Below are 56,696 nucleotides of genomic sequence, written 5' to 3' on the forward strand. Positions count from 1 at the left end.
AGGTACTCGTCGGCGAAGTACGAGGTGGTGCCCTGGACGTAGAAGGTGCTCGACTCCTCGGAGATGCCGTGCATCAACGGGGCCGAGAGCGGTGAGCCGGCCGGGGCCTCGAGCGGCGTCAGGTCGATCTCGAGGGAGTCGCCGTCGCCGTCGCCGTCGTGGGACAGCCCCGTGATGGTCGCGGTCTGCCCGGCCAGCGACCCGTCGAGCAGGAACGAGAACCGGCCGTGCTGCCCGCGGAGGCGGGTCTCGCTGTGGTCGCCGACGTCGATGCGGGCCTGGCCGGCCCCGTGGATGATCGTTCGGACGGTCAGGCGGCCGTCGGGGCCCTCGGTCACCGACGACAGGAGGGGGGTCGAGGGGCGACCCGGCGTCTCGGACCCGGGGTCGGGCATGGTGTCGGCGACGGAGAACGCCGTCCCGGCGGTCTGCTTCGGTGCCGCGGCCCAGACGGGCGTCTCGGTCACGACGGTGTCGTAGCTGCCGGCCGGCAGCGTCGGCGACGTGCAGCTCCAGTCGCCCAGCGACGTGACGCGGGTCTCGCAGAGCGTGGAGGAGGCGCGGTTCGTCTTCTCGTCGCGTGTCACGACGATCTGCGAGTTCGGGATGCCGGTTCCGGCGAAGGTCGCTTCGGGGGTCGCCAGCACGTCGCCCGCGGTGGGCGACCCGACGTCGAGCGGGTGGACGTCCGAGGCGGTGTTGCGTTCGGTCGGGACGAGCGCGACCTGGGCCGTCCCGCTGGCGTGGCCCTGGTAGTAGGCCGTCACGTCGATGACCTCGCCGGCGCGCGAGGCGGGCACGGTGAGCGAGAACGACCCGTTCTCGGACGGGAAGTCCCACGACATGCCCGACCGGTTGGCCCACACCTCGGTCTTCGAGAAGAGATCGGGGTGGTGCGCCACCGTGCCCTCGATCACGAGGTGGTCGTCGTCGTACTGGCTGACCCCGTGGATGACGGGCGTGCCGGGCGCCTCGTCCTCGCCCTCGGCGTACTGGGTCTCGAGGACGAAGTCGACCTCGACCCGACCCTGCGGGGTGTACGAGATCAGCGTGGCCTTCTTGCCCCGGTCGGCGACGTCGACGAGCGTGGCGAAGCGGTCGTTCCAGACGGCGGCGCCGTGGCTGCCTCCGCCCTCGATCTCGATGCCCACGAGCCGGGCGCCCGGAGCCATGCCCGCGACCGACAGCTTGTCGCCGTCGCTCGGTTCGACGAACGCGATGCGGGGTGCGGTCGGGGTCGTGGTGGACGCCGCGGGTGAGGCCTCGGCCGAGGCCCCGTCGGGGGTGGTGGTGGCGGCGGGGGCCGCGAGGGCCGCCGTGGGGGAGAGGGTGCCCACGGCGAGGGCCGCGAGGCCGACGGCGGCGAGGCCTGATCTGATCGTGCTCATGTCTTCTTCCGGATGGGGGAAAGGGAAGACCGATCGGGACGGCCGGGAGATACTTTACATTCCACGACCGGGTCAGGCGACTCCGAGCACGGCTCAGTCGATCGAGCGCTGCACCGCCTTCACCGGCAGCATCAACACCAGCCCGGCGAGCAGGACGAGCGCGATCCCGACGATCCCGAAGCGAGTGTCGCCCGTCGCGCTCACGAACAGGGTGAACAGCCCGGGGGCGAGGAAGCTCACGGCTCGCCCGGTCGTCGCGTAGAGCCCGAAGATCTCGCCCTCGCGGCCGGGCGGCGTCACCCGGGCGAGGAACGACCGGCTCGCCGACTGGATCGGACCGACGAAGAGGGCCAGGGCGAGGCCGAACACCCAGAAGAGGTTCGTCGCGGTCCCGATCGCGAGCACCGCGAAGGCGGCGATCACGAGCCCCACCAACGACGCGACGATGATCGCCTTGGCCCCGAGACGGTCGTCGAGCCAACCCCCGACGAACGTGCCGATGCCCGCGACGAGGTTCGCCCCGACGGCGAAGTAGATCACCATGCTCGGCGAGAAGCCGAAGACCTGGGCGGCGATGATCGCGCCGAAGGTGAAGACGGCCGCGAGGCCGTCACGGAAGACGGCGCTGGCCAGCAGGAACAGCAGCACCTGGCGGTTGGTGCGCCAGAGCTTGGCGATCGTCGACCCCAGGAGGCGGTACGAGCGCCACAAGCCCACCCGGGCCCGTGCGGCGGTGGCGGGCAGCTCGGGCACCGACAGCAGGACCGGCACCGCGAAGACCGCGAACCACGCCGCGGCGACGACGATCGACAGGCGGACGTCCCACGCGCCTCCTTCCGTTCCCGTGGCGACGCCGAACAGGCCGCCGCGTCCCTCGACGCCGAAGCTCTGCAAGAAGGCGACGAGCAGCAACAGCAGCAGGACGATGCCGCCGACGTATCCGAGACCCCAGCCGAACCCCGACACCTTGCCGATCGTCCCCGGTGTCGAGACCTGCACGAGCATGGCGTTGTAGTTGACGCTCGCGAACTCGAAGAAGAGGTTGCCGACGGCGAGCAGGGCCGCGCCGAAGACGAGGTACCCGGGCGCCGGGGCGACCAGCACCATCGCGGCCATGGCCAGCACCACGAGACCGGTGTTGATGGCCAGCCAGAGCTTGCGGCGCCCGGAGCCGTCGCTGCGCTGGCCGAGCACCGGCGCGAGCAGCGCGATCAGCACCCCCGCGATCGTCAGGGCGGTCGAGATGACCGTCGCGTTCTCGGCCTTGGCCAGCACCAGGGCCGGGTTGCGCGCGTCGTCGCCGGCCGCCGCCACGATCGCCGGATCGACGAAGGCGCCGGACGCCAGGTAGGTGCTGAAGACGAACGAGGTGACCACGGCGTTGAAGGCGGCGGAGCCCCAGTCCCAGAGGGCCCACGAGAGCACACGGCGGCGGGGGATCGGGTCGGCGTCGGCGAGCGTCTGCGCTGCGGTCATGGGGGTCAACCTAGTGGGCGTCCGTGGCCGAGGGGGGTCGCGCCTCCTCGTCCGGCGTGGGCGCGGCGACCCTCTCACGAGAGTTGAGTCTTTCTGGCTCAACTTTCAGGTTCGCAGCTTGACGTCGGCCGCAGCGTGAGTAAAGTTGAGCCAGGCCGACTCAAGGCCGGCCCCCAAGGCTTTCGTCACACCGCACCACGAAGGAGAAAAGCACATGGCACGTGCAGTAGGAATCGACCTCGGTACCACCAACTCGGTCGTCAGCGTCCTCGAGGGTGGCGAGCCCACCGTCATCGCGAACGCCGAGGGTCTGCGCACGACCCCCTCGGTCGTCGCCTTCACGAAGGACGGCGAGGTGCTGGTCGGCGAGACCGCGAAGCGCCAGGCCGTCACCAACGTCGACCGCACCATCGCGTCGGTCAAGCGTCACGTCGGCACCGACTGGAAGGTCGAGATCGACGACAAGAAGTACACCCCGCAAGAGATCAGCGCTCGCATCCTCGGCAAGCTGAAGCGCGACGCCGAGCAGTACCTGGGCGAAGAGGTGACCGACGCGGTCGTCACCGTCCCGGCGTACTTCAACGACTCCGAGCGCCAGGCCACGAAAGAGGCCGGCGAGATCGCGGGCCTGAACGTCCTGCGCATCATCAACGAGCCGACCGCGGCCGCCCTCGCCTACGGCCTCGACAAGGGCAAGGAAGACGAGCTCATCCTGGTCTTCGACCTCGGTGGCGGAACGTTCGACGTCTCGCTGCTCGAAGTGGGCAAGGACGAAGACTTCTCGACCATCCAGGTGCGCAGCACCTCGGGTGACAACCGCCTCGGTGGCGACGACTGGGACAACCGCATCGTCGAGCACCTCATCAAGAAGTTCAAGGACGCCCACGGCGTCGACCTCTCGACCGACAAGATCGCCAAGCAGCGCCTCAAAGAGGCCGCCGAGCAGGCCAAGAAAGAGCTGTCGTCGAGCACCTCGACCAGCATCCAGCTGCCGTACCTCACGCTGACGGCCGACGGCCCGCTCAACCTCGACGAGACGATCTCGCGCTCGCAGTTCGAGCAGTGGACGAGCGACCTGCTCGACCGCACCAAGAAGCCGTTCAACGACGTCATCAAAGAGGCGGGCGTGAAGGTGGGCGACATCGCCCACGTCGTGCTCGTCGGTGGCTCGACCCGCATGCCCGCGGTCACCGAGGTCGTCAAGCAGCTCACCGGTGGTCAGGAGCCCAACAAGGGCGTCAACCCCGACGAGGTCGTGGCCGTCGGTGCCGCCCTCCAGGCCGGCGTGCTGAAGGGTGAGCGCAAGGACGTCCTGCTCATCGACGTCACCCCGCTCAGCCTCGGCATCGAGACCAAGGGTGGCGCGATGACGAAGCTCATCGAGCGCAACACCGCCATCCCGACCAAGCGTAGCGAGACCTTCACGACGGCCGACGACAACCAGCCGTCCGTCGCGATCCAGGTGTTCCAGGGCGAGCGCGAGTTCACGCGTGACAACAAGAACCTCGGCACCTTCGAGCTGACCGGCATCGCGCCGGCCCCCCGTGGCGTGCCGCAGATCGAGGTCACGTTCGACATCGACGCCAACGGCATCGTGCACGTGTCCGCGAAGGACAAGGGCACCGGCAAGGAGCAGTCGATGGTCATCTCGGGCGGCTCGTCGCTGTCGAAGGACGACATCGAGCGCATGGTGCGCGAGGCCGAGGAGAACGCCGCCGAAGACAAGGCGCGTCGCGAGGCCAACGAGACCCGCAACTCGGCCGAGCAGCTCGTCTACTCGATCGAGAAGCTGATCAAGGAGAACGACGAGAAGCTGCCCGCGGACGTCAAGTCCGAGGTCCAGGCCGACGTCGACTCGCTCAAGTCCGCCCTCGCCGGCGACGACGAGTCCGCGATCAAGCCCGCCTTCGACAAGCTCAACGAGAGCCAGCAGAAGCTCGGCCAGGCGATCTACTCGCAGAGCCAGGCCGACCAGGCCGGTGCGGCCGGTGCGGCCGGTGCCGAGGGTGCTCCCGCCGACGGCCAGGCCCAGGGCGACGACGAGGACATCGTCGACGCCGAGGTCGTGGACGACGACGACAACGACAAGAAGTAGAGGCGGTCGGCATGACTGACGACAACAAGACGCCCGACGACGAGCCGCGTCCCGCGACCCCGTCCGAAGACGGCGGCACGGCCGACGTGGTCGAGCCCGACGAGCTCGTCGACGCCGAGGCTCCCGACGTCGAGACCCCGGCCGACGCCGAGGCCCCGGCCGGGGCCAAGGCCGCCGCCGAGTCGATGGCCGAGGCGCCCGAGGGCACCGAGACGCTGAGCGCCGACGACGAGGCCATCCTCGACGCGGCCAGTGCCGACCTGGTGGCCGACATGCGACAGGACATGCTGCGGGCCCAGGCCGAGCTGGTGAACTTCCGGAGGCGCGTCGAGCGTGACCGCGAGGCCAACCGCGAGGCCGTGGTGGCCGAGGTCGTCCGTTCGCTGCTGCCGGCGCTCGACGACCTGGCCCGTGCCGAACAGCACGGCGACCTGGCCGAGGGCCCGATGACCGTCATCGCGCAGAAGATCCGCGGGGGGCTCGACAAGTTCGGCCTGGCGCAGATCGGCGCGAAGGGTGACGTCTTCGATCCCAGCAAGCACGACGCCCTCGTCCAGCTGCCGAGTGCCGACGTCACGGTCAACACCGTGGCCGACGTGATCGAGCCGGGCTACACGATCGGCGACCGGGTCATCCGGGCCGCCAAGGTCGCGGTGCACACCCCCCAGTAGCACCCCGGTGACGGGCGGCCCCCGGGCTGCCCGTCACCACCCCCCTGCGACGCGAGTCGCGATCGGCGGTGGGCTCCTCGACGAGGTGCCCACCGCCTCCCCCGTTCTCTTCCGGTCGCTGCCAGGCAGCGACCTCCAGTCAAGGAAGGAGGTGCCGCATGGCGAGTCAGGACTGGTTCGACAAGGACTTCTACGCCGTCCTCGGTGTCTCCAAAGACGTCACGCCCGCCGAGCTCAAGAAGGTCTACCGCAAGCTCGCGCGCAAGTACCACCCCGACTCCAACCCCGGCGACGCGGCCAGCGAGGCGAAGTTCAAAGAGATCAGCGAGGCCCACTCGGTGCTCTCCGATCCCGAGCAGCGTCGCGAGTACGACCAGGTGCGCGCCATGGGCGGCGGTGCCCGCTTCGCGGCCGGCAGCGGCGGCCCCGGAGGCGCGGGCGGCGGCTTCGAGGACGTCTTCGGCGGCATGTTCAACCAGGGCGGACAGCGCACGCAGTTCCGCCAGGGCGGCGGTGGCGGCGGCTTCGACGACATCTTCGGCGGCATGTTCGGCGGTGGTGGCTTCGGCCAGACCAGCGGCGGCTACCGCGGCTTCGGCGGCCCGCAGAAGGGCCGCGACATGACGGCCACGACGACCCTCGACTTCCAGACCGCCATCGTCGGCGAGACCATCACGCTGCAGGCCTCGAACGGCAAGCCGATGAAGGTCCGCATCCCGGCCGGCGTGCACGACGGCCAGAAGATCAAGCTGCGCGGTCGCGGCGAGCAGAGCCCCGACGGCGGCGAGGCCGGCGACATGGTGTTGACCGTCGCCGTCCGCAAGCACCCCGTCTTCGAGCTCGACGGCAAGAACCTGCGCCTCGACGTGCCGGTCACCTTCGCCGAGGCGACGCTCGGTGCCACCATCGAGGTGCCCACCCTGGGCGGCGACCCCGTGCGCCTGCGCGTCGCGCCGGGCACGCCCTCGGGTCGCGTCCTGCGCGTCAAGGGTCGCGGCGTGCACGCCAAGGACGGCGTCGGCGACCTGCTCGCCACCGTCCAGGTCGCGGTGCCGGCACACCTCAACGACAAGGCGCGCGAGGCCGTCGAGGCCCTGGCCGCCGCGCTGCCGGCCGAGAACCCGCGCGACGACCTGATCGCCCGCGCCCGGGCCTGACGAGACCGACCCGACCCGCGCCTCCTCGGCAGCAGGCCACGAGCGACGAGACAGGAGACGAGATGGACCGACCGGACCCCACCCAGTGGCCGATGGACGAGCACTCGCCCCTCTTCGCGATCGCGACCGCCGCCGAGCTCTCGGGCCTGCACGCGCAGACCCTGCGGCAGTACGACCGGCTCGGCCTGGTCGTCCCGCAGCGCACCGCGGGCAAGTCGAGGCGCTACTCGATGCGGGACGTCGTCCAATTGCGCGAGATCGCCCGACTCGGGGGCGAGGGCATCTCGCTCGAGGGCATCAAGCGCATCCTCGAGCTCGAGAACCAGGTGACGGCGCTCCAATCGCGCGTCCGCGAACTCGAGCGGGCCCTGGCCGACGAGATGGTCAACCGGCCCGGGGCCCGTGTCTTCGCCGCGGGTGAGAGCGGGGTCGTGCCGCTGCGGCACGGCACCCGCCCGTCGCGGCAGACCTCGGTGGTCGTGTGGCGGCCGCTGCGCTGACGCGCGGCCCCGAGAGGTCGCGACCTTCAGTGCGCACCGGGAGGTGGGCGGCAGGTCGTGACAGGTCGGCCGCGCGGACTAGCGTTGGCGGGTGATCGACTTCGAGCAGCTGCGCCGGTGGCCCGACATCGAGGCCCCCGAACTCGTCGCGCACGACGCCACTGACCGGCTGCTGCTCGACACCGCCGACGAGGCGCTCACCGCCCACCCCGAGGCCGTGACCGTCATCGGCGACCGCTACGGCGCGCTGACCCTCGGGGTCGCGGCCCTGTCGCCCGGCACCCCCGTCCGCGTGCACCAGGACGCCCTCTCGGGCGAACGCGCGCTCGACGCCAACGCCGGCCGCCTCGGCGTCACCGCGACGTGGACGCACCACGGTCTCGACGAGGCCCTCCTCGAGGGCGCGCGGACGGTGCTGGTGCAGCTGCCCCGAGGGCTCGACGCGCTCGACGAGATCGCGGGGTCGATCGCCCGGTACGCCCACCCCGACGTCCGCGTCCTCGCCGGGGGACGCGTCAAGCACATGACCCTCGCGATGAACGACGTCCTGGCGCGCCACTTCGGCGAGGTGACCGCCGGCCTGTCACGCCAGAAGTCCCGGGTGCTGACCGCGACGACCCCGACCCCAGGAGGCGCGCTCGGCTGGCCGCGCACCTCGCGTCACGGCGACGTGGTCGTCGTCGCCCACGGTGCGGCGTTCGCGGGCACCTCGATCGACGTCGGCACCCGATCGCTGCTCGCCGTCCTCGACCGCGCGGCTCCCGAGACCCGGGACGTCGTCGACCTGGGATGCGGCACCGGAGTGCTCGCCGCCTCCTTCGCCCTCGCGCGACCGGACGCCCGGGTGGTCGCCACCGACCAGTCGTGGGCGGCGGTCGAATCGGCGCGGGCCACCATGACGGCGACCGGCGTGGCCGATCGGGTCGTCGTGTCGCGCGACGACGCCGGGTCGTCGTTGCCCGAGGCCTCCGCCGACGTCGTGCTGCTGAACCCGCCGTTCCACGTCGGGGCGACGGTGCACACGGCGATCGCCCACAAGCTGTTCGAGGCGGCCGCCCGTCTGCTCCGCCCGGGCGGTGAGCTCTGGTGCGTGTGGAACTCGCCCCTCGGCCACCGGCCGGTGCTCGAACGCGTCGTGGGACCGACCACCCAGGTCGCCCGCGACCGGCGCTTCACGGTGACGCGGTCGGTCCGCCGGGGCTGACCCCGGGCGGGACCCGGGTCGGGTCCCGTCAGCGGGCCTCGGCCTCGACCTCGTCGTCGACATCGACGTCGACCTCGTCGAGGCGCAGCGACGCGTCGATGTAGGCGAGCAGGGCGTGCGCGTAGGCGTCCTCGGCGACGGAGGCGCGGTGCCGGAGGTCCGTGTCGCCCCTCGTCGGGCGCGTGGTCACCTCGTAGACGAACCCGCCGCCGTCTCGGTCGCCGCTGATGTCGGGGTCGCCGCCTGGGTTCGTGGTGCTGTCGCTGCCGGGGCGGGAGCCGGTGTCGACCTGTCGCGCCAGCCCGCGGAACACGGGGCCGAGGAGCTCGCGCAGCTGGTCCTCGCGGGGCAGCCACAGGCTGTCGTCGGCGGCGACCGAGTCCAGGGCCCACTCGGTGGTGCCGTTGAAGCCGAGCTCCGTGCCCGTGGGGTACTCGTGGACCTCGATGGTCATGTCGCTGAGCGTGAAGACGTCGCCGTCGAAACCCGGGGTCTCGATGACGAAGCGGTCTCCGGCGCGGGGCCGCCAGCGCAGTCCGGCGTCGCGCAGGCGGCGGGCGAGGGCGTGGTCGAGCATCGGCCCATGATGCACCGTCGAAGTGGGAGGGAGCGCCGGGGTGCCGACCCGCAGAGATTCGCGCCCGATCGCTCGGGCTCGGGCTCGGGCTCGGGCTCGGGGTCGACTCGGACTCGGGCTCGGATGCGCGCGCGGGGGAGGGGTGGTCCGGACCGCCGCGTCAGCGAGTGGTGACGACGTTGCCCGTGCCGTCGGTGTTGAGCAGGGGCTGGAGGTCGTCGTCGAGCCGGATGGTGTTGTCGTCGCCCATCGCATCGACCTGGTCGACGCGGGGCACGTCGACGGTGTTGCGGTCGCCCATGACGACCACGACCCGGGTCGGACCGAGGGTCAGCTCGGCGTCGCTGCCGTTGACGATGACGGTGTCGCAGCCGTCGGGCAGGCTCTTGGTGCGGGGTTCGCCGTCGCCGAACTGCATCCAGGCGAAGCCGTCGACGCAGGTGTCGTCGGCGGGCTCGGTCGCCGTCGAGTCGCTGCCCGCGATGGAGGGGCCGCCCGCTGGCGGTGCGGTGGTGGTGGACGTCATGGTCGGGGAGGGGCCCGGGTCGCTCGTCGAGGAGGCGCTCGTGCAGCCGGCGAGGCCCGCGCCGAGGGCGACAGCTGTCACGAGGCTGATCAGGGTCGAGGTCGTCGTCATGGGGTGCTCCGGGGCGGGGAAGGAGGGTGGGTGGTGCGGTTCGGGGGCGTCAGAGGACGAAAGGGCGGGTCCAGCCAGAGACTGGACCCGCCTCCCGGTCACTCCGCGGCGGGTTCGGCCGCAGCGGTGACGGAGTTGGCCTGGCCCAGGTCGTCGATGGCCGGGGCCTCGCCGGCGTGGTGGACCGTGTTGCGGTCACCGGCGAGCTGCACGGTGCCGACGTCATGCACCGAGACGGTCACGTCGGAGCCTTCGACGACGAGCGTGCCGACCTCGTCGAGCACGACGGTCCCGGTCGAGCCGACGATCGAGACGAGGTCGCAGCTGCTCGTGTCGAGTGACGGTGCGTCGTCGTCGGTGGCCCCGAGGTCGACCAGCATGAAGCCGTCGTCGCAGCTGCCGACAGGGGCGGCGTCCAAGGAGGCGGTGCTGCTGACGGTCGGGCTCGGTGTCGCGTCGGTCTCGGCGGAAGAGCACGCTGCGAGCGAGAGGATCATCGTGGTCGCGACCAGGGCGGCGGAGGCCGGCCCGCGCCGGCGGAGGACGCCGACCATCAGCGGGCGGTGACGGTGTTGTCGGTGGTGCCGTTCTCGTTGACGGTCGGAGCGGCCCCGGTGTGGCTGACGGCGTTGCCGTCGCCGGCGAAGTCGACCGTACCCACGGCACCGGCCGTGACGGTGACGCCCTGGCCCTCGACCACGAGGTGGCTCACGTCGGCGAGGGTGACGGTGCCGTCGCTGCCCACCACGTTGATGCTGTCGCAGGGCTCGGTGAAGGTGACCTCGGGGGTGTCCTCGTCGAGGACGACGACGGCGTTGCCGTCGACGCAGGTCTCGGTGACGGCGGGCTCGGGGGTGACCTCGGCGAGGGGCGTCGTCTCGGCCTCCGCCTCGGTGCTGGTGGCGTTCGAGGTGCAGCCGGCGAGGGCGGCGACGAGCACGACGCCGAGGGCGGCTGTCCGCAGGGTGGTGGTGCGCATGGTGGTTCCCTTCGGGAGGTGGGGGGACGGTGCGGGGCGTCGGCTCGGGATGCGGCCGGCGGATGGTCTGAGGGGGCCGGGGAGGCACCGTGTCGGTGCCTCCCCGGCGGGGTGGTGCGGTGTCGCTGTGGTGCGGGTGTCGCGGTGTGGTGCTAGTTGCCGCTGGGGTGCCAGGCGAAGCCGCTGATCGGGTCACCGGTCTGGCCGTCGAGGGCCTTCTGGGTGATGTTCAGCGTGTAGTTGTGGCTGGGACCCCAGGCGCGGCTGAAGGACCAGTTGCCCTGGCCGTCGGCCTGCACCTCGCGGTAGACCGTCGAGCTCGTGGCGGAGCTGATTGTGACGGTGGCGAACGGGCTGGCGGTGCCGGTGAACGTGGCGGCCACTCCGTTCTCGTAGGTGTCGCCGACCGCGGGGCTGGTCAGGACGAGCGGGGCGAACCGGGGTGCCTTGACGTTGACCGTGGTCTCGGTGGTCGTCTTGTCGGGGTTCGTCTGCGTGACCTTGATGGCGTAGTCGTTCGCCGGGCCCCAGTTGCGTTCGGGCAGGGCCCAGTTGCCCTCGGAGTCGACCTCGGCCTGGCCCATGGGCACGTTCCAGTTGTTCGTGGCGTTGACGGCCCGGACGGTGGCGCCGGGGGTGCCGGTGCCCTCGAGGACGTTCAAGCCGGGACGGTAGGTGTCACCGTCGGCGATGCTCGTGACGGCCACGGGGACGTTCGTCTCGCGGTAGTCGAGGTGGATCGTCTGTTCCTGGACGTTGCCGTTCTTGGTGGCGACGAAGGTGATGTCGTAGCCGGCCGAGGTGGGGCCGAGGTAGCGGTCGAAGGCCCAGTCGCCCTGGAGGCTCGCGGTCGCGGTGCCCATGGGGGTGCCCCACTGGTTCGTGGCGGCGATCGCGGCGTTGGGTGCCGCGGTGCCGCGGAACGTGGTGGTGCCCTCGGAGTAGGTGCTGTTGTTCGTCGGGCTGGTGACCTGGAACGCGACGACGTTCTCGTAGTTCAGCTTCAGCGTCACGACCTGGGGGGTGCCCACCTGGGGCGTGGCGGTGAAGGTGATGAGGTATCCGGCGGTGGTGGGGCCGAGGTTGCGGTTGAAGGCCCAGGTGCCGTCGGCCGCGATCGCGGCGCCCATGGGGGTGCCCCACTGGTTCTTCGCGGTCACGGTCGAGCCGATCGGCGCGGTGCCGCGGAAGGTGGTCACGCCCGCTTCGTAGAACTGGTCGTTCACGTGGCTCGTGACGCTCAGGGGCCGTTCTTCGGCCACGCGGTTGATGGTGTGGGTGATCTGCTGCACGTCGTCGCCTGCCGTCTGGGTGACGACGAGGTTGCTCGTGCCGAGGCTGAGCCCACGGTTCGGGGTGATGGTCCACTCGCCGTCGACGACGGTGCCGGTCCCGATGATGCTGTTAGGCCCGTAGCCGATGGTGACGGTGGCGCCGTCCTGGCCGTGACCGGAGAAGACCGGGCGGCTGGTCGTGACCGTGGAGCCTGCTTCAGGGGTCTCGACAGTCGGGGCGACGATCACGGGGGGCTGTTCGCCGTTCTCGGGGTTAAGGGTCACCGTCGAGGTGGTGGTGTTGTTGCCCTTGCCGGACTGCATGGCCTCGAGGACGTGCTTGCGGTCGTCGACGTTGGTGGTGCGGATGGTGAACTGGCCGTTGGCGAGGACCTGGGCGGTGCCGAGGACGGTGCTGCGGCCCTCTTCGCGGACGACGACCTGGGCGCCGACCTCGCCGGTGCCGCGGATGGTGACGGGGCCGCCGTCGTGGGCCATGCCCTCGACAGGAGCGGTGATCTGGACCGCGGCGCCGTAGGCGACGGAGACGATGATCTCGCCGGTGGCCTCGCCGTCGATCTCTTGGTGGACGCGGACGTCGTAGTCGCCGCCGGCGTTCGGTGCGCTGATCGGGGTCGACCACGTGCCCGAGCCCAGGCGGGCCTCGGTGCGGGTGATCTCGTCGCCATTCACGTCACGGATCACGATCGTCGCGCCGGGCTGCGCAGTGCCGGAGAGCACGGCGTTCTGGCCGAGGTCGGCCGGGAACGACCCCACACCGGTCACGGGGGCGACCTTCAGCTCGGCGTCGAGGGTGGTCTCGCCGGTCTTGACGGTGTCCTCGTACTGCTCGAGGGTCACCGGGTTCGACCCGAGCTTGAGGTCGATGAGTTCGTAGGACCACGTGCCGTCGGTACCGGCCTGGACCTGGTCCTCACCGTTGATCACGACGTACGCGGCGGGCACGGCCCAGCCCGAGATGCGGGCGGTGCGGTTCGGGATGTCGACCGAGTCGACCTTCGCGGACAGACCGGCTTCGACGCCTTCGAACTCCGCAGCGGGGCCACTGCCACCCATGGCGAAGTAGGAACGCTTGTACGCGTCGACATAGCGGACGGTGTTCGTGACGTACTGGCCACTCTGGCGGTTCACCATCCGGCCCTGCGCGTCCAGACTCCATTCCGTGTTCGTGCCGCTGCAGGATTTGGTGTGAAGCGTGTCGCCCCCGGTCATGGGGAAGATGCTGAGGCACTCGCCCGTGGCTGATCCGTCCCTGACGACCGCGCGGAACCAACCCTCGCCCGTGGAGTCGATGCGGAGCCCGGCCGAGGCCGCGTCAGCGGCGGCTTTCGTGTCGTATTGCTGGATGTGTGTCGGCGACGAGGGCAGGCCGCCGTAGTACTTGCCGTTGCCGACTGGCGAGACGACCTTGGCGGAGGACCCTGGCACGGGCAGGGCCGTGGTGGAAGCATCCGCCGGGCTCGTCGCCGTTGCCGCCGCAGGTCCGAAGCTGAGACCGGTGACGATCGTGGCTGCGGCGAGCCCGATCGCGCCGGTGCGCTTGAGAGTTTTTTTCATGTGTGAGAGGTGTTCTTTCATGTCTGGGCAACGCGATGCGCCGCCAGGCGAACAGATAGTGAAATGTTAGACACAAAACAAGGCATGCACAACATGACAAGTGCGAGGGCTTGCGATCCGGGCGTGTCGGCGTAAACTTGAGCCAGCTCCACTCAAGTTTCGAGAAAGGCACATCCATGGCGAACATGCAGGGCGCTCCGGCTTCCGACGAGAAGCAGAAATCGGCGCTCGAGAAGTACGGCGTCGACCTCACCGCCATCGCCCGCAGCGGCAAGCTCGACCCCGTCATCGGCCGCGACGCCGAGATCCGTCGCATCAGCCAGGTGCTCACCCGCCGCACCAAGAACAACCCCGTCCTGATCGGCGAGCCCGGCGTCGGCAAGACCGCCGTCGTCGAGGGCCTCGCCCAGCGCATCGTCGAGGGGGACGTCGCCGACAGCCTGAAGGACAAACGCCTGATCAGCCTCGACCTCGCCGCCCTCGTCGCCGGGGCCAAGTACCGCGGAGAGTTCGAAGAGCGCCTGAAGGACGTGCTGAAAGAGATCACCAAGAGCGACGGCCAGGTCATCACCTTCATCGACGAGCTGCACACCCTCATGGGTGCCGGCGGGGGCGAGGGTTCGGTCGCCGCCTCGAACATGCTCAAGCCGATGCTCGCCCGCGGCGAGCTGCGCCTCATCGGCGCCACCACCCTCGACGAGTACCGCCAGTACATCGAGAAGGACGCAGCCCTCGAGCGCCGCTTCCAGCAGGTCTACGTCGGCGAGCCCAGCGTCGAGGACACCGTCGCGATCCTCCGCGGGCTCAAAGAGCGGTACGAGGCGCACCACGGGGTCACGATCACCGACGGCGCCCTGGTGGCCGCCGCCTCCTTGTCCAACCGCTACATCCCCAGCCGTCAGCTGCCCGACAAGGCGATCGACCTCGTCGACGAGGCGGGCTCGCGCCTCAAGATGGAGATCGACTCGTCGCCCGTCGAGCTGGACCAGCTCTACCGGGGCCTGGTGCGCCTCCAAATCGAAGAGCTGGCCCTCAAGAAAGAGACGGACGACGCCTCGCAGGCGCGTCTCGCCACCCTGCGCGAGACCATCGCCCAGCAGCAGGCCGCCTACGACGACCTCGACGCCCGCTGGCAGGCCGAGAAGGCTGCGCTGCAAGGCGTCGGCACGCTGCGAAGCGACCTCAACGACGCCCGCATCGACGCCGACCGTGCCCTGCGCGAAGGGCGCTACGAAGACGCCGCCCGCATCAGCTACGAGCGCATCCCCGACATCGAGAAGCGCCTCGCCGACGCCGAGTCGTTCGAGAAGTCGGGCGACCGGCTGGTCAGCGACTCGGTCACCGACGCCGACATCGCCGAGGTCGTCGCCGCCTGGACCGGCATCCCGGTCGGTCGTCTGCTCAGCGGCGAGACCGAGAAGCTGCTGCACCTCGAGAGCGAACTCGGGAGGCGCCTCATCGGTCAGAAGGCCGCCGTCCAGGCCGTCAGCGAAGCGGTGCGGCGCACCCGCGCGGGCATCAGCGACCCCGACCGCCCGACCGGTTCGTTCCTCTTCCTCGGCCCCACCGGGGTGGGCAAGACCGAGCTCGCCAAGGCCCTCGCCGACTTCCTCTTCGACGACGAGAAGGCGCTCGTCCGCATCGACATGAGCGAGTACGGCGAGAAGCACAGCGTGTCCCGCCTCGTGGGCGCGCCTCCCGGGTACGTGGGCTACGAAGCCGGTGGTCAGCTGACCGAGGCCGTGCGTCGTCGCCCGTACAGCGTCGTGCTGATGGACGAGGTCGAGAAGGCCCACCCCGAGGTCTTCGACGTCCTGCTGCAGGTGCTCGACGACGGCCGGCTGACCGACGGGCAGGGCCGAACCGTGGACTTCCGCAACACGATCCTGGTGCTGACGTCGAACCTCGGCTCGCAGGTCATCACCGATCCCGGCCTCAGCGACCCCGAGAAAGAAGAGCTGGTGCAGGGCCTGGTGCGCCAGGCGTTCAAGCCCGAGTTCGTCAACCGGCTCGACGACATCGTCGTGTTCTCGACCCTCAGCACCGACGACCTCGGCCAGATCGTGTCGCTCTACGTCGACCGCCTCGGACGACGGCTCACCGATCGCCGCCTCGCGCTCGCCGTCACCCCCGACGCGCGGGCCTGGCTCGCCGACCGCGGCTACGACCCGATCTACGGCGCCCGGCCGTTGCGCCGCCTCATGCAGCGTCAGATCGACGACAAGCTCGCGATGGCGCTGCTCGGGGGCGAGATCGCCGACGGCGACACCGTGCGGGTCGACGTGGCCGACGGGGGCGAGGGGCTGACGGTCGTGCGGCACGACGTCGGCGAGCCCACGCCCGGCGACCTGGACGACCTGCCCGCCTGAGCCCGGCAGACTGGAACCATGCGCACCTGGGTGAAGATCTGCGGCCTGTCCACGCCCGAGACGGTCGACGCCGCCGTCGAGGCCGGGGCCGACGCCGTGGGGTTCGTCTTCGCGGCCGGCAGTCCGCGCACGATCGATCCCGAGGGTGCACGCGCGTTGGCGGCGCGCGTGCCGGCGGGCGTCGAGACCGTCGGCGTGTTCCGCGGGCAGGGCATCGAGACGGTGCTCGAGTCGGCCCGCGCCTCCTCGGTGTCGACCGTCCAGCTGCACGGCGACGAGACCCCGGCGGACGTTGCCGCCGCCCATGCGGCGGGCTTCCGGGTGATCCGTGCCGTCAGCGCCGCCGTCTACGCGGCCGAACCCGAGGAGGCGCGGGTCGCCTTCCGAGAGGACGCCCTGCTCCTCGACGCGATCGACCCCGGTGCCGGCGCCACCTTCGACGTCGGGCCGCTGCTGTCGGCGCCGCCTGCCCGGGAGTGGCTGCTGGCCGGCGGGCTCACCTCGGACAACGTCGCCGGGCTGCTGGCCGGACTCCGACCCCATGGTGCCGTCGGGGTCGACGTCAGCTCGGGCGTCGAGTCGTCGCGCGGCGTGAAGAGCGTCGACCTGATCCGTGCGTTCGTCGAGGCCGCCCGAGCCTGAGCGAACCCGGCCGGAGCGGACCTGGCCTGACCCGACCTGGCCTGAGCGGACCCGGCCTCAGCCGACGAGCGTGCGGGCGTCCTCGACGAACCGGTCGACGTGCGCCTCGGTGGTGTCGAACGAGCACATGAGTCGCACCTCTCCCGTGGCGCGGTTCCAGTCGTAGAAGTGGTGCGCGGCGCGGAGGGGCTCCACGGCCTCGGGCGGCAGGACGACGAAGACGGCGTTGGCGTCGACCGCCTGGGTGACAGCGACGCCCGGCAGGGTGGCCAAGCCGTCGGCGAGACGGGCGGCCATCGCGTTGGCCCTCGTCGCCGACCGCAGCCAGAGGTCGCCCTCGAGCATGGCCAGGAACTGTGCCGAGACGAAGCGCATCTTCGAGGCCAACTGTGCGTCCATCTTGCGCAGGTAGACCAAGCCGGCCCGTGCTTCCTCGGAGAAGGTCACGACCGACTCGCCCAGCACCAGGCCGTTCTTCGTGCCGCCGAACGAGACCGAGTCGACGCCGGCGTCGCGCGTGATCGCGCGGAGCGGGACGCCGAGGGAGGCGGCGGCGTTCGCCAGGCGCGCGCCGTCGAGGTGCACCCGCATGCCGAGCGTGTGCGCGTGGTCGGTCACGGCCCGGATCTCGTCGGGCGTGTAGACCGTGCCGAGCTCGGTGCTCTGCGTGATCGTGACCGCGAGGGGCTGAGGGCGCTGCTGGTCGCCCCAGCCGTAGGCCTGCCGGTCGATCAGCTCGGGCGTGAGCTTGCCGTCGGGGGTCGGCACGGTCAACAGCTTGATGCCGCCCAGGCGTTCGGGAGCGCCGCCCTCGTCGGTGTAGACGTGCGCGGTCGTCGCGCAGATCACGGCCGCCCAGCGCGGGGTGAGGGCCTGGAGGGCCGCGACGTTCGCACCGGTGCCGGTCAGCACGGGGTCGATGGTCGCCCCCTCGCCGAACGTCTCGACGACGACCTCGGCCAGCCGCTGCGTGTACGGGTCGGCGCCGTACGAGCCGACGTGGCCGCCGGCGGCGTCGACGATCGCCTGCAGCACCTCGGGGTGGGCTCCGGCGTAGTTGTCGCTGGCGAACGTGTGGACCGAGGGATCGTGGAGGCGCGTCACCCGTCGATTCTGCCCGACGGCCGGGTCCCGGGGTGTCAGGAGGCGCGGGGGCGCAGGGGAGTGCAGGGCCTGTTCCGAACGGTGACGGCCGCAACGTCTTGTGCAATGTAAATGTCACACGTAGAGTAGTACGTGACGCATCGTCGACTCGATGTCCCGCCCGGTCGGACCCGCCGGGCGCTCCTTCCACCCCGAGAGGCCCCGTCATGCTGTTCGCCCACGCCCCGAAGCTCGTCCTCGCCGGTCCGTACCCGGTGATCCGTCCCGTCGCCGATCGGGCGGCGGCACTCGACGCCGAGGTCGTCGTGCTCTCGTGCGAGATGGCGACCCCGATCGACGACGTCGTCGGCTTCGACTGGGCCGTGGTGGCCGTCGACGCCGCCACCCCGACGGCGGTACAGCTCGACCGTGCGGTCGACAGCCTCGCGGACGGCCTGCGTCGCGGTGCCCTCGTCGTCGTCGCGTCGGATCGCCCGGTCGCCCAGGCGGCGAGGCGTTTCGCCGACGACCTCGCCCGCGCCAGCGGGCTCCCGACCGGCGAGGCGTTCGCCGTCGCCGCGTGCGAGGCGGGTGTCGTCGCCTGGGCCGTCGACGCCCAGGCCGAGGACGAGGCGGCGCATCTGCTCGAACGCATCGGCGCCCCGGTGGGGGACGGCGTGCCCGTGGCCTGACCCGGTCGTCCCGCCGGCCCCCGGGGCGTGCGACAGGATGGACCCATGGGTGGAGTGCTGATCGGGTTCGCGATCATCGGCGTGATCATCGTGACCGGCTACGTCGTCGGTCGCATCGACCTGCTCGGAGACTCCGGCCACCGGGTGCTCTCGCGCCTCGTCTTCTTCGTCCTCACGCCCTGCCTGCTGTTCTCCACCATCTCGCAGGCCGACGTCCACGTGCTGTTCTCGCGGTTGTTGGTGGTCTCGGCGCTCGCCTCGCTCCTGGCCGCCGTCCTCTCGGTCGTCGTCCTGACGTTCGTCCTCCGACGCAGTGCCGCGCAGACGGCCATCGGGACGATGGGTGGCGCCTACGTCAACGCGAACAACATCGGCCTGCCCGTGGCGACCTACGTGCTGGGCAGTGCCACCTTCGTCGCCCCCGTCCTGCTCTACCAGCTGCTCGTGCTCACGCCGATCGTGCTCGCCGTCATGGACACCGTGACGAACCGCGGCAGCAGCCTCGGGCGCACCATCGCCCGACCGTTCACGAACCCCCTGCTGATCGGGTCCGCCCTCGGTGTGCTCGTGGCGGTCACCGGCCTCGAGATCCCCCAGGCCGTCCGCGAGCCGTTCGAGTTGGTGGGCGGTGCCGCGGTGCCGGTCGTCCTGCTGTCGTTCGGCATGTCGTTGTACGGCTCGAAGCCGTTCCAGGCAGGGCAAGGGCGCGCCGACATCGTCGTCGCCGTCGTCCTCAAGCTCGTCGTCATGCCGGTCGCGGCCTGGCTGCTCGGGGCGTTCGTCTTCGACTTCGACCGCGACGAGCTCTTCGTGGCGGTCGTGCTGGCCGGTCTGCCGTCGGCCCAGAACGTCTTCAACTACGCCCAGCGCTACCAGACCGGGGTCGTCGTCGCCCGAGACACGGTCTTGGCGACGACCATCCTCTCGGTTCCCGTGCTGGTGCTGGTGGCGGCGTTGCTCGCCTGACCCGCGCCTCCTGGTGTCGAGCGCCGCAGGCGAGCGGGGCCGGGGTTCAGAAGATCATCGGGCGGTCGTCGTCGAGCTCGGTCTCGAGGTCGAGGTCGACGACCACGGGGACGTGGTCGCTCGGGGCGTCGCCCTTGCGCTCGTCGCGATGGATGGCCGCGGACGTCACGAGGCCGTCGAAGGCCTTCGAGCCCAGGATGAAGTCGATGCGCATGCCCTCGTTCTTGGGGAAGCGCAGCTGCTTGTAGTCCCAGTAGGTGTAGCCGTCGGGCAGGCGCGAGCGGACGACGTCGGTCAGGCCGACCTCTTCGAAGCGGAAGAAGGCGTCGCGCTCGGGTTGGCTGACGTGCGTGTGGCCCTCGAAGACCGACATGTCCCACACGTCGCTGTCGAGCGGTGCGACGTTCCAGTCGCCCATCAGGGCCAACGGCTGGTCGGGGCGCGCGGCGAGCCAGGCCTCGGTCTCGGCGGCGAGCTTCGAGAGCCAGTCGAGCTTGTAGTCGTAGTGCGGGTCGCCCAGTTCGCGGCCGTTGGGCACGTAGAGGCTCCACAGGCGGACGCCCTCGACCGTGACGCCGATCGCCCGCGCCTCCTTGGGCTGGTCGGGGCCTTCCTGGCCCTTGGCGAAGCCCGGCTGCGACGGGAAGGTGATCTCGACGTCCTCCATCGGCAGGCGGCTGACGAACGCGACGCCGTTCCACTGGCTGAGCCCGTGCAGTTCGACCTCGTAGCCGGCCTCGCGGAAGGCGTCGTAGGGGAACTGCTCGGGCTTGCACTTGATCTCTTGCAGTCCCGCGACGTCGACGTCCTCACGGACGAGCCAGTCGACGACCCTGCCCACTCGAGCCCGGACGGAGTTGACGTTGTAGGTCGCGACGCGCATGCCGACCACGGTACCGGGCCGGCACCGGCGGGGTCCGAGGCCGCCGCCGTCCACCGACGGGGCGTCGAGCCGTGTCCGCCCGCCCCGACGTTCGGAGCCCGCCTGCTCTACCATGGGTCACCGTGACCGACGCACGCACGCAGCTCATCGACTACATCGGCTCCGAGGCCGTCTTCCACGGCGACTTCACGCTGACCAGCGGCAAGAAGGCGACGTACTACATCGACCTCCGCAAGGTCAGCCTCGACCACCGCGTCGCGCCCCTGATCGGCCGGGTCATGGTCGACCTGATCGACGAGGTGCCCGACGTGTTCGCGGTCGGTGGCCTGACGATGGGCGCCGACCCGATCGCCGCCGCCGTGCTGCACCAGGGCGTGGCGCTCGGCAAGGACTACGACGCCTTCGTCGTCCGCAAGGAGCCCAAGGACCACGGCCGCGGCAAGCAGGTCGAGGGCCCCGACCTCGAGGGCAAGCGCGTCATCGTGCTCGAGGACACCTCGACGACCGGCGGTTCGCCCCTCGCCGCCGCCAAGGCCCTCGAGGCCGTCGGAGCCGAGATCGCCGCCGTCGCCGTCGTCGTCGACCGCAGCACCGGGGCCCGCGAGGTGATCGAGGCGGCCGGCTACCCCTACTTCGCCGCGATCGGGCTGGAAGACCTCGGGTTGACACCGTGACCGACGACCGGCCCAGGGGCGACGACGGCGACGACGCCGGGCGCGACGACGCCAGCGACTGGCTCGCCGCCCAGTTCGACGGTGCCGACGACGACGACGCGACCGACACCCCGTCAGGAGGCGCGGGTCGTCTTCCCGACACCGCCCCCGAGGACGTCCCCACCCAGGCCCTCGACCTGCCGCCGGCCACCCGAGCGGTCGACGTCCCCCACGACGACGACGACCCCGAGCGACCGGCTGACCCGGGTGGTGCGTCCGTGCCCACGGGCTCGGCCGAGGTGTCGCCTCCGACCCCCTTGCCGTTCGTCGTGCCCGAGTCCCCGGCCGGGACGCCTCCGCCGAAGACCTTCGGTCACCCCCAGGCACTCGACCTCGGAGCGCTGACGGGGTCCGTGCCGCCGCCGCCTCCGTCGTCCGTGCCCGTTCCCGACCTTCCCGCTCAGCCCGAGTCGAGGCGACCCGAGTCGCCGCCGTCCGACCCCGAGGACGCCGATGACGCCGGTGATGCCGCTCAGGCGTCGGGTCTCGCCGACGTCGAGGAGCGTGCCGGCGTGAGCGACGAGCCAGGGCCCTTCACCGCCCTCATCTCGGCACCCCGGGCCGAATCCGCCGAACCAGCGACCTTCGACTGGGATGCTCTGCCCGAGCCCGAGCCCGAGCCCGAGCCCGAGCCCGAGCCCGAGCCCGAGCCCGAGCCCGGGCCGGCGTCCGATGTCGAGCCCGAGCCCGGGCCGGCGTCCGATGTCGAGCCCGAGTCCGAGCCGATGCCCGAGCCCGAGCACCGAGCGGAGCCGACGTTCCAAGCGGCGGCAGAGCCAGAGCCGACGCCCGAGGCCGAAGTCGAGCCCGAGCGCCTCGTTGAGCCGGAGTTCCAAGCAGAGCCGGAGCAGACGCCCGAGCCAGAGCCGATGCCCGAGCCCGAGCCGGAGTTCCAGGCAGACCCCGAGCCCGAGCCGGCGTCCGATGTCGAGCCCGAGCCCGAGCCGGCCGTCGATTCCCGCGAAGGCGGTGTCGAGGCGCCGTGGTGGGTCGAAGAGCACCACGAGATGACGCGGCGTGAGCGTCGTCTGGCCGAGGCAGCCGCAGCTGCTGCGGCCGCTGCCGCCTCGGCGGCCTCCCGTGGCGGGGTCGAGCCCGGCGTCCCCGGCGCCGCGGCGGTCCCCTCGACGCCGACGCTGACGCCGACGCCGACGCCGACCCCCACGACCCAGGCGTCGTCCGTCCCGGAGCCCAGGGCCGACTCCGGCTCGAGGGGGGACCGCGAGCCCACCTTCACCGAGATCCTCGGCGTCGTCCCGTCAGGTGCCGGCACCGCGGCCGTCGAGCCGCGGGGCGCACGTCCCGAGAGCGAGCACGAGCCCGAGCACGCGACGAACGCGGACGACGCCCCCGGCGCCTGGTCGCTGTCCGGCTCCGGCGATGTGCCGCCGTCCGAGGTCGGGCCCGTGCCCGACGTCGAGCAGTCGTCCCGCGCCGACCGAGACCCAGACGCCGACGCCGATGACGAGGGCCTGGACGACGGGGCCGAGGTGACGACCGCGACCGCGCTGTTCGCGCCTCCTCGTTCCGCCCTCGACGAGCGCCCCGACGTCGACGACCCCGGAGTCGATGCCACGCAGGTGCTGCCCGGCGTCTCGATGAGCGCCACCTCGGCCCTGACGGGTGAGCGGCCGCGCCGTGAGGTCGGCGGAGCCGGCGTGTTCGTGCCGCAGACCCGTCCGGTGGACGAGAGGCCCGCCACCACGCCGCGCACGGCAGGCCTGGCCGAGTGGGTCCGGTCGCACAAGGGCTTGGCCGCCGTGGGTGCCGGGCTCGTGATCCTGTTGCTGCTGGTCGCGCTCTTCTTCCTCTCGCGATCGCTCTTCGCCTCCACCGACGACCTGACGAGCGACGCGTCGGCCGCCGCCGCGGCACCGACCGCGGCCCGGACCGTGACGGCTGCGCCGGTCGAGCCCGCCGCCGAGGTCGCCCCGGCCGGGCCGCTCGCGGCAGGCACGCACTCGTACGCCGACCTGCAGGGCGGCGAGTGCTTCTCGGCGTTCGAATCGGCCTGGCAGCAGGACTACGAGGTCGCCGACTGTGCGCAGCCGCACGTCGCCCAGCTCACCCGACTGGGCACCCTCGACGGGGACGCGGCCGCGGCCTACCCGGGTGCCGACGTGCTGCAGAGCCAGATGAACCTGCTCTGCACGGGCGCGGACGCGCTCGACCGGCAGGCCGCCGCGGCCTACCCCGACGTGCAGTTGCTCGCGAGCTTCCCGGCCGACGCCGACGCGTGGGCCGCCGGCGACCGCACGTACTCGTGCTTCGTCAACCGCAGCGGCGGCGAACCCCTGACGACCAGCCTCGTCGCCGTCGCGGGCTGACGCGTCGAGGCTGCCCGCGCCTCCGGAGGCCTCAGGCCTCGGACGGCACCACGTCGGACTCGATCGGCTCGCTGCGCACCAGTTCGTGCACCCCGGCCAGGATCTCGTTCGGCCGGAACGGGTAGCGGTCGATCTCGGCCTGGTCGCTGATGCCCGTCATCACGAGGATGGTGTGCAGCCCGGCCTCGATGCCGGCCATGATGTCGGTGTCCATCCGGTCGCCGATCATCGCCGTGTTCTCGCTGTGCGCGCCGATGCGGTTCATCGCCGAACGGAACATCATCGGGTTGGGCTTGCCGACCACGTAGGGCTCCTTGTTGGTGGCCTTCGAGATCATCGCGGCGATCGCGCCCGTCGCGGGCAGCACGCCGTCGGCGCTCGGGCCCGTGGCGTCGGGGTTCGTGACGATGAAGCGTGCACCGCCCAGGATGAGCCGCACGGCCTTGGTGATCGAGTCGAACGAGTAGTTGCGCGTCTCGCCCACGACGACGTAGTCGGGGTTGGTCTCGGTCATGATGAACCCCGCCTCGTGCAGGGCGGTGGTCATGCCGGCCTCGCCGATGACGAAGGCCGAGCCGCCGGGCATCTGTGACCGGCAGAAGTCGGCGGTGGCGAGGGCGCTCGTCCAGATGCGCTCCTCGGGCACGTGCAGCCCCGAGGCGCGCAGACGGGCCGCCAGGTCGCGCGGGGTGAAGATCGAGTTGTTCGTCAGCACCAGGTAGGGCGTGCCCTCGTCCTGCCACTGCTGGATCAGGTCGGCCGCGCCGGGCAGGGCGTGGTTCTCGTGGACGAGCACGCCGTCCATGTCGGTCAGCCAGCATTCGACGTCTTCGCGTGCACCCATGGCGCTCACCTTAGCGAGGTGCCCTGACGACGAGGAGGCGAGGGTCGCCTCCGCCCACCGCCTACCCTGGTCGAATGCCCCAGGACGAGTCCCCGACCCCGCCGAGCGACGAACTCACGCACGGGGTGGGCCCCTGGCCCGGCGGCGAGGAGGCCTGGCCCGAGGGGGACCACTTCGACCCCGAGCTGCTGCGCGAGGGTGACCGACGCAACGTGGTCGACCGCTACCGGTACTGGACGATGGAGGCCGTGGTGGCCGACATCGACGCGCACCGGCACGGCTTCCACGTCGCCGTCGAGAACTGGCAGCACGACATGAACATCGGGTCGATCGTGCGCAGCGCCAACGCCTTCGCCGCGGACACCGTGCACATCATCGGTCGCCGCCGGTGGAACAAGCGGGGGGCGATGGTCACCGACCGGTACCAGCACGTGCTGCACCACCCCGACGTCGAGACGTTCCTGGCGTGGGCCCGTGAGCAGCGCCTCCCCGTCCTCGCCGTCGACAACGTCGAGGGGTCGGTGCCGATCGAGACGTTCGACCTGCCCGAGCGCTGCGTCTTCGTCTTCGGGCAGGAGGGGCCGGGCCTGTCGCCCGAGGCGCTCGCGGCGGCCGAGGCCGTGCTCGAGATCTCGCAATTCGGCTCGACGCGCAGCATCAACGCGGCGGCCGCCGCCGCCGTGGTGATGCACTCGTGGGTCGTGCGTCACCGCTTCTGACCCCTCGAGTCGGGCGATCGTTGACCTGACTCATATTTCACACCTATACTCTTGATGTTCGGCTTGAGGGTCGATCACCTCCTGTCTCCCGAACAGAAGCGAGAGTGCTCCGTGCCGTCGTCCGCCCCGTCCCCCGCCGCTGGCGGCTCCCGCTCGGCGCCCCGGGTCCTGCTCGTCGCGGCGCCGTTGATGGCCCGCAGCGGGGTCTACCGCTCGACCCACGACCTGGTCGCCGAAGCGCGGGGCCGGGGGCTCGACTGGCGAGCCGTCGTGGGGCTGCGCCCGACGGCTCGCGGCACGGTCGCGACCACCCCCGGCGTCCGCGAGGTGACGGTCCACGCGCACGGTCGCGCGGTCGTCGACGAGGTCGCCGGTCTCGTGACGAGCGCCCCCGAGGCCGATGCCGCCGACGTGGTCGTCACGCTCGTCACGCAGAGCGACGTCGCCCTCGCCCGGCTGCGCCGTCACGGGTCCACGCCCTGGGTGGCGTGGGTCCGCGGACTGCCGTGGCCCGCTCCCGGCGAGCAGGCGCGCCTCCGTCGGGTCGCCCTCCGCCTCGTCGAGGGTCGCGCCCTGCGCGGGGCCGACGACGTCTGGGCGACGACGCCGGTCCTCGCCGACGAGGTGGCGCGGGCGCGCCGTCCCCACCTCGTCCCGGCCGGCATCCGTCTCTCGGCCCGCAGCTCGTGGGGCGAGGCGGCCACGCCTCTCGTCTGGGCGGCCCGGTTCGACGTCGACAAGCGGCCTGCGGCGTTCGTCGAGCTCGCGGCACGGGCGGGCGTCCCCGGCTGCCTGCACGGGCAGGGTCCGCTCGAGGACCGGCTCCGCGCCTCCTTGCCCGACGGCGTGACCATGCCCGGGTGGGTCGACCCGGCGAGGCTGTGGGACGACGCCGGACTCTTCGTCGGGACGGCCTCACGAGAGGCCTTCGGTCGCAGCGCCGTCGAGGCCGCCGCCGCGGGCGTGCCCGTCCTGCTGGGTGACAGCTACGGTGCCGCGCCCCTCCTCGTGACCGACCCCGACCTGCGACGACGACTCGTCCTGCCCGTGGGCGAACCCGACCGGTGGCTGTCCGCCGTCCGCGACCTGACCGCCGACCGCGCGCTGCGCCGGACGGTCTCGGACCACGTCGCCGCGAACGCCTCGCTCCTGTCCGTCGGTGCGTCGGTCGACGCCGTGGCCGACCGGCTGTCCCGGCTCGGCATCACGGCGGCCGCCCGATGAGCGGCCCGTCCGGTCGTCCGACCCGAGCGCCTCGCCCCGGGGCGGGTCCCCTCCGGGTCCTCCAGTACGGGGTGCACGACACGGGCTACCCCCGTAACGTCCGCGTGCGGGCCCACCTCGAACGACAGCTCGGCGCGTCGGTCGTCGTCGCCCCGCGGTCGCGTGCCGCGGGTCGGCTGCGTCGCGCGATCGAGGACGTCCGCTCACTCGTCCGGGGCGCCCGGCAGGCCGACGTCGTCCTGCTCTCCGAGTTCCGGCTCAGCCACGCGCCGCTCGCGTGGCTCGTCGCCCGTCTGCAGGGTGCCGCTCTCGTCGTCGACGGGTTCGTCGGTCAATACGAGACGGCGGTCGACGACTGGCGGCGCGTCTCCCCGGCATCGCCCGCGGCCCTCCGGTTCCGTGTGCTCGACGCCGCGGCCGTGAGGTGCGCGGATCTCTACCTGATCGACACCGAGCCACGGGCCGCCGAGATCGTCCGGCGCCACGGCCCTTCGGCGACGGTCGTCCCCCTCGCGGTCGGTGCCCCGACCTGGGCCACCCGGCAGCCGCCCGCTCGGCCTCACGACGCGCTCCGGGTGTTGTACTACGGGGGGTACATCCCCCTCCACGGCGTCGATCTCGTCGTCGACGCCCTCACACTGATCGGGGCCCGTCGCCGGGTCGAGGTCGTCCTCGTCGGCGACGGTCCCGCCCGCCGGGCCGTCGAGGCCCGGGTCCGTCGAGCGGGCCTCGGCGACCGGTGCACCTTCGTCGACGCGGTGCCCGAAGACGAACTCCTCGCCCACATCGCGCGGGCCGACGTCGTCCTGGGGGTCTTCGGCTCCTCGGCCAAGGCCCGCGGCGTCGTGGCGAACAAGGTCTGGCAGGGGCTGGCATGCGGTCGGACCGTCGTCACGCAGCGATCCAGCGCCCTCGACGACGTCCGGTGCGCGGCAGGGGGCCTGCTCGTCCAGACCGAGCCGGCCAGCGCCTCCTCGATCGCCGACGCGTTGGTGGGGGCCCCGCTCGCCCACCAGGCGGAGTCGCCGCGCGACGTCGCCGAGCGCCTCGAGTCGGTGGTGCAGAGATCGTACGACCGGTTCACGGACCACCTGTCGGCCCTCGGCCCTCGGCGGGTCCACTCGTGAGGGGATTCGGGTGGCAGATCGGCCGTCTCGCCCTCCACCTGCTCGTGCCGGCCCTCGGTGCGGCCGCCCCGCTGGCCGTGATCCCCGCGATCACCTCGACCCACGGGGCGTCGGGCTGGGCGGCGGTGGCCGTCGGCCTGTCCGTCGGCATCGCCACGGCGGTCGTCGCCGAGCTCGGCTGGAGCATCGTGGGCCCGCAACGCGTCGCCCGGGCGACCCGGCCACCCGGTGACCTCTTCGCCACCGCATCGGCCAGCAAGCTCGTCGCCACCGCCGTCCTGCTGCCCGTCGCGGCGGCCGTGACGCTCGCCGTCGTGGACGAGCACCGCCCGGCGGCCGCGCTCGTCTCCGTGGGTGTCGCGCTCGGCGCACTCAGCCCGACCTGGTACTTCATCGGCCTCGGGCGCCCGCTGTTGGTCCTCGTCGCCGAGACGTCGCCGCGCGTGCTGGTCTCGCTGGTCTCGGCCGTCGCGATCGCCGCCGGTGCGCCGCTCGAGGTCTACGGCGCCGGCATGGTCCTCGCTGCCGTCGTCACGTTCGGCGTCGCGCCTCGTCTCGGGGGCGCCCGTCCGCCCGGGGCGGACGACTTCCGCGCGGTCCCGGCCGTCGTGCGCTCCCAACTCGTCCTCGTGCTCGGGAGGGGCGTGGCGACGACCTACAAATCCCTGCCCGTGGCCCTGCTGGGCGCCGTCTCGCCCGGTTCCGTCGCCGGATTCGCCGCGGTGGACCGACCCTTGCGCATGGGGCTGCAGGTCGTGTCCGCGATTCCCGACCGCCTGCAGACGTGGGTGGGCGTGCCCTCCGCCGAACTCGCGCACCGTCGCAGCCTGGTCTCCCTCGGTCTCAACGCCGGGCTCGGCCTCGTGGTCGGCGTCGGTTTCGCGCTGTCCATGCCGGCCGTCGCCGTCGTCCTCTTCACGGGCACCGTCCCGGTGTCGCCCGACCTCGCCCTGGCGGGCGGCGTGCTGATCACCGTCATCTGCGCGTCTCGTGGCGCCGGCCTCGCCCTGGTCAGTGCAGGGCGCCACGCCCAGACGACGACGGCGTCCGTCGCGTCGGCGGTCGTCGGCGTTCCGGGAGTCCTCGTGCTCGGCGCCCACCACGGCGCGCTGGGCGCCGTGTCGGCACTCGTGTCGGCCGAGGCCGTGGGGCTCGTCGTCCAGCTCGTCGTCCTCGCGCGGTCGCGCCGCGCCTCGTCCGTGCCGGCCGTCGAGCCCGCCGCCGAGCCCGCCCCGGTCGGTCCGTCGAGTCCGCACGCTCGAGGGGAGGCCGCCCGATGATCGTCGTCCTCGCCGGTGCCGCCGCGGCGGCCCTGGTCGCATTCGTCGGCGGGCTCCTCCTGCCGGCCGACCGGCGACGAGGCGCGGCGCTCGTCGTCGCCTTCGCCGTCCTGATCTCGACGACGTCGGGTTCCGCGCCCGACATCGTCCGCCACGCCGCCGTGGCCGCCGTGGCCGGAGTCTCGGTGGCGGCACTCGTCTCGCCCCGCTCGTGGTCCGTCGGCCGCCCGCGGGCCACACTGGCGACGACCGCGTTCTTCGCCTTCTCGATCGTCTGCGTGCTGGCGCTCGCCCCGTCGACGATCGTCCTCATGGCCGAGCTCGCGGCGATCGGGGTCGCGATCTCGTGGCTCGTGTCGACGTCGTCGCCCCGCGACCTCCGCGTGTTCGTCCGCGGTCTCGTCGTCCTCGGCCTCGCGCAGGTCGTGGTCGGAGTCGTCGAGCTCACGGTCACCCATCGTCCGATCCCCTTCGGGTACAAGGTCCTCGCGACGGGCCGCTCGTTCGTCAGCGACAACAAGATCCTGCCCGGTGGTCTCGTCCGGGTCGAGGGCACCCTCGGCCACCCCATCCCGTACGCCGTGTTCCTCGCGGTCTGCCTGGTCCTCGTCCTCGTCGCGCGGCGGACCTTCCCCGTCTGGTTTCCGCCGTTCGCCGTCCTCGTGCTGTCGGCGGGCATCCTGCTGTCGGGAAGCCGAAGCGTCGTCGCCGCCGTCCTCCTCGCCGTGACCTACGTCCTGATGACCTCCGAGGCGCGGTCCCGGGCAGCGAAGATCGTGCTGACGGTGCTCGGGGCGGTCGCGGGTGCCGCCGCCCTGGCGTCCGAGATCGTCGACGCGGTCGGGACGCTCGTGGCATCCGGCTCGTACGAGAACCGGATGGGGGCGGTCCGATCGGTCCCCGGACTCCTCGCGCGGCCCGCGCTCGAGGCATTGGCCGGCAGCGGCTTCGGAAGCGAGGCCGAGTTGTACGCCCGTGGCCTCCTGCCCCAGGAGGGCTTCACGGTCGTGGACAACCAGCTCGTGACCACGCTCGCCACGTTCGGTATCGCCGGGATCGTCTCGCTGGTGGCGGCGCTCATCGTCGGGTTCGTCCACGCCTCCCGGACGGGGCGGGCAGTCCTCGTCGTCATGATCGTCACCCTCTTCTCGTTCGACTACTTCGTCTGGTTCTCGACGTCCGCGATCTTGTGGGCCTTCTGCGCCTTGCAGGACCGTCCCGGCGACGACCGAGCCGCGCTGGACCCGTCCGGGGCGCACCCGTCAGGGTCGCACCGGGGTCGCGACGACCGGGGTCGCGACGACCGCGTCCTCGGCGACGCGTCGGACCGGCCCGGCGTCGTCGGCGGCACCCTCACGGCAGCCCGCTGAGCGAGCGGGACCGTCCCCGTCGCGGGACCGTCCTCGTTGCGGGACCGTCCCGCCGCACGGTCGTCCCCGGTGACGACGAAGCGCCCCGACGACCAGGTCGTCGGGGCGCTCCGTCGGAGGCGGTCGGGGCGGGGTCAGGCTCTCAGGGCTCGCCCGAGGTAGGCGAGGACGTCGTTCGTCGCGTCGACGATCTGGGCGGTCGACTTCGCGTACACGTCGGCTCCGAGCCCGAAGGGGTCGACGACGTCGTCCTCGTCGGGCGTGACGAGGGCGCCGGAGCCGCGGTGCGCCGCCGCGAGGGCGACGACCCGGTCCAGACGCTCGGCGGGGTCCGGGGTCGATGCGATCGCGCGTGCTGTCTCGTGGGGATCGACGAGACGACTCAGGCGTGCGAACTCCCGCAGGGTGAAGGTCGTGCGGTTCGCCCTCGGCACCAGCGAGACGACGGCCCGGCGGTGTTCCCGGGCGAGCGCCAGGACGAGGGGAGCGCGACCCACCACGTCGGCCGTCAGCTGACGGGCACGATGGGTCGACAGGTCGAGCCCGAGGGACTCGGCGGCCTTCAGGGTGGGACGTGGCGGCGATTCGCCCACCACCGCCGACGTCCCGAAGCTCTCGACGGCTGCCGACGTGGCACTGCGCACGAGTTCGGCGGCCAGCGGCGAGCGGCAGATGTTCCCGGTGCACACCATCACGAGGGGCGGGATGGTCATCGGGCCGCCGCCGTCGAGGCAGGGACCGAGTTCGTGGTCACCGAACCGTAGTAGCCCCCGTAGGCGCCGTACCCGTAGGCACCCAGGCCCTTCGTCGGGGCCATCGTGAGGACGACCCCCAGGGTGCGGCTGCCGATCTCGGAGACGGCGGCGAGGGCCTGCTTCAACTGGTGGCGCGACGATCGCTGGGCGGCGGTCGCGACGATCACGCCGCTCACGCAGCGGCTGAGGACGGCGGCGTCGGTCACCGGCAGCAGGGGCGGGGTGTCGATGATGACGAAGTCGTAGTCGACCTCGACCGTCGAGACGAGGCTCGCCATGGCGAGCGAGCCGAGCAGTTCGCTCGGGTTCGGCGGAACGGTGCCCGAGGGCAGCACGTGGAGGCCCAGGCGTCCCCACGGCTGCACGACGTCCACGAGTTCTGCCCGTCCGACGAGCAGGTCGGTCAGTCCGACGGCGCCCTCGAGGCCCATGACCTCGGCGACGCGGGGCCGGCGCAGGTCCGCGTCGACGAGCAGCACGGAGGCGCCGGTCTCGGCCAGGCAGACGGCCAGGTTCGCCGCCGTCGTCGACTTGCCCTCGCCGGGCATGGCCGACGTGACGATGAACGTGCGGCTGCGTCCCTCGAACGAGACGAACTGGAGATTGGTGCGGAGGGCGCGGTAGGACTCGGCGAGTGGGCTGCGCGGATCGTTGTTGACGACCAGCGGGGCCGAGGAGGCTTCTGTGTGGAAGCCGATGCCACCGAGCAGCGGGGCGTTCGTCACCCCCTCGACGTCGGCCTTGCTGCGGATGCGCGTGTCGAGGGTGTTGCGGAGGAGGGCCAGGGCCGTGCCCGAGAGGATGCCCAGGACGAGGGCCAGGCTGATCCAGAGGACCGGCTTGGGGTTGGCCGGGCTCGTCGGCACGACGGGAGCGTCGATGGACTCGACGGTGACCAGCCCGCTGCCGCCGCCCACGGGTTGTTCGAGTTGCTCTTCGACCACCTTCTCGAAGCTCGTGGCCACGGCGTCGGCGAGTCGTGCGGCCTGGGCGGGGTCGCCGTCGGTGACCGAGATGTCGATCAGCGACGTGTTGACCGGGCTGGAGGCCGAGATCTTGGAGGCGAGCCCGGCGGGGGTGGTGTCGAGCCCGAGATCGGCGATGACGGGTTCGAGCACTCGACCCGACGTGACGACGGAGACGTAGGAGCGCACCTTGGCCTGCGCGGCGCTGCTGCCCTGGACGAGGTCGCCGGCGTCCGACGAGCCGATCGACGAGACCGAGACGAAGAGCTGGGTCGACGACGAGTACGACTTCGCCGTCGCGAGCGACACGGTCGCCCCGAGCAGCACGGCGCTCAGGGTCACGACGACGATGAGGACCCACCGCGTCCGGACGACGGTGATGAAGGTCTTGAGTTCCATGGAGTTCTTCCCTGCTGAACGGCGTGGTGTCGGATCGGGGGCTGATCGGGTCTAGGACGGTCGGAGGGCCGGCAGGCGGAGCGCGTCGCGGACGACGTCGGCCTTCTGTCGCCACGTGGCGTCGGGAGGGATGGCCCCCGGGAGCCGGGGCACCCGCCCGTCGGAGTCTGCGGCGAGTGCGGCGAGCACCGAGGCGTGCCCGGCGGTGTCGGCGACCGTCACGCCGTCCAGGCCACGCGCCTCGATGCCGCAGACGGCCGTGCTGAGGACGGGCAGACCCGCCGCGCGGTACTCGTAGGTCTTGATGACGTCGCCGCCGACCTCGCGCTCGCCGACGTGGTGGGGCACCCAGCCGACGTCGAAGGTCTGCAGCAGGGCCGGCACGCGGTCGTAGTGCACGTCGCCCAGCAGGGTGACGTTGGGCGACTCGGCCAGCACCCCGTACTCGGCGTCCAGCACGGGGCCGGCGAACACGAACGACACGTGGGGCAGGGCGGCGACGGTCGTCAGGATGCCGTCGAGGTCGAGCCTCCGCCCGATCTTGCCCACGTAGCCGACGGTGGTCGGGCCGGTCGCCCGGCTCGTGCCGTCGAAGCGGTGGGGGTCGCAGCCGTTGGGCAGCAGGACGACGTCGGTGCGTCCGTGTCGGCGGGCGAGGTCGGCGGTGCCCGCGCCGTTGGCCGTCACGACGTCCGCGAGGGCGAAGGCGGCCGAGTAGGCCTCGTCGACCTCGGCGCGGATGCTCTCGAAGGCGTAGTGCCGGCTCCAGTCGTCGAGCAGGTCGAGGACGACCCGCCGGGGACCGGTGAAGGGGTTGGCCGCGACCGGGGCGACGGCGGCGAAGGGGTTCCAGACGAGGGCCGGCACGGATGCCGCCGACGGGGGCAACGCGGGGTAGGCGCGAGCGGACGCGACCCACCAGCGTCGTCGGTCGCGCGGGTCGGGAGCCCGGAGCGTGATCGGGTCGACCGACCGGGTGCCGGGGGCCGGTGCCCCGATCGGACGACGGCGGGCGATCGAGGTCACGAGGGGCTCCGGCCTCGAGACGACGGTGACCCCGCCACGGCCCGCGAGGTCGTGACCGAGCCATTCGATCAGGTGACCGTCCCGGGTGCGGTAGCCCTCGTCGAGGAGCTTGCGCTGGCCGTGCATCGGGTACGCCAGGAGGGCGGGGGAGTCGAGGGCGGCGCGGCGCGGTCGGGTCGTGGGCACGGTGGTCTTTCGTCGAGAGCTCGCGGGCACCGTGGCGCCCGATACGGCCGATGACCGTGTGTGATATCTCAGTATTGCACGACGAAACGAGTTATACCAGGGTCCCGACGGTCCCCGGGACGGACGTCGGGGATGATGGGGGGATGACCACAACGAACCTGCTCGGCGTGCCCGAGACCCGCCTGCCCGCCGAACCCGACGTCGTCGCCGACCTCGAGACGCTGACGACGGCCGAGGTCGTCGTCGCCCACCCCACGTCGTCGCTCGCCTGGGCGCTGCTCAGCGACGAGGCCGACGCCCGAGGCGCCGAGCTCGAGGCCTACGCCTATGCCCGCGTCGGCTACCACCGCGGGCTCGACGCGCTGCGCAAGGCGGGGTGGCGCGGACAGGGCCCCGTGCCGTGGTCGCACGAACCCAACCGGGGCGTGCTGCGGTCCCTCTTCGCCCTCAGGCGAGGTGCGGCCGCCATCGGCGAGGTCGACGAGGTCGAACGTCTCACGACGTTCCTGCACGACGCCGACCCCGCCGTGCTCCCCACCCTCGAGACCCGCACCGACTAGCGGCGCGACCGTCTCGGGAACGCAGGAGGCGCGGGTCACGCGACCCGCGCCTCCTGCGTCCTCGGCGGAAGCGGCGGTCTCAGCCGATCAGCGAGGGCCGCAGGTCGCGCATCGTGCGCGCCCGTGTCATGCGGGAGGTCGCGACCCAGGTCAGCACGAGCGCGCCGAGCAGCCAGGCCGCCAGCACGCCGGCGTCGCCCCAGGCCGCGGCCGAGCTGCCGCCGTACATCACCTGGCGCAGGCCGTCGGTGGCGTAGCTCATCGGCAGCACGAAGTGGAGGGCTGCGAGCGGGGCGGGCAGGGTCTGCCACGGGAAGGTCCCGCCGGCCGTGACGAGCTGCACGACCATCAGCACCAGGCCGAGGAACTGCCCGACGCTGCCGAGCCAGACGTTGAGCGTCATGATGATCGCCGCGAACGCCGCCGAGGCGAGGGCCATCAGCCCGATCATGCCGAGCGGGTGGGCGACCTCGAAGCCGAGCGCCTGGGTGACGATGACGTAGAGCGCGACCATCTGCACGACGCCGAGCACCACCGGGGCCAGCCAGCCGGCCAGCGAGATGCGCACGGGGGCCTTGACGGCGGTGATGGCCCGCTTCGAGATCGGCTTCACGATCAGGAACAGCGCGTACATGCCGATCCAGGCCGCGAGGCTGATGAAGAACGGTGCCAGTCCCGCGCCGTAGGTGCCGGCACTCGTGAGGGCGGCGTCCTTGACCGCGACAGGGTCGCTGATGGCGCTCGCCTGGTCGTCGCGCGTCCGGTCGGTGCTCGCGGGGATCTCGCCGAGTCCGCTCTGCAGTCCGTCGCGGAGCTGGGTGGTGCCGGTGTCGAGGCTGACGACGCCGTCGCGCAGCGAGGTGGACCCGCTGCTCAGGGTGTCGAGACCGGTCGCGAGGGTCGAGGCGCCCGAGGCGGCGCTCGCCGCGCCCGTGGCGAGTTGCGACGAGCCGGTCGCGGCCGACGAGATGCCCTGGGTCAGGGCCGGTGTGGCGGCGGCCAGGGTCGCGGCACCGGTCGAGACCTGGTCGGCCCCCGTGGCGAGCTGCCCCACCTGGGTGTTCAGCCCCTGGATCTGGGTGTTCGCGTCCTGGAGGGCGGTGGTCAGCGACTCGGTCGCGGGGGCGAAGGTCGCGGCGATCTGCTGGATCTGCTCGTCGGTGTAACCCTGCTGACGCAGGGCTTCGGCGATCTGCTGCTGCGCCTGCTGCTGCGCGGCGGGCAGGCCGGCCGCGGCCGTCGCGCTCGTCGTTGCAGCGTCGGCCACGCCGGTGGCCAGGGCATCGTTGCCGGCCGCCACCTGGGCGGCACCGTCAGCCAGGGTCTGGGTCTGCGCGGGCAGGTCCGTCGTCTGGGTCTTCAGCGTCTGAAGCCCCGTGTCCAGCGCGGACGCCCCCGAGCTGAGCTGGCTCGTCCCGTCGGCGAGGGTGTGGGCCCCGGTCGCCGCGTCGGCCGCACCGTCGGCCAGCTGGTTCGCGCCGGCGACGGCCGAACCGGTGCCGGCGACGAGCTGGTTCGCCCCGTCGACCGCGCTGCCCAGGTTCGTGCGCACGTCGGCCAGGCCGACCAGCAGGCGGCCCGCCGCCTCCTTGCCGACCTTCTCGGTGACCGAGGCCCGGATGGTCTTCGCCGCCTGCTCGGCGATCGTGGACGAGAGGTAGCTGTTGACGTCGCTCGTCGCGAGGGTGATCTGGGCCCGCTTCGGGTCGTCGCCGCTCGCCGAGGTGAGGTCGTCGCTGAAGCCCTTCGGGATCGTGAAGGTGAAGTCGTAGGTCTGGTCGCGCAGGCCCGCCGCGGCCTGGGCGGCCGAGACGACGTGCCAGTCGAAGTCGCCGCCGTCGGTGATCTGGTCGGTGACCTCGTCGCCGTAGTTCACCGTCTCGCCGTCGACCGTGGTCCCTGCGTCGGTGTTCACGAGGGCGGCCGGGATCTGGTCGAGCTTGGCGTAGGGGTCCTGGTTGGCCCAGAGGTACAGGCCGCCGTAGAGCAGCGGCACGGTCATCAGCGCGACGAGTGCCAGGCGGGCGAGCGGGGTGGCGGTGAGGCGCTGCAGCTCGGAACGGACGAGGGCGTAGATCTTCACGGCTGGTCGCTTTCGACGGAGGTGTCGGGGGTGGTGGCGACCGCGGTGTCGTCGGGGGAGGAAGGAGGCGCGGTGTCGGTCTCGGGTACGCCGTCGGTCCCGGCCGGGGCGAACTCGGGCGTGGGCAGCGACTCGATCGTCGCGAGGGCCGCGAACCCGGTGATGGTCAACACGGTGTAGTCGCGGCCGACCATGTCGTGGACGACCGAGAGCCAGGCGGCGACGTCGCCTCCGTGCCGTTCGGGGGTGGTCACGACCAGCCCGCGCACCTCGGGGCGCAGCACCGCCAACTCGCAGAGCAGGCGGACGCGCAGCTCGGTGGGCAGGGCGCTCAGGCGGGTCCGCTCGTGCTCGTCCAGCCCGATCTCCTCGAGCAGCAGACGAGCCGAGTCCTTGTCGGCGCGGAGCCCGGCGAGGGCGAGCTCTTCGCGGGCGACCTGGACGACCGTGAGGGCCGCGAACGGTTCGGCGACGGTGGGGGTGTCGACGAGGGCGAAGGAGGCGCGGATCGCCGCGTCGTCCGCCCGACCGTCGATCGTCACCCGGCCGGTCTCGGGGCGCATGCGGCCCCCCGCGACGAGTGACGCCAGGGTGGGCGCGTTCTCGGTCTCGACCGCGACGAAGCCCGGGACCCAGCGGTCGGCGACCGCGCTCAGCCGGGGGAGTGCCGCGCGGGGACCGTCGCCGATCGCGACGTCGTGCAGTTCGAGTCTCATGCGGGTTCTCCGGTCGGGGGCATCGAGGAGGCGCCGGTCGCCGGTTCGGGAGGGAGCGCGAGTTCGGGGGCGGTCGCGACGAGGTCGCCGGCGGTGCGCCAGTCGAGGCCGACGACGCCGAGCACCGCCAGCATGACGAGCCGGTGGCCCTCGGAGCGGCTGAGCCGCTGCGTCGTGGCCTCGTCGAGCACGGACAGGGCGGCGCCTTCCACCAGGTGGGCCAGCGTGTGGGGAGCGATGTCGTCGCGCATGCGTCCGGATTCCACGCCACGACGGACGACGTCGCGGACGGTCTTCCGCAACGGGGCGAGCGCCTCGCCGACCTCGTGGGCCATCGGGCCGCGCACGGTCAACTGCGCCATGACGCGCACGTGCTCGACCTCGGCCCAGAGTCGGGCGGCCAGGGAGGCGAGTTGCACGACCGGGTCCGCGATCGGTGCCGGTCTCGCGGCGACGCCGATGCGGGCGGCACCGCGCAGGCTGACCTCGCGCACGAGGTCGTCCCGCGTGGCGAAGTGGCCGTAGACCGAGCGTCGGGACAGGCCAGCCTCGGCGGCGATGGCCTCGAGCGACACGGACGGGTCGCGGTTGAGAAGCAGTGCCGCGGCGGAGATCAGTGCGTCGCGGTTCGCGGTGGCGTCGCGGCGTGGCGCACGGGTGGCGCGGACGGGGTCATCGGCGGCAGGCATGACCCGATCGTACTATCTTGCACACCTTTGTGCAAGTTATTTGCCGGGGGATCGTCGGTCAGCGCGAGCGGGGCAGGGTCGCTCGCAGCGCCTCCTCGTAGGCGTCGCAGACGGACTGCCAGGTGTAGGCGTCCGCGGCACGAGAAAGGGCCGCCGCGCTGAGGCTTTCCTGCTCGGCCGGATCGTCGAGCAGCGCGGTGACGGCGGCGGCGATGGCGGCGGGCTCGGGCGCCACGAGGGTGCCGGCTCCGTCGAGCACCTCGCGGTTGTAGACGGTGTCGCGCGCGACGACGGGCGCCCCCGCGAACATGGCCTGCACCAGCGCCGGGTTCGTGCCGCCGACGCTGTGGCCGTGGAAGTAGGCCCCGGCGTGCTGCCAGAGGGCGTGCAGACGATCGTCGTCGCTGACGTGGCCGAGCCAGGTCACGCGGTCGTTCGCCTCGGCCAGTCCGCGCACGAGCTCGTCGAGTTCGCCGCCGTAGCCGGTCGAGCCGACGATGACCACGTCGTGCCGCTCGGCGATCGAGCGGGCCGCCTCGACGAACTCGACGACGGTGTTCTCGGGGACGAAGCGCGCGACGACCAGGGCGTACCCGCGGTGTCGCTGGCCCGGCTCGACCGGCAGGTCGCGGACCGGGTCGCCGCCGTAGGGGATGAACAGGCCGTCCACGCCGAAGTCGGCCTGCCAGCGCCGGACGATCTCGCGGGCGTCGCAGATCAGCCCGTTCGCGAAGCGCGCGCTGGCCTTTGCTCCGAGACGGAACACCGTCTTCGCCGCGCGTCCCCACTTGGCACGCTCCCACTCGATGCCGTCGACGTTGACCAGCACGGGGATGCCGCGCAGCCTGAGCAAGGGCAGCCAGAAGCCGTTGGCCACGTTCATGACGAGGGCCGCGTCGGGCCGGCGCACGAGGGCGTCCAGCACGGCGGTGAGGCCGTAGCTCAGGGTGCTGAGCGATTTGCTCTCGACGCCCTTCGTCAGGCGGGAGGTGACCCGACGGTCGCGGGCGGGGTCGTCGTCGCGGGTCGACCCGTCGCGACCGTAGACCGTGACGTCCCAGCCGGCGTCGACCAGGGCGGGGGCGATCCGGCGCACCGCGGTCTCGAACCCGCCGTAGTAGCTGGGGTAGCCGCGGGTGCCGATGACGGCGACCGACGGTCGATCGGTCGCCGAACGGCGGGGGCGCAAGGGGCGGGCAGTCATCGAGGTCGATCCGTTCGGCCGGTCTTCAGAGCAATGCTCGTAATATACCGGATTCCTGCCCCCTGCTGGTGCCGCCGGGTCGGCCGCCCGACCGGACGGGGCGCGTCGGCGCTCGCGATGCGAACGCCGACGCGCCGGGCTCTAGCCCCGAGCGCCCATCAGGTGCTCGAGGGCGAGCTGCTGCAACCGCACGAAGCCGTACCCGTGTCCGCCGAAGTGGGCGTCGGCGTCGAAGTCCTCGTAGGAGGCGCGGTCGGCGAGCAGCTGCTCGTAGCCTTCACCGTCGGCGAGGGTGTTCACCGAGAGCTCGGCGACCTGGCTGGCGGCCAGGGCCTCCTGCACCTCGGGGTCGGCGCGGAAGGCCTGCGCGCGCTCCTTGAGGAGCAGGTACATCCGCATGTTGGCGGCCGCGGACTCCCACACGCCGTCGATCGTCTCGGTGCGCGAGGGCTTGTAGTCGAAGTGACGTGGGCCGTCGTAGGTCGGTCCGCCCTGGGGCGAGCCGTGCTCGAGCAGGTCGACGAGCGAGAAGGCGTTCTGGAGGTCGCCGTGGCCGAACACGAGGTCCTGGTCGTACTTGATGCCGCGCTGACCGTTGAGGTCGATGTGGAAGAGCTTGCCCTGGTAGAGCGCCTGGGCGATGCCGGCCGTGAAGTTCAGTCCGGCCATCTGCTCGTGACCGACCTCGGGGTTCACGCCGGCCATCTCGGGGTGCTCGAGCGTCTCGATGAACGCGATGGCGTGACCGAGGGTCGGCAGCAGGATGTCGCCGCGGGGCTCGTTGGGCTTGGGCTCGATCGCGAAGCGCAGGTCGTAGCCCTTGTCGAGCACGTACTGCGAGAGCATGTCGACGCCCTCCTTGTAGCGCGAGAGGGCGGCCTGCACGTCCTTCGCGCTGTCGTACTCGGCGCCCTCGCGACCACCCCACATGACGAAGGTCTTCGCGCCGAGCTCGGCGGCGAGGTCGATGTTGCGGAGCACCTTGCGCAGGGCGAAACGTCGCACGCCGCGGTCGTTCGAGGTGAAGCCGCCGTCCTTGAAGACGGGGGCGCTGAAGAGGTTCGTGGTGACCATCGGCACGACGATCCCGGTCGCGTCGAGGGCGCCCTTCAGGCGGTCGATCTGCTTCTGGCGTTCGGCGTCGGTCGAGCCGAAGGCGAACAGGTCGTCGTCGTGGAAGGTCAGCCCGTAGGCGCCGAGGCGGTCGAGGTTCTCGACGGCCTCGACGACGTCGAGCTGCGGGCGGGTCGGGCCGCCGAAGGGGTCCGAGCCGTTGTAGCCGATCGTCCAGAGGCCGAACGAGAACTTGTCTTCGCGGGTGGGGGTGGTGGACATCGGTGTCCCTTCCAGGGTCGAGCGGTCGGTCGCGTGGGGCGATCCCGCCCCGACGCGAATGTTGTGAGCCTCAACATATCCCGTCTTTCGTCGGCGCGGAAGAGGTCGGGGCCATTTGTCGCGGGCTCCCACAAAAGACTTGCGCGCCCCGTCGCGGCTGACGTAGTGTCTCGACCCGCGGCAGTCGAAGCGCTTCCGCACCCGTTCGGCAATCGACAGCGAGGTCATCATGACGACGATCCACGACGTGGCCCAGGCCGCCGGTGTGTCGATCTCGACGGTCTCGTACGCCCTGTCCGGCAAGCGGTCGATCGCGGCGTCGACCCGGCAGCGGGTCACCGACGCCGTCGAGCGGCTCGGCTACCGGCCGCATGCCGGAGCCCGCATGCTCGCCGGTGCCCGGACCAACATCCTGGCGCTCAGCGCGCCGATCCGGCCCGACAACCACCAGCCCACCCAGATGCGGTTCGTCACCGCCGTCGTCGAGGCGGCCCGTCGTCGGGACTACGACGTGTTGCTCCTCGCCACCGACGACGAGGTGTCCGGCATCCGGCGCGTGGCCTCGAGCTCGCTCGTCGACGGCGTCGTCGCGATCGGCGTCGCGACCGTCGACGAGCGCGTCGACCTCGTGCGCGAACTCGACCTGCCGGCCGGGTTCATCGGCATCCCGCAGGGCGTCGACGACCTCGCCTGCATCGACCTCGACTTCGCGGCCGCAGCCGCCGAGAGCGTCGACCGTCTTGCCGACGCCGGGCACCGGACCATCGGCGTCATCGGTCACCCGGCCTCCTACGGCGAGCGCGACACCGGCTTCATCCGACGTTTCGACGACGCCTTCGCGGGCCGGGCCGACAGCCGCGGCGTCGAGACGCTGACCGTGGCGGCGGACCTTGGGCGGGCGTCGGCCGTCCGGGCGTTCGACGACCTCCGCGAGAGGCTGCCCGGCATGACCGCGCTCGTGCTGCACTGCAGCGAGCCCACCGCCGAGGCCGTCCTCCAGCGCGTCCGCCGCCTCGGGCTCGAGATCCCCCGCGACCTCTCGGTGCTGGCGGCCTGTGCCAGCTACCCCGCCGACGAGTTCGAGCCGGCCCTCGACACCATCCCGCTGCCGATCGACGAGATGTGCTCGCGGGCGGTCGGGGCCGCCTTCGAGCGGATCGACGGTCGTCTCGACACGGGCGTCGAGTTGATCGCGCCCACCTACCTGGCGAAGGGCTCGGTCTCCGGGCCGGCCCGCGCCTCCTGAACCCCCACCGACCGCACCACCGCACCACCGCACCACCGTCATCCGACGGCCAGATCACATCGCTCCACGCCGATCGTCGAAACGCTTCGACGATCGGCACGGGGCCTCTACGAGGAGGTAGACACATGAAGAAACGACGCATCGTCGCCGTCGGGGCGGCCCTCGCGGCCACCGCGGCGCTGCTGACCGGGTGCTCGGCAGGCAGCTCGGGGTCGTCCGACCCCGACGTGCTGAAGCTCTGGCACTTCGAGAGCGAGACCAGCGCCATGGGCATCGCCTGGGACCAGGCCATCACGACCTTCGAGGAAGAGACGGGTGCGAAGGTCGAGTTCGAGGAGAAGAGCTTCGAGCAGATCCGCTCGACCGCGAGCCAGGTGCTCAACTCGAACGAGGCGCCCGACATCCTCGAGTACAACAAGGGCAACGCCACGGCGGGCCTGCTCGCGAGCCAGGGGCTGCTCGCGAACCTCGACGACGCCGTCGACGAGTACGGCTGGGACGACGACCTCGCCCCGTCGATCGCCACGACTTCGAAGTACGACGAGAAGGGCGTCATGGGCTCGGGCAGCTGGTACGGCATCCCGAACTACGGCGAGTACGTCGAGGTGTTCTACAACAAGGACGCCTTCGCCGAGCAGGGCATCGCGGTGCCCACGACGTACGACGAGTTCGAGACGGCCCTGCAGACCTTCGCCGACGCCGGCATCACGCCGCTCGCCGAGGCCGGTGGCGAGTACCCGCTCGGGCAGTTGTTCTACCAGCTGGCCCTCTCGAAGGCCGACCGTTCGTTCGTCGACGACTACCAGCTCTACGAGGGCGACGTCGACTGGCAGGGCCCCGAGCTGACCTACGCCGCCGACAAGCTGAAGGAGTACGTCGACAACGGCTGGATCTCGAAGGACGTCACCGGCATCAAGGCCGAGGACATGGGCACGACCTTCATGAGCGGCGGGGCGCCGATCATGGTCTCCGGCAGCTGGTGGGCCGGGCGGGTCGCCGACGAGGCGACCTTCGACTGGGGCACGTTCCTGTTCCCCGGCAGCGACATGGCACCCGGGTCGGGCGGCAACCTCTGGGTCGTCCCCGAGAACGCGGCCAACAAGGACCTCGCGTACGAGTTCATCGACATCACGATGCGCCCCGAGATCCAGAACCTCATCGGCAACAACGGCGGCGTGCCGGTCAAGGCCGACCCGGCCGACATCACCGACCCGAAGAGCCAGGAGCTGATCGCGAACTTCAACACCCTGCTCGACCGTGACGGCCTGGCGTTCTACCCGGACTGGCCCACGCCGACCTTCTACGACCAGCTGGTCGCCGGCACCCAGGAGCTCGTCAACGGCACCGCCACGCCGGACGAGATGCTCACCACCCTGGGCGACCAGTACCAGAGCGGCGTCGACGACATCACCGGGAAGTGACCGTGACCTCCCTCGACACCCGCCCCGGTGCCAGGGAGGCGCGCCCCCGTCGCGAGGGCCGACGCACGTCGTCGGCCCTCCCGCCGGAGGAGAGCCTCCTGCCCGGAGCCCGCCGCGCGGGCTTCTGGCTGTACCTGATCCCCGGCTTCGTCCTGTTCGCGGTCGTGATCCTGGTCCCGCTGATCTGGAACGTCTACCTCAGCTTCACCGACTACCGGGGCATCCGCCCGCCGACCTGGGCGGGGCTCGACAACTGGCGCGAGCTGATGAGCGACGACCGCTTCTGGACGTCCTTCCTCAACAGCGTCTTCCTCATCATCGCCATGGTGGTGGTCCCCACCGTGCTGGGCCTCCTGCTCGCCGCGATGCTGTTCGACCTGATCGGTCGGAAGTTCGGCGGGCGTCTGGCGTCGTTCCTGCGGGCGACCTACTACCTGCCGCAGATCCTGCCCGTGGCGATCGCCGCGATCGTCATCGGTTGGATCCTCCGACCCGAGAACGGTGCGCTCAACACCGTCCTCGACGCGGTGGGGCTGGGCGCCCTGCAGCACAACTGGCTCGGCAGCCCCGACACCGCGCTGCTCAGCATCATGGTGGTGATGGTCTGGGTGCAGCTCGGCTATCCCGTCGTCATCTTCATGGCCGCACTGCAACGGGTCGACCCCGAGCTGTACGAGGCCGCCGAACTCGACGGCGCCGGCTGGTTCCAGCGGTTCCGGGCGATCACGGTGAGCATCATCCGCCCCGAGATCTTCGTCGTCGTGCTGACCTGCACGATCGCCGCGCTGAAGGTGTTCGGACCGATCTACGCCCTGACCCGCGGCGGCCCCGGCGACTCGACGATCGTGCCGAGCTACTACGCGTACAGCGAGTTCTTCCAGAGCCAGCAGGTCGGCTACGGCGCGACCATCGCGACGGCGCTGACGCTCGTCATCGTCGTCATCACCATCTTCTTCATCCGGGCACAGAACCGGGTCGAACGAGCAGAGAGGGAACGCTGATGGCCACGACCGTCGTGCCGCCGGTGAAAGACGACCGCATCCGTCCCGCGGTGCCCAGCCCGCGCCTCCCGAAGGCCACGCGCCGGAAGAAGAAACGAACGGCCACCGACTGGCTGATCCTCGCCGCGGCGATCGCCTTCGGCGTGCTGATCGCCCTGCCGTTCCTGTTGATCTTGGTCAACTCGTTCAAGTCGCCCGCCGACTACACGACCGGAGGCCCGCTCAGCCTGCCGACGTCGCTGTACTTCGACGGCCTCGTCGACTTCTGGAACCGCGTCGAGTTCCCGGCGAAGCTCTGGAACAGCTTCGTGATCGCCGGGCTGGTGGCCCTGTTCGCCGTGGTCATCTCGGTGTTCAACGCCTACGCGCTCGGCATCGGCCGGGTGCGCGGTCGCACCTGGATCATCGTGCTGTTCCTGCTCGCGAACATGCTGCCCCAGGAGGCCCTGCTCTACCCGCTGTACTTCATGTTCAAGCAGGTGGGCCTCTACGACAACATCTGGGCGGTCATCATCATCTTCACGGTGATCCAGAGCGCCTTCGGCACCTACCTGCTCTCGAGCGTGTACGGCACGTTCCCGAAAGAGGTCCTCGAGGCGGCGTCGCTCGACGGGGCGAGTCGGTGGCAGATCCTCTGGCGGGTCATCGTGCCGATCAGTCGGCCGACCCTGTCGGTGCTCGCGATCTTCTTCTTCATCTGGACGTGGAACGAGTTCCTCATCCCGCTCACCTTCCTGGTGTCCAACGGCAACCAGACGGTCCCCGTCGCCATCACCGCCCTGCAGGGCGACCGGCTGATGGACGTCACCACGACGAGCGCGTCGGCCCTGCTCGGGTTGATCCCCACGCTCGTCTTCTTCCTGATCTTCCAGCGCACCCTGACCCGCGGCATCACGGCCGGCGCGGTCAAGTGACGCGTTCCACCCCGAAAGGCTCCACATGAAGTTCACCGACGGTTTCTGGCAGATCCGCCCGGGGGTCGAGTCCCTCTTCGCCCAGGAGGCCCACGACGTCGAGCCCCGGGCGGACGGACGCTCGATCGAGGTCACCGCACCCACCAAGGTGATCGGCTCGCGGGGTGACACCCTCAACCGCCCGACGCTCACGATCGCGCTGAGTTCGCCGATGGAGGGCGTGATCGCCGTCGACGTCACGCACTTCGCCGGTGGTCGTGACGAGATCGGGTTCGACCTGGTGGGCTCCGAGGGCGGCCCCGCCGGAGTCGGGGTCGTCGAGACGAGCGAAGGAGGCGCGACCCTGACCTCGGGACGCCTCACGGCCACGGTCGGTCGCGGAGCGCCGTTCGAGCTGACGTTCCGCGACGGCGACACCGTGCTCACCCGGTCGGGCCACAAGTCGGTCGGCTACCACCGGGTCGCCGCGGACGCCCGGGTCGACGGGGCGATGCTCGGCAACGCCCGGGCCGGCACCGGACGCGTCCTTGCGCCGAGCTACGTCTCGCAGCAACTCTCGCTGGGCGTCGGCGAGCTCGTCTACGGCCTCGGCGAGCGGTTCGGCCCGCTGGTCAAGAACGGCCAGACGGTCGACGTGTGGAACGCCGACGGTGGCACGTCGAGCGAGCAGGCCTACAAGAACGTCCCGTTCTACGTCACGAACCGCGGATACGGCGTCCTGGTCGACCACCCGGGTCACGTCTCGTACGAGATCGGCTCCGAGTCGGTCGAGCGGGTGCAGTTCTCAGTGGCGGGCGAGACCCTGCGCTACCTGGTGATCGCCGGCCCGACGCCCGCCGACGTGCTCGACCGGTACACGCGCCTGACCGGTCGGCCGGCCCACGTGCCGGCCTGGTCGTATGGCCTCTGGTTGTCGACGTCGTTCACGACCGACTACGACGAGGCGACGGTCACGGGCTTCGTCGACGAGATGGCCCGCCGCGACATGCCGATCAGCGTGTTCCACTTCGACTGCTTCTGGATGCGCGAGTTCCAGTGGTGCGACTTCGAGTGGGACCCCCGCGTGTTCCCCGACCCCGAGGGCATGCTCGCCCGGCTGCACGAGCGCGACCTGCGCGTCTGCGTCTGGATCAACCCGTACATCGGTCAGCGCTCGGCGCTGTTCCGCGAGGCGGCCGAGGCCGGTTACCTCGTGCGGAACCCCGACGGCAGCGTCTGGCAGTGGGACCTCTGGCAGGCCGGCATGGGCCTGGTCGACTTCACGAACCCCGAGGCGACGGCCTGGTTCCAGGGGCACCTGCGTCGGCTGCAGGCCCAGGGGGTCGACGCGTTCAAGACCGACTTCGGCGAGCGCATCCCCACCGACGTCGTCTGGCACGACGGCTCCGACCCCGAGCGCATGCACAACTGGTACACGCAGCTCTACAACCAGGCGGTCTTCGAGGTGCTCGAGGAGGTGCGCGGCGAGGGCGACGCCGTCGTCTTCGCCCGCTCGGCGACGACGGGTGGTCAGGCGCTTCCCGTGCACTGGGGTGGCGACTCGACGTCCACCTTCGAGTCGATGGCCGAGACCCTCCGCGGCGGACTGTCCCTGGCCATGAGCGGCTTCTCGTTCTGGAGCCACGACATCGGCGGCTTCGAGGGGACTCCCGACGCCGAGGTCTACAAGCGGTGGACGGCCTTCGGCCTGTTGTCGAGCCACAGCCGGTTCCACGGCAGCTCGTCGTACCGGGTGCCGTGGGCCTTCGACGACGAGGCCGTCGAGGTCACCCGCCGCTTCACGAAGCTGAAGCTGTCCCTCATGCCCTACCTCTACGCCGCCGGGCTCGCGTCGTCGCGCTCGGGACTGCCGGTCATGCGTCCGATGGCCCTGGCCTTCCCCGGCGACCGCGGCGCCGCCCACGTCGACACGCAGTACCTGCTCGGAGACGACCTGCTGGTCGCACCGGTCTTCTCAGCCGACGGCACCGTAGAGGTCTACCTGCCGGCGGGGCGCTGGACGAACTGGTTCACCGGTGAGGTCGTCGACGCGGGGTCCGGGGCGTGGCGCACCGAGCGACACGACGTCATGAGCCTGCCGCTCTACGTGCGCGAGGGGGCGGTGATCCCGGTCGGCGCGCGGGACGACCGGCCCGACCACGACTACCTCGACGGTCTCGTGCTGAGGGTGTTCCCCGGGGGTGACGGCACCCGCTCGATCACGGTGACCACGCCCACCGGCGAGTCCGCCGACTTCGTCGTCACGCGGTCAGGAGGCGCGGTGTCGGTCGACACCGCCGCCACCGGCTGGCGGGTCGACGAGGTCTGACGCCGGGGCCGGGGCCGGGGCCGGCGGGCGACTCAGGCACCGGGCGGCGTGGCGTCCTCGACGCGCCGCCCGGCGAGGTCGAGGTAGCCTCGACCGACGAAGGGGCGCGGGCGTGACGACTCAGCAGGGCGACGGTGAGGGCGCAGCGGCTCCCGACCTCGGTGCGCGGTTCGACCGGGTCCGGCGGGACAACCTCGCGACGGTGCTCGGCATCGTCCACACCGACGGGGCCGCGTCGCGGTCGGCCCTCACCCAGGCGACCGGGCTCAACCGGTCGACGATCGCGGCGCTCGTGGGTGAACTCGTCGACCGGGGACTCGTCGTCGAGACCGACCCGGTCGGCACCAACCGGGTCGGGCGGCCCAGCCCGGTCGTGGCGCCGGACCCCCGTGTCGTCGCGATCGCGGTCAACCCCGAGATCGACGCCGTCACGGTCGGCGTGGTCGGGCTCGACGGCGTCGTGCAACATCGCGTCCGTCGCGAGACCGACGGGGTGCCCAGCGCGCCCCGGGCCGCGGCGCTCGCCGCCGAGGTGATCGCCGGGCTGCGCTCCGGCGCACTGTCTCCCGACGTGCGGGTGCTCGGGGTGGGTCTCGCGGTCCCCGGGCTGGTCGGCTCCGACGGGGGAGTCGTGCGGCTCGCCCCGCACCTCGGGTGGATCGACGAGCCGTTCGCGGCGGTCGTGGCGTCCGCGACCGGCCTGCCGACCCGCGCGGCCAACGACGCGTCGCTCGGTGCGATCGCCGAGGGCCGCTTCGGCGCCGGGCGGGGCGTCGACGACCTCGTGTTCCTGAACGGCGGTGCGAGTGGTGTCGGCGGGGGAGTCCTCATCGGTGGCAGTCCGGTGACCGGCGTGGGGGGTTTCGCCGGCGAGATGGGGCACACCCTCGTCAACTCCGTCGGCGAGCTCTGCCACTGCGGCGCCGTGGGGTGCCTCGAGACCGAGGTCGGTCAGGCCCGGTTGCTCGCCGTCACCGGACTCGACCGTGGTCAGGCCGACCAGCTGGACGCGGCGCTCGCCGGCGCCGAGCCCGGGTCGCCCGTGGCCGTCGAGGTGCGGCGTCAGATCGACTTCCTGGCTGTGGCCCTGCGAGGCGTCGTGAACTCGTTCAACCCCGAGCTGATCGTGCTCGGCGGCTTCCTCGGATCGCTGCACGCGGCCGACCCCGGCCGCCTGGCCGAGCGGGTCCGCGGTCAGTCCCTGCCCGGTGCCCGCGACGACGTGCGGATCACCCGTGCCGCGCTCGGCGTGGACCGGCTCACGATCGGCGCGGCCGAACTGGCCTTCGCCGCCGTCTTGGCCGACCCTGCGTCCGTGACCCGCGCCTCCTGACGTCGTCGTCGTGGCGTTCGACCCGCCACGAAGTGAACGACACGCCACGCAATCGGGTGGCGGGTTGCTTACCTCGTGGCGGGCAGGCGGGCAGGCGGGCAGGCGGGCAGGCGGGCAGGCGGGCACGCGGGCACGCGGGCACGCGGCGCTGCCCGCCCCCGCGTCAGGCGTGCGTGTGCGGCTCGGAGTTCGCCCACACCGACGCCGCGGCGACGCCGGCCAGTTCGACGCTGCCGACCGCCCGGTCGTGCGCGTCGGTCAGCACGACCTGCAGCGAGCCAGCGTAGTCGCGACGCTCGCCGACGCGCACGTGGGCGCCGACCCGCAGGTCGAGCGAGCTGAGGTAGCGCAGCAGCTCGGGTTCGTCGTCCGAGACGCGCACGACGAAGCCGCACTCGCCCTCGACGAAGTCGCCCAGCGGATGGGCGGCAGGCCGTACGACCGTGCCGTCGGCCGCGGGGATCGGGTCGCCGTGCGGGTCGGCCGTCGGGTGTCCGAGCTCGACGTCGAACCGGTCGAGCAGTCGATCGCTGACGGCGTGCTCGAGCACCTCGGCCTCGTCGTGCACCTCGTCCCAGCCGTAACCCAGGCGTTCGACCAGGTACGTCTCGATCAGCCGGTGTCGCCGGACCATCGACACGGCGATCGCACGGCCCGCGTCGCTCAGGGCGATGCGCCGGTAGGGCTCGTAGTCGAGGTAGCCGTCGCGGTCGAGCTTGCGGAGGTTGCCCGAGACGGTCGACGCGCTCACGCCGAGCGTCGCGGCGATCTCGTTGGTCGAGATGCCGGCGCCGACTCCTGCCTCGGCCCACTCCTCGGCCTTCCAGATGACCTTGAGGTAGTCCTCGGCCATGGTGGTGCGCGTGCTGGCCGGGTCGCTGGGCATGGTCCGATCCTAGGCGGCGCCACCCGCGCCTCCTGCTGTCGTCCGCGCCCGGCGCACCGGGGTCACGGGCGGGGCAACGACCCCAGCCCCTGCGCGGCCCGGTAGCGCTCGCCGACGGCGGGTCGCAGGTCGGCCTCGAAGGAGGCGCTGGTCGCCGGGGTCCAGGTCGGTCGCGTCCCCGAGAGGGCCCAGCCCGCCTGTCGTGCCGCGCCGTCGGCGACGTACTCGCCCGGCTCGGGCACGACGACGGGCAGGTCGAACACCTGGCGGGCGACGGCCTGGACGGCCGGGTTCAGCGCGGCCCCGCCGATGAGGAGGACGCGGGTGGCCTGGACCCCCTGTCGGCGGACGGCGGCGGCACCGTCGGACAGTGCCGACAGCATGCCCTCGACGGCGGCGCGGGCCAGGTTCTCGCGGGTGGAGTTCGCCAGGGTCAGGCCCGAGAGCGTCGCCGTGGCGTCGGGCAGGTCGGGGGTGCGTTCGCCCTCGAAGTAGGGCACGAGCGTGACCCCGCCGGCGCCGGGCTCGGCCGCGAGGGCCAGACGGGCCAGTTCGTCGTGGTCGACGCCGAGCAGTCCGCCGACCGACGACAGCACCCGCGCCGCGTTCAGCGTGGCGACCAGGGGGAGGTAGCCACCCGCGGCGTCCGCGAAGCCGGCCACCGTGCCGCCGGGGTCGGTCACGGGCCGGTCGGTGACGGCGAAGGCCGTCCCGCTCGTGCCGATGCTGATGACGAGGTCGCCGACCGTGGCGTCGAGGCCGAGGGCCGCCCCGGCGTTGTCGCCCGCGCCGGCGCCGACCACGATGCTGGCCGGGATCGGGCCGTCCGCGACCGTCGTCCCGGCCGCCTGGTCGGCCTGCAGCACCCGCGGCAGCACGACGCGCCCGGCGTCGTCCGCGGGGGAGCCGGTGGCCTCGCGTGCCCCGCGACCGAAGGCGTGCTCGAAGAGCTCGAGGTCGTACGCCTCGTTGGTGGGGCTCCAGTACGAGGTGCCGCTGGCGTCCGAGCGGTCGGTGACGAGGGCGTCGAGGTCCGGCCCGAGCGGGCTCTCGTCGGCGGGACCGAAACCGAGGAGGCGCCAGGTGAGCCAGTCGTGCGGCAGGGCCACCGCGGCGACCCGCGCGGCGTTCTCGGGCTCGGCGTCGCGCAGCCAGCGCAGCTTGGTCGCGGTGAACGACGCGACGGGGACGGAGCCCGTGCGTCGGGCCCACTGCTCGGCCCCGAGCTCGTCGATCAGGTCGCGGGCGGCCGGGGCGCTGCGGGTGTCGTTCCAGAGCAGGGCGTCGCGGACGACGCGTCCCTCGGCGTCGAGGGCGACGAGGCCGTGCTGCTGACCGGCGACCGAGAGCGCGGCGACGTCGTCGAGGCCGCCGGCGTCCGCGATCGCCGCGAGCAGCGCCTCCCACCAGGCCGCCGGGGGCACCTCGGTGCCCTGGGGATGCCCGGCCGACCCCTGCCGGACGAGTTCGCCCGTCGAGAGATCACGGACGACGACTTTGCAACTCTGGGTCGATGAGTCGACCCCGGCGACGAGACTCATGGGCACAGTTTGTCGTACGTGACCACAAATGGCCACCGGCGGTGTTCCGCGGGTCGCGCGCCGCGCCTCCGTGACGGGTCCCGGGCCGTCCGGGCGGCCCGGACGAGCCTGTCGGTAGACTCAAGTGCACCTCACCCGGTGCGTTCCCCCGACGTGAGGAGAAACCCATGCCAGCAGTGGTGATCATCGGAGCCCAGTGGGGCGACGAGGGCAAGGGCAAGGCCACCGACCTGTTGTCGAGCCGCATCGACTACGTCGTCAAGTTCAACGGCGGCAACAACGCCGGCCACACCGTGGTGATCGGCGACCAGAAGTACGCGTTGCACCTGCTGCCCTCCGGCATCCTCTCGCCCGGCGTGACGCCCGTCATCGGCAACGGCGTCGTCGTCGACATCGAGGTGCTCTTCGACGAGCTCGACGCGCTGATCGCGCGCGGCATCGACGTCTCCCGGTTGCGGGTCAGCGCCAATGCGCACGTCATCACGCACTACCACCGCACCCTCGACAAGGTGACGGAGCGCTTCCTCGGCAAGCGCCAGATCGGCACCACCGGTCGAGGAATCGGCCCGACCTACGCCGACAAGATCAACCGCGTCGGCATCCGCGTGCAGGACATCTTCGACGAGGGCATCCTGCGGCAGAAGGTCGAGGCGGCCCTCGACCAGAAGAACCACCTGCTCGTCAAGATCTACAACCGTCGCGCGATCGAGGTCGACGAGGTCGTCGAGTCGCTGCTGTCGTACGCCGAGCGACTCAAGCCGATGGTCGCCGACACGGCGCTCGAGATCCACCAGGCGCTCGAGGCCGACAAGACCGTCCTCTTCGAGGCGGGCCAGGCGACCATGCTCGACGTCGACCACGGCACCTACCCGTTCGTCACCTCGTCGTCCGCCACCGCAGGAGGCGCCTCGACCGGCTCGGGCATCGGGCCGGGCCGCATCGAGCGCGTCATCGGCATCGTCAAGGCGTACACGACCCGCGTCGGCGCCGGGCCGTTCCCGACCGAGCTCTTCGACGCCTCGGGCGAGTTCCTCCGGGCCAACGGCTTCGAGTTCGGCACGACCACCGGCCGTCCTCGCCGCTGCGGCTGGTACGACGCCCCGATCGCGCGCTACACGGCGCGGATCAACGGCGTGACCGACTTCGTGCTGACCAAGCTCGACGTGCTCACCGGCCTCGAGACGATCCCGGTCTGCGTGGCCTACGACGTCGACGGCGTCCGGCACGACGAGGTCCCCGTCTCGCAGAGCGACTTCCACCACGCGACGCCGATCTACGAAGAGTTCCCGGGGTGGAGCGAAGACATCACGGGGGCGCGCGACTTCGACGACCTCCCGAAGGCCGCGCAGGACTACGTGCTCGCCGTCGAGGCGATGAGCGGCGCCCGCATCTCGGCGATCGGCGTGGGCCCGGGCCGTGACGCCATCGTGCAGCGGCACGACCTGCTCGGCTGAGCCGCGCTACCACACTCACCCGCCACCGAGCCAACTCCCAGAATCTAGGTATGGTCTTCTCCTCATGACACTCGACATCGCCTACACCGCCATCGCCCACGCCACCGGTGGGGGTCGTGACGGCCACGTCCGCAGCGAAGACGACCGACTCGACTTCGACACGCGGCCCCCCAAAGAACTCGGTGGCTCCGGCGAGGGCACCAACCCCGAGCAGCTGTTCGCGGCGGGCTTCGCGGCCTGCTTCCTCAGCGCCATGCACGGCGCCGGCAAGAAGCTCGGCGTCGACACGAAGGACGCCGAGGTCTCGGCGAGCGTCGGCATCGGCGGCAACGGCGAGGGTGGATTCGGCCTCGCGGTCGAGCTCGACATCTACACGCCGAACGTCGAGCCCGAGCGTCGTCAAGAGCTGGCCGACGCGGCTCACCACGTGTGCCCGTACTCCAACGCCACGCGTGGCAACGTCGAGGTCACGCTCACGCTGGTCGACTGATCCCGGCCGGGCCGACCCGGCCGCGAAGGAGGCGCGTCCTGCGAGAGCGGGACGCGCCTCCTTCGTCCGTGGCGGTCCGTCGGCGGCCCCGTCGTCGGGCGCGCCGATAGGGTCGGTGCATGGCACTCGACAGTCCTCTCGGGGCGGACAGCCCCCTCAGCTCGGCCGACCAGGGCGCGATCGACGAACTCGCGGGCATCCGCCAGAGCATCGACAACATCGACGCCGCCCTCGTCCACATGCTCGCCGAACGGTTCAAGTACACGCAGTCGGTCGGCCTGCTCAAGGCGGCGGCGGGCATGCCGGCGAGCGATCCCGAACGCGAGCGCGTGCAGATCCAGCGCCTGCGTCGCCTGGCCGAAGAGGCCCGGCTCGACCCGGCCTTCGCCGAGTCCTTCCTGAACTTCATCGTCGCCGAGGTGATCCACCACCACGAGCGCATCGCCGCCGGCGACGACCCCACCGCCGGCCGCGCATGAGCGACCTCGGCCCGTCCGGCCCCCAGCGTCTCTACGTCGGTTCGTACACCGCGGTCAGCGGTGGCCACGGCCTCGGCATCACCGTCCTCGAGCGGTCGAGGGCCGACGGTCGCTGGCAGGCCGGGCAGGTCGTCGAGGCCGACGACCCGTCGTTCCTCGTCGTCACCGAGGGGGCCCTGCACGCGGTCGCCGAGACCAACGAGGGCCGCGTGCTGTCGTACACGATTGCCGCGGGCCGCCTGGTCGAGGCCGGCGTCGCGGCGTCCGGCGGTGCCTCGCCCTGCCACATCGCCCACGACCCGGCCTCGAACGCCCTGCTCGTCGCGAACTACGTCGGCGGCACCTTCGGCGTGCTCAGCTCCGAGGCGACCGACCCGGCACGCGTGACGGCGACCGTCGCGCTCCCGTCGGGTTCCGGCCCGGTCGCCGACCGCCAGGGCGGGCCGCACGCCCACCAGATCGTCGCGACCCCGTGGGGCACCCACCTGGTCAGCGACCTCGGCACCGACCGGCTGGTCGAGGTCGCCGTCGACGTCGTCACGCTCGAACCGTCGATCGTCGGCGTGCACCCGATGCCCGCCGGCTCGGGCCCGCGGCACCTCGCCTTCCTCGGCGACGACCTGCTCGTCGTGGGCGAGCTCGACGCCCGTCTGTACGTCGTCCGGAGGCAGGGTGACGACCTCGTCATCCCGTACTCGGTGGCGGTCGTCGAGGGCGAGCCGGACGAGCGGGGAGACCTCCCGTCGCACCTGGCCGTCCACGGCTCGAGGGTCTACGTCGCCACGCGCGGCCGCGACACGATCAGCGTGCTCGAGACCTCGGTCGACGCCGAGGGCGGGTCCGACGGCGGCGAGCCCTCGCGGCTCCGCCTGGTCGGTCAGGTGCCGTGCGGCGGCGAGTGGCCGCGGCATTTCACCATCGCCGACGGCCTGCTCTATTGCGCCAACCAGGGTTCCGACACCGTCTCGGTGCTGCCCGTCGACGAGGCCACCGGTCTGCCCGGGGCCCCCGTCGACCTGTTCACCCTCGGCAGCCCCGCCTGCATCGTCGCCGTCTGACCGGACCGCAGGAGGCGCGGGTCAGCGTCGCGGCACGAGCCGCTGCAGCACGGCGATGACGTCGTCGATCGACGTGTCGTGGCGCGGGTCGCCGCCCGAGTCCACCGGTGAGAAGGGCCGCGGCGTGAAGTAGAGCCCGTCGGAGACGAGCGACACCACCCGGGCGACCGCGGGGTCGCCGACGGCGTCGAGGACGACCTGGTGCCAGCGGGACTGCATGGCGGTGAGGGCCTCGAGTGCCCGGGGGTGGCGTCCGCTCGACGCGAGGTTCGAGACGGCGGTGATGCAGCGGTCGAGCGGGTCGTCGGCCGGGATGGCCGCGGGTGACGAGGTGCGGACGAAGTAGTCCACGACGCCCTCCGGCGCGCTGGTCATCGCCGCGACGTCGTCGTCGAGCAGCGCGGTGAGGCGGTCGACGAGGGCGTCGACCAGCGCCTCGCGCGTGGGGAAGTGGTAGAGCAGGCCGCCTTTCGAGACCCCGGCCGCGGCGGCCACGGCATCGAAGGTCGCGGCGCGTTCGCCGTCGTCGACGACGAGCGTCTCGAACGTGTCGAGCATCGATTCCCGGGCTGACGGTCGAGGGCTCATTCTGTTACTGTACCGTCTGGACGGTGTAACTGTACCGTCCGGACGGTCAGCACCCGCGCCTCCTGCCCTCGTCGGGCCGCCGACGCCAGGCGGTGCGCGCACCGATCGACCCACCACTCCACCGACCGCGAGAGAACGCCATGCCCCGCCCCGCCACCGTCACCGCCACGACCCCGACCGGCGTCCCGCCGCGTGCCGGCCGACGACAGTGGGCCGCGTTGGTCGTGCTCATGCTGCCGGTGCTGCTCGTCTCGGTCGACAACACGGTGCTGGGCTTCGCCCTGCCCGAGATCTCGACCGCACTGCAGCCGAGCGCCGCGGGCCAGCTCTGGATCGTCGACGTCTACTCGCTCGTCCTCGCCGGCCTGCTCGTGGCCATGGGGTCGATGGGCGACCGGTTCGGCCGCCGCAAGCTGCTGCTGACCGGTGCGAGCGGATTCGCCGTGGTCTCGGTGCTCGCCGCGTTCTCCACGAGCGCCGAGCAGCTCATCACGGCACGAGCCGTGCTGGGCTTCTTCGGCGCGATGATCATGCCGGCGACCCTCTCGCTGCTGCGCAGCACCTTCCTCGACCGTGAGCAGCGCCGGCTCGCCATCGCCGTCTGGGCCTCGGGCTTCGCCGCCGGATCGGCCCTGGGCCCGATCGTCGGAGGCGTGCTCCTCGAGCACTTCGCCTGGGGCTCGGTGTTCCTCGTCGCGGTGCCCGTGCTCGTCCCCCTGCTGATCGCCGGCCCGCTGCTGCTCACCGAGAGCCGCGATCCCGCGCCGGGGCCCGCCGACCCGTTCTCGGTGCTGCTGTCGCTCGCCGCCATGGCGCCGGTCGTCGCGGCGATCAAGCTGCTCGCGACCGAGGGCTTCGTCTGGCCCGTCGCCGCCCTGGCGGTGGTCGGCGTGGGCTCGGGCTGGCTGTTCGTCCGGCGTCAGCTCGCCCGCCCGCGTCCGCTGCTCGACGTGCGGCTCTTCACGAACCCGGTGTTCGCCGGATCGGTCCTGGTCAACCTGCTCGCCGTCGTGGCGCTCGTGGCCTTCCTGTTCTTCACGACCCAGCACCTGCAACTCGTCGTGGGGCTGCGGCCGTTGCAGGCCGCGCTGACGCTGGTGCCCGGTCTCACGGTGATGATCCTGGCGGGCCTCGGCGTCGTGCGGGTCGTCCGGTGGCTCCGCCCGCGCACCATCGTCGCGATCGGCCTCGCCTCGGCCGCGCTCGCCTACGCGGCGGTCTTCGCCACCGGCGCCGGGGCCCCCGTGGTCGTGTTCGTCGTGGCCTTCGCCTTCGTCGGCCTGGGCGTCGGCGCGGCCGAGACGATCTCGAACGACCTGATCATCGCGGCCGTGCCCGCGAACCGGGCCGGGGCCGCCTCGGCGGTGTCCGAGACCGCCTACGAGGTCGGTGCCGTCCTCGGAACCGCCGTGCTCGGCAGCATGTTGACCGCCATCTACCGGGGTGCCCTGGTCGTGCCCGCCGGCGTGCCCACCGAGGCGGGCGAGGCGGCCCGCGAGACCCTGGGAGGCGCGGTGGCGGTCTCCGACGGGCTGCCCGACTCGCTCGCGGGCCCCCTGCTGCACGCCGCCACCGACGCCTTCGACCACGGTCTCGTCGCCACGGCCGGGGTCGGGGCACTGGTGATGGTCGCCGCGGTGGTGGTCGCCCTCACGACCCTCCGCCGCGCCTCCTCGGCCGACTGAGGCCCCGGGCCGTCCGGGCCACCCCGGCACGGGTGGCCCGAGCCGGCCGCAGCGCCCGCGCGGCCCACCTGCCCACGGGTAAAGTGTGGCGAGCCCCCCGAGACGCCAGGAGAACCATGCCCCGCACCGTCAGACTCGCCGCCATCCCCGGAGACGGCATCGGCCCCGAGGTGGTCGCGGAGGCCCTCAAGGTGCTCGAGGTCGCGGCCGGCGACGACGCGACGTTCGAGGTCACGACCTTCTCGCTGGGTGCGGCGCGCTACCTCGAGACGGGCGACATCCTGACCGACGACGACCTGACGGCCGTCGCGTCGCACGACGCGATCCTGCTGGGAGCGGTGGGCGGCGACCCCCGCGACCCGCGACTGGCGGGCGGCATCATCGAGCGTGGCCTGCTGCTGAAGCTGCGCTTCGCCCTCGACCACTACGTCAACCTGCGGCCCACCAAGGTCCACCCCGGCGTCCCGTCGCCGCTCTCGGCGCCCGGCGAGGTCGACTTCGTCGTCGTCCGCGAGGGCACCGAGGGTCCCTACGTCGGCAACGGAGGCGCGCTGCGGCAGGGCACGCCGCACGAGATCGCGAACGAGGTCAGCGTCAAC

At 71.8% G+C, this 56,696-nt stretch carries 50 protein-coding genes (2 of these 50 cut by a window edge); 29 read left to right on the top strand and 21 right to left on the bottom strand.

Translation table 11 applies throughout. The annotated features are described in order from the left end of the window. Positions 1-1,388, bottom strand: the 5' portion of a protein-coding gene (locus tag QRN23_RS13890) for a hypothetical protein (protein ID WP_285063856.1). 1,345 nt of this gene lie to the left of the window's left edge; 1,388 of the gene's 2,733 nt are visible here — the first part of the coding sequence; the start codon lies at positions 1,386-1,388; its stop codon lies beyond the left edge, outside the window. Between the two features lie 93 nt (positions 1,389-1,481). Beyond that, positions 1,482-2,864 carry an MFS transporter gene (locus QRN23_RS13895; protein ID WP_285063857.1) on the bottom strand — a complete coding sequence of 461 codons (1,383 nt, stop codon included), beginning with the start codon at positions 2,862-2,864 and terminating at the stop codon, positions 1,482-1,484. A 214-nt stretch (positions 2,865-3,078) separates the two neighbouring features. On the opposite strand from QRN23_RS13895, the gene dnaK reads away from it, so the two are divergent. The 5 genes from dnaK (at position 3,079) to QRN23_RS13920 (ending at position 8,491) form a co-directional block, all read left to right on the top strand. Further along, positions 3,079-4,959, top strand: a complete 1,881-nt coding sequence (gene dnaK / locus QRN23_RS13900) for a molecular chaperone DnaK (RefSeq protein ID WP_056049689.1) — start codon at positions 3,079-3,081, stop codon at positions 4,957-4,959. 11 nt (positions 4,960-4,970) lie between these two features. After that, positions 4,971-5,630 carry a nucleotide exchange factor GrpE gene (locus QRN23_RS13905; RefSeq protein WP_233568413.1) on the top strand — a complete coding sequence of 220 codons (660 nt, stop codon included), beginning with the start codon at positions 4,971-4,973 and terminating at the stop codon, positions 5,628-5,630. Between the two features lie 158 nt (positions 5,631-5,788). Continuing rightward, the gene (locus QRN23_RS13910) at positions 5,789-6,787 is read left to right on the top strand and encodes a DnaJ C-terminal domain-containing protein (RefSeq protein ID WP_056049686.1); all 999 of its coding nucleotides are present in this window, start codon (positions 5,789-5,791) and stop codon (positions 6,785-6,787) included. Positions 6,788-6,879: 92 nt separating this feature from the next. Continuing rightward, a complete protein-coding gene (locus tag QRN23_RS13915; protein ID WP_043597756.1) occupies positions 6,880-7,287 on the top strand; it encodes a heat shock protein transcriptional repressor HspR in 408 nt (135 codons plus the stop codon). Between the two features lie 91 nt (positions 7,288-7,378). After that, positions 7,379-8,491, top strand: a complete 1,113-nt coding sequence (locus QRN23_RS13920; protein WP_285063858.1) for a class I SAM-dependent methyltransferase — start codon at positions 7,379-7,381, stop codon at positions 8,489-8,491. A gap of 28 nt (positions 8,492-8,519) precedes the next feature. On the opposite strand, the gene QRN23_RS13925 is transcribed toward QRN23_RS13920, so the two are convergent. The 5 genes from QRN23_RS13925 to QRN23_RS13945 all read right to left on the bottom strand — a co-directional run bounded on the left by QRN23_RS13925 (position 8,520) and on the right by QRN23_RS13945 (position 13,536). Then, positions 8,520-9,068 (bottom strand): pilus assembly protein CpaE, encoded by a 549-nt coding sequence (locus QRN23_RS13925; RefSeq protein WP_285063859.1) that lies wholly within the window; start codon positions 9,066-9,068, stop codon positions 8,520-8,522. A gap of 160 nt (positions 9,069-9,228) precedes the next feature. After that, on the bottom strand, positions 9,229-9,705 hold the full coding sequence (locus QRN23_RS13930; protein ID WP_285063861.1) for a DUF3060 domain-containing protein: 477 nt from the start codon (positions 9,703-9,705) through the stop codon (positions 9,229-9,231). A 98-nt stretch (positions 9,706-9,803) separates the two neighbouring features. Further along, positions 9,804-10,259: a DUF3060 domain-containing protein gene (locus QRN23_RS13935; RefSeq protein WP_285063862.1), complete on the bottom strand. Its 456-nt coding sequence runs from the start codon at positions 10,257-10,259 to the stop codon at positions 9,804-9,806. Continuing rightward, on the bottom strand, positions 10,259-10,684 hold the full coding sequence (locus QRN23_RS13940) for a hypothetical protein (protein ID WP_285063863.1): 426 nt from the start codon (positions 10,682-10,684) through the stop codon (positions 10,259-10,261). The genes QRN23_RS13935 and QRN23_RS13940 overlap by 1 nt, the downstream gene beginning before the upstream one ends. A 152-nt stretch (positions 10,685-10,836) precedes the next feature. Next, on the bottom strand, positions 10,837-13,536 hold the full coding sequence (locus tag QRN23_RS13945) for an Ig-like domain-containing protein (RefSeq protein ID WP_285063865.1): 2,700 nt from the start codon (positions 13,534-13,536) through the stop codon (positions 10,837-10,839). Positions 13,537-13,712: 176 nt separating this feature from the next. On the opposite strand from QRN23_RS13945, the gene QRN23_RS13950 reads away from it, so the two are divergent. Beyond that, positions 13,713-15,905, top strand: coding sequence for an ATP-dependent Clp protease ATP-binding subunit (locus QRN23_RS13950; RefSeq protein ID WP_285063866.1), 2,193 nt, complete (start codon positions 13,713-13,715; stop codon positions 15,903-15,905). Positions 15,906-15,923: 18 nt separating this feature from the next. Beyond that, positions 15,924-16,547 carry a phosphoribosylanthranilate isomerase gene (locus QRN23_RS13955; protein ID WP_056049650.1) on the top strand — a complete coding sequence of 208 codons (624 nt, stop codon included), beginning with the start codon at positions 15,924-15,926 and terminating at the stop codon, positions 16,545-16,547. A gap of 57 nt (positions 16,548-16,604) precedes the next feature. Here QRN23_RS13955 and QRN23_RS13960 read toward each other — a convergent pair whose 3' ends face one another. Beyond that, the gene (locus QRN23_RS13960; RefSeq protein WP_055978224.1) at positions 16,605-17,651 is read right to left on the bottom strand and encodes a threonine aldolase family protein; all 1,047 of its coding nucleotides are present in this window, start codon (positions 17,649-17,651) and stop codon (positions 16,605-16,607) included. 206 nt (positions 17,652-17,857) lie between these two features. Here QRN23_RS13960 and QRN23_RS13965 point away from each other — a divergent pair, with 206 nt between their 5' ends. Together QRN23_RS13965 and QRN23_RS13970 are read left to right on the top strand one after the other, a co-directional pair. After that, positions 17,858-18,322, top strand: a complete 465-nt coding sequence (locus QRN23_RS13965) for a hypothetical protein (protein ID WP_056049647.1) — start codon at positions 17,858-17,860, stop codon at positions 18,320-18,322. A 45-nt stretch (positions 18,323-18,367) separates the two neighbouring features. Then, entirely contained in the window at positions 18,368-19,288 is a 921-nt protein-coding gene (locus QRN23_RS13970; RefSeq protein ID WP_285063868.1) for an AEC family transporter, read from the top strand. Between the two features lie 46 nt (positions 19,289-19,334). Here QRN23_RS13970 and QRN23_RS13975 read toward each other — a convergent pair whose 3' ends face one another. Beyond that, entirely contained in the window at positions 19,335-20,171 is an 837-nt protein-coding gene (locus QRN23_RS13975; protein ID WP_285063869.1) for an exodeoxyribonuclease III, read from the bottom strand. A gap of 122 nt (positions 20,172-20,293) precedes the next feature. Between QRN23_RS13975 and pyrE the strand changes: the two genes are divergently transcribed. Both pyrE and QRN23_RS13985 read left to right on the top strand, forming a co-directional pair. Continuing rightward, positions 20,294-20,845, top strand: coding sequence for an orotate phosphoribosyltransferase (gene pyrE, locus QRN23_RS13980; RefSeq protein WP_055978230.1), 552 nt, complete (start codon positions 20,294-20,296; stop codon positions 20,843-20,845). Beyond that, positions 20,842-23,211: a septum formation family protein gene (locus QRN23_RS13985; RefSeq protein ID WP_285063870.1), complete on the top strand. Its 2,370-nt coding sequence runs from the start codon at positions 20,842-20,844 to the stop codon at positions 23,209-23,211. The genes pyrE and QRN23_RS13985 overlap by 4 nt, the downstream gene beginning before the upstream one ends. Positions 23,212-23,242: 31 nt before the next feature. Here QRN23_RS13985 and QRN23_RS13990 read toward each other — a convergent pair whose 3' ends face one another. Beyond that, positions 23,243-24,055, bottom strand: coding sequence for an HAD-IIA family hydrolase (locus QRN23_RS13990; protein WP_056049640.1), 813 nt, complete (start codon positions 24,053-24,055; stop codon positions 23,243-23,245). 74 nt (positions 24,056-24,129) lie between these two features. Between QRN23_RS13990 and QRN23_RS13995 the strand changes: the two genes are divergently transcribed. The 5 genes from QRN23_RS13995 to QRN23_RS14015 all read left to right on the top strand — a co-directional run bounded on the left by QRN23_RS13995 (position 24,130) and on the right by QRN23_RS14015 (position 29,775). Next, the gene (locus tag QRN23_RS13995; protein ID WP_285063872.1) at positions 24,130-24,774 is read left to right on the top strand and encodes a TrmH family RNA methyltransferase; all 645 of its coding nucleotides are present in this window, start codon (positions 24,130-24,132) and stop codon (positions 24,772-24,774) included. A gap of 111 nt (positions 24,775-24,885) precedes the next feature. Next, the gene (locus QRN23_RS14000) at positions 24,886-25,998 is read left to right on the top strand and encodes a glycosyltransferase (protein WP_285063874.1); all 1,113 of its coding nucleotides are present in this window, start codon (positions 24,886-24,888) and stop codon (positions 25,996-25,998) included. Positions 25,999-26,102: 104 nt separating this feature from the next. After that, entirely contained in the window at positions 26,103-27,125 is a 1,023-nt protein-coding gene (locus QRN23_RS14005) for a glycosyltransferase (protein WP_285063876.1), read from the top strand. Then, positions 27,122-28,405 carry a hypothetical protein gene (locus QRN23_RS14010; RefSeq protein WP_285063877.1) on the top strand — a complete coding sequence of 428 codons (1,284 nt, stop codon included), beginning with the start codon at positions 27,122-27,124 and terminating at the stop codon, positions 28,403-28,405. Before QRN23_RS14005 ends, QRN23_RS14010 begins: the two co-directional genes overlap by 4 nt. Then, on the top strand, positions 28,402-29,775 hold the full coding sequence (locus tag QRN23_RS14015) for an O-antigen ligase family protein (RefSeq protein ID WP_285063878.1): 1,374 nt from the start codon (positions 28,402-28,404) through the stop codon (positions 29,773-29,775). Before QRN23_RS14010 ends, QRN23_RS14015 begins: the two co-directional genes overlap by 4 nt. Before the next feature lie 134 nt (positions 29,776-29,909). Here QRN23_RS14015 and QRN23_RS14020 read toward each other — a convergent pair whose 3' ends face one another. Genes QRN23_RS14020 through QRN23_RS14030 form a run of 3 tightly spaced genes read right to left on the bottom strand, consistent with a single transcriptional unit; the run spans position 29,910 to position 33,106 of the window. Beyond that, a complete protein-coding gene (locus QRN23_RS14020; RefSeq protein WP_159825760.1) occupies positions 29,910-30,488 on the bottom strand; it encodes an arsenate reductase/protein-tyrosine-phosphatase family protein in 579 nt (192 codons plus the stop codon). Further along, complete coding sequence (locus tag QRN23_RS14025) at positions 30,485-31,894, bottom strand: tyrosine-protein kinase domain-containing protein (RefSeq protein WP_285063879.1); 1,410 nt, start codon at positions 31,892-31,894, stop codon at positions 30,485-30,487. Before QRN23_RS14025 ends, QRN23_RS14020 begins: the two co-directional genes overlap by 4 nt. Positions 31,895-31,945: 51 nt before the next feature. Next, positions 31,946-33,106 carry a glycosyltransferase gene (locus QRN23_RS14030; protein ID WP_285063880.1) on the bottom strand — a complete coding sequence of 387 codons (1,161 nt, stop codon included), beginning with the start codon at positions 33,104-33,106 and terminating at the stop codon, positions 31,946-31,948. 143 nt (positions 33,107-33,249) lie between these two features. Between QRN23_RS14030 and QRN23_RS14035 the strand changes: the two genes are divergently transcribed. Further along, positions 33,250-33,666: a DUF3151 domain-containing protein gene (locus tag QRN23_RS14035; RefSeq protein ID WP_285063881.1), complete on the top strand. Its 417-nt coding sequence runs from the start codon at positions 33,250-33,252 to the stop codon at positions 33,664-33,666. 79 nt (positions 33,667-33,745) lie between these two features. Here QRN23_RS14035 and QRN23_RS14040 read toward each other — a convergent pair whose 3' ends face one another. From QRN23_RS14040 to xylA, 5 genes are all read right to left on the bottom strand, one after another. Then, on the bottom strand, positions 33,746-35,749 hold the full coding sequence (locus tag QRN23_RS14040) for a YhgE/Pip family protein (RefSeq protein ID WP_055978250.1): 2,004 nt from the start codon (positions 35,747-35,749) through the stop codon (positions 33,746-33,748). Next, positions 35,746-36,465 carry a hypothetical protein gene (locus QRN23_RS14045; protein WP_285063882.1) on the bottom strand — a complete coding sequence of 240 codons (720 nt, stop codon included), beginning with the start codon at positions 36,463-36,465 and terminating at the stop codon, positions 35,746-35,748. The genes QRN23_RS14040 and QRN23_RS14045 overlap by 4 nt, the downstream gene beginning before the upstream one ends. Then, positions 36,462-37,154 (bottom strand): TetR/AcrR family transcriptional regulator, encoded by a 693-nt coding sequence (locus tag QRN23_RS14050; protein ID WP_056049609.1) that lies wholly within the window; start codon positions 37,152-37,154, stop codon positions 36,462-36,464. Before QRN23_RS14050 ends, QRN23_RS14045 begins: the two co-directional genes overlap by 4 nt. A gap of 58 nt (positions 37,155-37,212) precedes the next feature. Further along, positions 37,213-38,358, bottom strand: a complete 1,146-nt coding sequence (locus QRN23_RS14055) for a glycosyltransferase (RefSeq protein WP_055978255.1) — start codon at positions 38,356-38,358, stop codon at positions 37,213-37,215. Positions 38,359-38,499: 141 nt separating this feature from the next. After that, positions 38,500-39,693: a xylose isomerase gene (gene xylA / locus QRN23_RS14060; protein ID WP_055978258.1), complete on the bottom strand. Its 1,194-nt coding sequence runs from the start codon at positions 39,691-39,693 to the stop codon at positions 38,500-38,502. A 229-nt stretch (positions 39,694-39,922) separates the two neighbouring features. On the opposite strand from xylA, the gene QRN23_RS14065 reads away from it, so the two are divergent. From QRN23_RS14065 to QRN23_RS14090, 6 genes are all read left to right on the top strand, one after another. Further along, positions 39,923-40,939 (top strand): LacI family DNA-binding transcriptional regulator, encoded by a 1,017-nt coding sequence (locus QRN23_RS14065; protein WP_055978259.1) that lies wholly within the window; start codon positions 39,923-39,925, stop codon positions 40,937-40,939. 125 nt (positions 40,940-41,064) lie between these two features. Beyond that, positions 41,065-42,360, top strand: a complete 1,296-nt coding sequence (locus QRN23_RS14070; RefSeq protein ID WP_123570876.1) for an ABC transporter substrate-binding protein — start codon at positions 41,065-41,067, stop codon at positions 42,358-42,360. A gap of 2 nt (positions 42,361-42,362) precedes the next feature. Next, positions 42,363-43,361 carry a carbohydrate ABC transporter permease gene (locus QRN23_RS14075; protein ID WP_082454854.1) on the top strand — a complete coding sequence of 333 codons (999 nt, stop codon included), beginning with the start codon at positions 42,363-42,365 and terminating at the stop codon, positions 43,359-43,361. Beyond that, positions 43,361-44,275 carry a carbohydrate ABC transporter permease gene (locus QRN23_RS14080; RefSeq protein WP_159825772.1) on the top strand — a complete coding sequence of 305 codons (915 nt, stop codon included), beginning with the start codon at positions 43,361-43,363 and terminating at the stop codon, positions 44,273-44,275. The genes QRN23_RS14075 and QRN23_RS14080 overlap by 1 nt, the downstream gene beginning before the upstream one ends. A 25-nt stretch (positions 44,276-44,300) precedes the next feature. Then, positions 44,301-46,583, top strand: coding sequence for an alpha-xylosidase (yicI, locus tag QRN23_RS14085; RefSeq protein ID WP_285063884.1), 2,283 nt, complete (start codon positions 44,301-44,303; stop codon positions 46,581-46,583). Between the two features lie 112 nt (positions 46,584-46,695). Continuing rightward, positions 46,696-47,916 carry an ROK family transcriptional regulator gene (locus QRN23_RS14090; protein ID WP_285063885.1) on the top strand — a complete coding sequence of 407 codons (1,221 nt, stop codon included), beginning with the start codon at positions 46,696-46,698 and terminating at the stop codon, positions 47,914-47,916. A gap of 163 nt (positions 47,917-48,079) precedes the next feature. Here QRN23_RS14090 and QRN23_RS14095 read toward each other — a convergent pair whose 3' ends face one another. Both QRN23_RS14095 and QRN23_RS14100 read right to left on the bottom strand, forming a co-directional pair. Continuing rightward, a complete protein-coding gene (locus QRN23_RS14095; protein ID WP_055978265.1) occupies positions 48,080-48,802 on the bottom strand; it encodes a metal-dependent transcriptional regulator in 723 nt (240 codons plus the stop codon). A 62-nt stretch (positions 48,803-48,864) separates the two neighbouring features. Continuing rightward, positions 48,865-50,343: a xylulokinase gene (locus QRN23_RS14100; protein WP_285063886.1), complete on the bottom strand. Its 1,479-nt coding sequence runs from the start codon at positions 50,341-50,343 to the stop codon at positions 48,865-48,867. A gap of 167 nt (positions 50,344-50,510) precedes the next feature. Here QRN23_RS14100 and QRN23_RS14105 point away from each other — a divergent pair, with 167 nt between their 5' ends. The 4 genes from QRN23_RS14105 to QRN23_RS14120 all read left to right on the top strand — a co-directional run bounded on the left by QRN23_RS14105 (position 50,511) and on the right by QRN23_RS14120 (position 53,824). Then, the gene (locus QRN23_RS14105) at positions 50,511-51,797 is read left to right on the top strand and encodes an adenylosuccinate synthase (RefSeq protein WP_055978268.1); all 1,287 of its coding nucleotides are present in this window, start codon (positions 50,511-50,513) and stop codon (positions 51,795-51,797) included. A 64-nt stretch (positions 51,798-51,861) separates the two neighbouring features. Further along, a complete protein-coding gene (locus QRN23_RS14110) occupies positions 51,862-52,287 on the top strand; it encodes an organic hydroperoxide resistance protein (RefSeq protein ID WP_055978271.1) in 426 nt (141 codons plus the stop codon). Positions 52,288-52,406: 119 nt separating this feature from the next. Continuing rightward, entirely contained in the window at positions 52,407-52,766 is a 360-nt protein-coding gene (locus QRN23_RS14115) for a chorismate mutase (RefSeq protein ID WP_082452693.1), read from the top strand. Beyond that, positions 52,763-53,824, top strand: coding sequence for a lactonase family protein (locus tag QRN23_RS14120; protein WP_055978273.1), 1,062 nt, complete (start codon positions 52,763-52,765; stop codon positions 53,822-53,824). Before QRN23_RS14115 ends, QRN23_RS14120 begins: the two co-directional genes overlap by 4 nt. Before the next feature lie 21 nt (positions 53,825-53,845). On the opposite strand, the gene QRN23_RS14125 is transcribed toward QRN23_RS14120, so the two are convergent. Continuing rightward, positions 53,846-54,412 carry a TetR/AcrR family transcriptional regulator gene (locus QRN23_RS14125; protein ID WP_043593162.1) on the bottom strand — a complete coding sequence of 189 codons (567 nt, stop codon included), beginning with the start codon at positions 54,410-54,412 and terminating at the stop codon, positions 53,846-53,848. 140 nt (positions 54,413-54,552) lie between these two features. On the opposite strand from QRN23_RS14125, the gene QRN23_RS14130 reads away from it, so the two are divergent. Together QRN23_RS14130 and QRN23_RS14135 are read left to right on the top strand one after the other, a co-directional pair. Then, positions 54,553-56,097, top strand: a complete 1,545-nt coding sequence (locus tag QRN23_RS14130; RefSeq protein WP_285063887.1) for an MFS transporter — start codon at positions 54,553-54,555, stop codon at positions 56,095-56,097. A 116-nt stretch (positions 56,098-56,213) separates the two neighbouring features. Next, positions 56,214-56,696 carry the beginning of a 3-isopropylmalate dehydrogenase gene (locus QRN23_RS14135; protein ID WP_055978277.1) on the top strand. It continues 603 nt past the right edge of the window, so the window shows 483 of its 1,086 coding nt (coding positions 1-483); the start codon lies at positions 56,214-56,216; its stop codon lies beyond the right edge, outside the window.

Source organism: Frigoribacterium sp. ME-P-080 (assembly GCF_030209595.1).
GTDB lineage: Bacteria > Actinomycetota > Actinomycetes > Actinomycetales > Microbacteriaceae > Frigoribacterium.

Coding starts and splice junctions, on each gene's coding strand:
- QRN23_RS14095 (WP_055978265.1), bottom strand. CDS start 48,802: ATGCCCAGCGACCCGGCCAGCACGCGCACCACCATGGCCGAGGACTAC.
- QRN23_RS14045 (WP_285063882.1), bottom strand. CDS start 36,465: ATGAGACTCGAACTGCACGACGTCGCGATCGGCGACGGTCCCCGCGCG.
- QRN23_RS13930 (WP_285063861.1), bottom strand. CDS start 9,705: ATGACGACGACCTCGACCCTGATCAGCCTCGTGACAGCTGTCGCCCTC.
- QRN23_RS13940 (WP_285063863.1), bottom strand. CDS start 10,684: ATGCGCACCACCACCCTGCGGACAGCCGCCCTCGGCGTCGTGCTCGTC.
- dnaK (WP_056049689.1), top strand. CDS start 3,079: ATGGCACGTGCAGTAGGAATCGACCTCGGTACCACCAACTCGGTCGTC.
- QRN23_RS13895 (WP_285063857.1), bottom strand. CDS start 2,864: ATGACCGCAGCGCAGACGCTCGCCGACGCCGACCCGATCCCCCGCCGC.
- QRN23_RS14125 (WP_043593162.1), bottom strand. CDS start 54,412: ATGAGCCCTCGACCGTCAGCCCGGGAATCGATGCTCGACACGTTCGAG.
- QRN23_RS14120 (WP_055978273.1), top strand. CDS start 52,763: ATGAGCGACCTCGGCCCGTCCGGCCCCCAGCGTCTCTACGTCGGTTCG.
- QRN23_RS13955 (WP_056049650.1), top strand. CDS start 15,924: ATGCGCACCTGGGTGAAGATCTGCGGCCTGTCCACGCCCGAGACGGTC.
- QRN23_RS13970 (WP_285063868.1), top strand. CDS start 18,368: ATGGGTGGAGTGCTGATCGGGTTCGCGATCATCGGCGTGATCATCGTG.
- QRN23_RS14015 (WP_285063878.1), top strand. CDS start 28,402: ATGATCGTCGTCCTCGCCGGTGCCGCCGCGGCGGCCCTGGTCGCATTC.
- QRN23_RS14065 (WP_055978259.1), top strand. CDS start 39,923: ATGACGACGATCCACGACGTGGCCCAGGCCGCCGGTGTGTCGATCTCG.
- QRN23_RS13945 (WP_285063865.1), bottom strand. CDS start 13,536: ATGAAAAAAACTCTCAAGCGCACCGGCGCGATCGGGCTCGCCGCAGCC.
- QRN23_RS14020 (WP_159825760.1), bottom strand. CDS start 30,488: ATGACCATCCCGCCCCTCGTGATGGTGTGCACCGGGAACATCTGCCGC.
- QRN23_RS14035 (WP_285063881.1), top strand. CDS start 33,250: ATGACCACAACGAACCTGCTCGGCGTGCCCGAGACCCGCCTGCCCGCC.
- QRN23_RS14070 (WP_123570876.1), top strand. CDS start 41,065: ATGAAGAAACGACGCATCGTCGCCGTCGGGGCGGCCCTCGCGGCCACC.
- QRN23_RS14115 (WP_082452693.1), top strand. CDS start 52,407: ATGGCACTCGACAGTCCTCTCGGGGCGGACAGCCCCCTCAGCTCGGCC.
- QRN23_RS13950 (WP_285063866.1), top strand. CDS start 13,713: ATGGCGAACATGCAGGGCGCTCCGGCTTCCGACGAGAAGCAGAAATCG.
- QRN23_RS14050 (WP_056049609.1), bottom strand. CDS start 37,154: ATGCCTGCCGCCGATGACCCCGTCCGCGCCACCCGTGCGCCACGCCGC.
- QRN23_RS14055 (WP_055978255.1), bottom strand. CDS start 38,358: ATGACTGCCCGCCCCTTGCGCCCCCGCCGTTCGGCGACCGATCGACCG.
- QRN23_RS13965 (WP_056049647.1), top strand. CDS start 17,858: ATGCTGTTCGCCCACGCCCCGAAGCTCGTCCTCGCCGGTCCGTACCCG.
- QRN23_RS13975 (WP_285063869.1), bottom strand. CDS start 20,171: ATGCGCGTCGCGACCTACAACGTCAACTCCGTCCGGGCTCGAGTGGGC.
- QRN23_RS13905 (WP_233568413.1), top strand. CDS start 4,971: ATGACTGACGACAACAAGACGCCCGACGACGAGCCGCGTCCCGCGACC.
- QRN23_RS13935 (WP_285063862.1), bottom strand. CDS start 10,259: ATGGTCGGCGTCCTCCGCCGGCGCGGGCCGGCCTCCGCCGCCCTGGTC.
- QRN23_RS13910 (WP_056049686.1), top strand. CDS start 5,789: ATGGCGAGTCAGGACTGGTTCGACAAGGACTTCTACGCCGTCCTCGGT.
- QRN23_RS14100 (WP_285063886.1), bottom strand. CDS start 50,343: ATGAGTCTCGTCGCCGGGGTCGACTCATCGACCCAGAGTTGCAAAGTC.
- QRN23_RS13925 (WP_285063859.1), bottom strand. CDS start 9,068: ATGCTCGACCACGCCCTCGCCCGCCGCCTGCGCGACGCCGGACTGCGC.
- QRN23_RS14105 (WP_055978268.1), top strand. CDS start 50,511: ATGCCAGCAGTGGTGATCATCGGAGCCCAGTGGGGCGACGAGGGCAAG.
- yicI (WP_285063884.1), top strand. CDS start 44,301: ATGAAGTTCACCGACGGTTTCTGGCAGATCCGCCCGGGGGTCGAGTCC.
- QRN23_RS13995 (WP_285063872.1), top strand. CDS start 24,130: ATGCCCCAGGACGAGTCCCCGACCCCGCCGAGCGACGAACTCACGCAC.
- QRN23_RS14130 (WP_285063887.1), top strand. CDS start 54,553: ATGCCCCGCCCCGCCACCGTCACCGCCACGACCCCGACCGGCGTCCCG.
- xylA (WP_055978258.1), bottom strand. CDS start 39,693: ATGTCCACCACCCCCACCCGCGAAGACAAGTTCTCGTTCGGCCTCTGG.
- QRN23_RS14080 (WP_159825772.1), top strand. CDS start 43,361: ATGGCCACGACCGTCGTGCCGCCGGTGAAAGACGACCGCATCCGTCCC.
- QRN23_RS14025 (WP_285063879.1), bottom strand. CDS start 31,894: ATGGAACTCAAGACCTTCATCACCGTCGTCCGGACGCGGTGGGTCCTC.
- QRN23_RS14110 (WP_055978271.1), top strand. CDS start 51,862: ATGACACTCGACATCGCCTACACCGCCATCGCCCACGCCACCGGTGGG.
- QRN23_RS13915 (WP_043597756.1), top strand. CDS start 6,880: ATGGACGAGCACTCGCCCCTCTTCGCGATCGCGACCGCCGCCGAGCTC.
- QRN23_RS13990 (WP_056049640.1), bottom strand. CDS start 24,055: ATGGGTGCACGCGAAGACGTCGAATGCTGGCTGACCGACATGGACGGC.